General features: G+C 63.5%; 48 protein-coding genes, 1 pseudogene and 2 riboswitches. Of the genes and pseudogenes, 31 read left to right on the top strand and 18 right to left on the bottom strand.

The annotated features are described in order from the left end of the window. A partial coding sequence (locus tag HNQ95_RS28925) for a formate--tetrahydrofolate ligase (RefSeq protein WP_182575809.1) occupies positions 1-648 on the top strand: 648 nt, incomplete at its 5' end. 127 nt (positions 649-775) lie between these two features. Here the strand turns inward: HNQ95_RS28925 and HNQ95_RS28920 are convergent. Together HNQ95_RS28920 and HNQ95_RS28915 are read right to left on the bottom strand one after the other, a co-directional pair. Beyond that, positions 776-1,165: a TipAS antibiotic-recognition domain-containing protein gene (locus tag HNQ95_RS28920; RefSeq protein ID WP_182575810.1), complete on the bottom strand. Its 390-nt coding sequence runs from the start codon at positions 1,163-1,165 to the stop codon at positions 776-778. Next, a complete protein-coding gene (locus tag HNQ95_RS28915) occupies positions 1,113-1,490 on the bottom strand; it encodes a MerR family transcriptional regulator (protein ID WP_182575811.1) in 378 nt (125 codons plus the stop codon). Before HNQ95_RS28915 ends, HNQ95_RS28920 begins: the two co-directional genes overlap by 53 nt. A 254-nt stretch (positions 1,491-1,744) precedes the next feature. Between HNQ95_RS28915 and HNQ95_RS28910 the strand changes: the two genes are divergently transcribed. Then, entirely contained in the window at positions 1,745-3,757 is a 2,013-nt protein-coding gene (locus HNQ95_RS28910; protein WP_182575812.1) for a bifunctional metallophosphatase/5'-nucleotidase, read from the top strand. A gap of 125 nt (positions 3,758-3,882) precedes the next feature. Here HNQ95_RS28910 and HNQ95_RS28905 read toward each other — a convergent pair whose 3' ends face one another. Then, entirely contained in the window at positions 3,883-5,004 is a 1,122-nt protein-coding gene (locus HNQ95_RS28905; protein ID WP_182575831.1) for an acyl-CoA dehydrogenase family protein, read from the bottom strand. 216 nt (positions 5,005-5,220) lie between these two features. On the opposite strand from HNQ95_RS28905, the gene HNQ95_RS28900 reads away from it, so the two are divergent. Continuing rightward, the gene (locus HNQ95_RS28900; RefSeq protein WP_067959258.1) at positions 5,221-5,913 is read left to right on the top strand and encodes a winged helix-turn-helix transcriptional regulator; all 693 of its coding nucleotides are present in this window, start codon (positions 5,221-5,223) and stop codon (positions 5,911-5,913) included. Here HNQ95_RS28900 and HNQ95_RS28895 read toward each other — a convergent pair. From HNQ95_RS28895 to HNQ95_RS28885, 3 genes are all read right to left on the bottom strand, one after another. Next, positions 5,910-6,380 carry a GFA family protein gene (locus tag HNQ95_RS28895; RefSeq protein WP_182575813.1) on the bottom strand — a complete coding sequence of 157 codons (471 nt, stop codon included), beginning with the start codon at positions 6,378-6,380 and terminating at the stop codon, positions 5,910-5,912. The two genes, HNQ95_RS28900 and HNQ95_RS28895, sit on opposite strands and share 4 nt — an antisense overlap. Before the next feature lie 145 nt (positions 6,381-6,525). Next, complete coding sequence (locus tag HNQ95_RS28890) at positions 6,526-6,999, bottom strand: 6,7-dimethyl-8-ribityllumazine synthase (RefSeq protein WP_067959252.1); 474 nt, start codon at positions 6,997-6,999, stop codon at positions 6,526-6,528. A 76-nt stretch (positions 7,000-7,075) separates the two neighbouring features. Then, a riboswitch (FMN riboswitch) is annotated at positions 7,076-7,222 on the bottom strand. Between the two features lie 58 nt (positions 7,223-7,280). Continuing rightward, entirely contained in the window at positions 7,281-7,835 is a 555-nt protein-coding gene (locus HNQ95_RS28885) for a sugar O-acetyltransferase (RefSeq protein WP_182575814.1), read from the bottom strand. 150 nt (positions 7,836-7,985) lie between these two features. Here HNQ95_RS28885 and HNQ95_RS28880 point away from each other — a divergent pair, with 150 nt between their 5' ends. Continuing rightward, complete coding sequence (locus HNQ95_RS28880; protein ID WP_182575815.1) at positions 7,986-8,447, top strand: DUF4126 domain-containing protein; 462 nt, start codon at positions 7,986-7,988, stop codon at positions 8,445-8,447. Further along, complete coding sequence (locus HNQ95_RS28875; RefSeq protein ID WP_182575816.1) at positions 8,444-9,826, top strand: FAD-containing oxidoreductase; 1,383 nt, start codon at positions 8,444-8,446, stop codon at positions 9,824-9,826. Before HNQ95_RS28880 ends, HNQ95_RS28875 begins: the two co-directional genes overlap by 4 nt. 45 nt (positions 9,827-9,871) lie before the next feature. Here HNQ95_RS28875 and HNQ95_RS28870 read toward each other — a convergent pair whose 3' ends face one another. Both HNQ95_RS28870 and HNQ95_RS28865 read right to left on the bottom strand, forming a co-directional pair. After that, positions 9,872-10,639 carry an isocitrate lyase/PEP mutase family protein gene (locus HNQ95_RS28870; RefSeq protein WP_182575817.1) on the bottom strand — a complete coding sequence of 256 codons (768 nt, stop codon included), beginning with the start codon at positions 10,637-10,639 and terminating at the stop codon, positions 9,872-9,874. A 200-nt stretch (positions 10,640-10,839) separates the two neighbouring features. After that, a complete protein-coding gene (locus HNQ95_RS28865; RefSeq protein WP_067959237.1) occupies positions 10,840-11,292 on the bottom strand; it encodes a MarR family winged helix-turn-helix transcriptional regulator in 453 nt (150 codons plus the stop codon). Between the two features lie 179 nt (positions 11,293-11,471). Here HNQ95_RS28865 and HNQ95_RS28860 point away from each other — a divergent pair, with 179 nt between their 5' ends. The 9 genes from HNQ95_RS28860 (at position 11,472) to HNQ95_RS28825 (ending at position 22,558) form a co-directional block, all read left to right on the top strand. Continuing rightward, positions 11,472-13,901 carry a membrane-bound PQQ-dependent dehydrogenase, glucose/quinate/shikimate family gene (locus HNQ95_RS28860; protein WP_182575818.1) on the top strand — a complete coding sequence of 810 codons (2,430 nt, stop codon included), beginning with the start codon at positions 11,472-11,474 and terminating at the stop codon, positions 13,899-13,901. 403 nt (positions 13,902-14,304) lie between these two features. Continuing rightward, positions 14,305-15,471, top strand: coding sequence for an MFS transporter (locus HNQ95_RS28855; RefSeq protein WP_067959230.1), 1,167 nt, complete (start codon positions 14,305-14,307; stop codon positions 15,469-15,471). A gap of 32 nt (positions 15,472-15,503) precedes the next feature. Further along, positions 15,504-15,713: riboswitch (cobalamin riboswitch) on the top strand. Positions 15,714-15,821: 108 nt separating this feature from the next. Continuing rightward, positions 15,822-16,637 (top strand): ABC transporter ATP-binding protein, encoded by an 816-nt coding sequence (locus HNQ95_RS28850; protein WP_182575819.1) that lies wholly within the window; start codon positions 15,822-15,824, stop codon positions 16,635-16,637. Between the two features lie 16 nt (positions 16,638-16,653). Further along, the gene (locus tag HNQ95_RS28845) at positions 16,654-17,598 is read left to right on the top strand and encodes an ABC transporter substrate-binding protein (protein WP_067959223.1); all 945 of its coding nucleotides are present in this window, start codon (positions 16,654-16,656) and stop codon (positions 17,596-17,598) included. Positions 17,599-17,652: 54 nt separating this feature from the next. Next, the gene (locus HNQ95_RS34130; protein ID WP_312871045.1) at positions 17,653-17,913 is read left to right on the top strand and encodes an iron chelate uptake ABC transporter family permease subunit; all 261 of its coding nucleotides are present in this window, start codon (positions 17,653-17,655) and stop codon (positions 17,911-17,913) included. Next, positions 17,910-18,665 (top strand): FecCD family ABC transporter permease, encoded by a 756-nt coding sequence (locus tag HNQ95_RS28840; RefSeq protein ID WP_312871046.1) that lies wholly within the window; start codon positions 17,910-17,912, stop codon positions 18,663-18,665. The genes HNQ95_RS34130 and HNQ95_RS28840 overlap by 4 nt, the downstream gene beginning before the upstream one ends. A 243-nt stretch (positions 18,666-18,908) precedes the next feature. Next, positions 18,909-21,098 carry an anthranilate synthase gene (locus HNQ95_RS28835; RefSeq protein WP_182575820.1) on the top strand — a complete coding sequence of 730 codons (2,190 nt, stop codon included), beginning with the start codon at positions 18,909-18,911 and terminating at the stop codon, positions 21,096-21,098. A 68-nt stretch (positions 21,099-21,166) separates the two neighbouring features. Then, a complete protein-coding gene (locus tag HNQ95_RS28830) occupies positions 21,167-22,123 on the top strand; it encodes a cation diffusion facilitator family transporter (protein ID WP_182575821.1) in 957 nt (318 codons plus the stop codon). Between the two features lie 129 nt (positions 22,124-22,252). Then, positions 22,253-22,558 (top strand): putative quinol monooxygenase, encoded by a 306-nt coding sequence (locus tag HNQ95_RS28825; protein WP_182575822.1) that lies wholly within the window; start codon positions 22,253-22,255, stop codon positions 22,556-22,558. A 5-nt stretch (positions 22,559-22,563) separates the two neighbouring features. Here HNQ95_RS28825 and HNQ95_RS28820 read toward each other — a convergent pair whose 3' ends face one another. The 3 genes and pseudogenes from HNQ95_RS28820 to HNQ95_RS28810 all read right to left on the bottom strand — a co-directional run bounded on the left by HNQ95_RS28820 (position 22,564) and on the right by HNQ95_RS28810 (position 26,211). Then, positions 22,564-23,769, bottom strand: coding sequence for a ZIP family metal transporter (locus HNQ95_RS28820; RefSeq protein ID WP_182575823.1), 1,206 nt, complete (start codon positions 23,767-23,769; stop codon positions 22,564-22,566). Then, positions 23,766-24,908 carry a multicopper oxidase domain-containing protein gene (locus tag HNQ95_RS28815; protein WP_157097042.1) on the bottom strand — a complete coding sequence of 381 codons (1,143 nt, stop codon included), beginning with the start codon at positions 24,906-24,908 and terminating at the stop codon, positions 23,766-23,768. Before HNQ95_RS28815 ends, HNQ95_RS28820 begins: the two co-directional genes overlap by 4 nt. A 272-nt stretch (positions 24,909-25,180) precedes the next feature. Then, positions 25,181-26,211, bottom strand: a pseudogene (locus HNQ95_RS28810) (Bug family tripartite tricarboxylate transporter substrate binding protein). A gap of 185 nt (positions 26,212-26,396) precedes the next feature. Here HNQ95_RS28810 and HNQ95_RS28805 point away from each other — a divergent pair. The 6 genes from HNQ95_RS28805 to HNQ95_RS28780 all read left to right on the top strand — a co-directional run bounded on the left by HNQ95_RS28805 (position 26,397) and on the right by HNQ95_RS28780 (position 33,516). Then, on the top strand, positions 26,397-27,479 hold the full coding sequence (locus HNQ95_RS28805; RefSeq protein WP_067959202.1) for an AbrB family protein: 1,083 nt from the start codon (positions 26,397-26,399) through the stop codon (positions 27,477-27,479). An 83-nt stretch (positions 27,480-27,562) separates the two neighbouring features. Further along, positions 27,563-27,865: a DUF6958 family protein gene (locus HNQ95_RS28800; protein ID WP_067959199.1), complete on the top strand. Its 303-nt coding sequence runs from the start codon at positions 27,563-27,565 to the stop codon at positions 27,863-27,865. A gap of 388 nt (positions 27,866-28,253) precedes the next feature. Next, positions 28,254-29,921 (top strand): 2-isopropylmalate synthase, encoded by a 1,668-nt coding sequence (gene leuA, locus HNQ95_RS28795; RefSeq protein WP_154386864.1) that lies wholly within the window; start codon positions 28,254-28,256, stop codon positions 29,919-29,921. Between the two features lie 166 nt (positions 29,922-30,087). Then, positions 30,088-31,827 (top strand): tetratricopeptide repeat protein, encoded by a 1,740-nt coding sequence (locus HNQ95_RS28790; protein WP_083948514.1) that lies wholly within the window; start codon positions 30,088-30,090, stop codon positions 31,825-31,827. Between the two features lie 131 nt (positions 31,828-31,958). Continuing rightward, entirely contained in the window at positions 31,959-32,759 is an 801-nt protein-coding gene (locus HNQ95_RS28785; protein ID WP_182575824.1) for an alpha/beta fold hydrolase, read from the top strand. Between the two features lie 154 nt (positions 32,760-32,913). After that, the gene (locus HNQ95_RS28780; RefSeq protein WP_182575825.1) at positions 32,914-33,516 is read left to right on the top strand and encodes a hypothetical protein; all 603 of its coding nucleotides are present in this window, start codon (positions 32,914-32,916) and stop codon (positions 33,514-33,516) included. Here HNQ95_RS28780 and HNQ95_RS28775 read toward each other — a convergent pair. Continuing rightward, complete coding sequence (locus tag HNQ95_RS28775) at positions 33,506-34,441, bottom strand: metallophosphoesterase family protein (protein WP_154386837.1); 936 nt, start codon at positions 34,439-34,441, stop codon at positions 33,506-33,508. The two genes, HNQ95_RS28780 and HNQ95_RS28775, sit on opposite strands and share 11 nt — an antisense overlap. Before the next feature lie 53 nt (positions 34,442-34,494). On the opposite strand from HNQ95_RS28775, the gene HNQ95_RS28770 reads away from it, so the two are divergent. Continuing rightward, on the top strand, positions 34,495-34,989 hold the full coding sequence (locus HNQ95_RS28770; RefSeq protein ID WP_067966242.1) for an NUDIX domain-containing protein: 495 nt from the start codon (positions 34,495-34,497) through the stop codon (positions 34,987-34,989). A 285-nt stretch (positions 34,990-35,274) separates the two neighbouring features. Here HNQ95_RS28770 and HNQ95_RS28765 read toward each other — a convergent pair whose 3' ends face one another. Then, complete coding sequence (locus HNQ95_RS28765) at positions 35,275-36,264, bottom strand: glutathione S-transferase family protein (RefSeq protein ID WP_182575826.1); 990 nt, start codon at positions 36,262-36,264, stop codon at positions 35,275-35,277. Positions 36,265-36,537: 273 nt separating this feature from the next. Here HNQ95_RS28765 and HNQ95_RS28760 point away from each other — a divergent pair, with 273 nt between their 5' ends. From HNQ95_RS28760 to HNQ95_RS28740, 5 genes are all read left to right on the top strand, one after another. Next, complete coding sequence (locus tag HNQ95_RS28760) at positions 36,538-37,074, top strand: GNAT family N-acetyltransferase (RefSeq protein ID WP_182575827.1); 537 nt, start codon at positions 36,538-36,540, stop codon at positions 37,072-37,074. Between the two features lie 66 nt (positions 37,075-37,140). After that, positions 37,141-37,902 (top strand): 3-hydroxyacyl-CoA dehydrogenase, encoded by a 762-nt coding sequence (locus tag HNQ95_RS28755; RefSeq protein ID WP_067959179.1) that lies wholly within the window; start codon positions 37,141-37,143, stop codon positions 37,900-37,902. A gap of 146 nt (positions 37,903-38,048) precedes the next feature. Further along, positions 38,049-38,813: a HugZ family pyridoxamine 5'-phosphate oxidase gene (locus HNQ95_RS28750; protein WP_182575828.1), complete on the top strand. Its 765-nt coding sequence runs from the start codon at positions 38,049-38,051 to the stop codon at positions 38,811-38,813. A gap of 130 nt (positions 38,814-38,943) precedes the next feature. After that, positions 38,944-39,240 carry an ArsR/SmtB family transcription factor gene (locus tag HNQ95_RS28745; RefSeq protein WP_109575469.1) on the top strand — a complete coding sequence of 99 codons (297 nt, stop codon included), beginning with the start codon at positions 38,944-38,946 and terminating at the stop codon, positions 39,238-39,240. A 62-nt stretch (positions 39,241-39,302) separates the two neighbouring features. Then, complete coding sequence (locus tag HNQ95_RS28740; protein ID WP_182575829.1) at positions 39,303-40,106, top strand: TrmH family RNA methyltransferase; 804 nt, start codon at positions 39,303-39,305, stop codon at positions 40,104-40,106. A 2-nt stretch (positions 40,107-40,108) separates the two neighbouring features. On the opposite strand, the gene HNQ95_RS28735 is transcribed toward HNQ95_RS28740, so the two are convergent. Together HNQ95_RS28735 and HNQ95_RS28730 are read right to left on the bottom strand one after the other, a co-directional pair. Next, positions 40,109-41,251 carry a coiled-coil domain-containing protein gene (locus tag HNQ95_RS28735; RefSeq protein ID WP_182575830.1) on the bottom strand — a complete coding sequence of 381 codons (1,143 nt, stop codon included), beginning with the start codon at positions 41,249-41,251 and terminating at the stop codon, positions 40,109-40,111. A gap of 105 nt (positions 41,252-41,356) precedes the next feature. Then, the gene (locus HNQ95_RS28730) at positions 41,357-41,938 is read right to left on the bottom strand and encodes a DUF1134 domain-containing protein (RefSeq protein ID WP_067959164.1); all 582 of its coding nucleotides are present in this window, start codon (positions 41,936-41,938) and stop codon (positions 41,357-41,359) included. Between the two features lie 344 nt (positions 41,939-42,282). Here HNQ95_RS28730 and chpT point away from each other — a divergent pair, with 344 nt between their 5' ends. Continuing rightward, positions 42,283-42,912, top strand: coding sequence for a histidine phosphotransferase ChpT (gene chpT, locus HNQ95_RS28725; RefSeq protein ID WP_067966240.1), 630 nt, complete (start codon positions 42,283-42,285; stop codon positions 42,910-42,912). A 213-nt stretch (positions 42,913-43,125) separates the two neighbouring features. Then, on the top strand, positions 43,126-43,494 hold the full coding sequence (locus HNQ95_RS28720; RefSeq protein WP_067959161.1) for a response regulator: 369 nt from the start codon (positions 43,126-43,128) through the stop codon (positions 43,492-43,494). A 99-nt stretch (positions 43,495-43,593) separates the two neighbouring features. Here HNQ95_RS28720 and ctrA read toward each other — a convergent pair whose 3' ends face one another. After that, positions 43,594-44,289, bottom strand: a complete 696-nt coding sequence (gene ctrA, locus HNQ95_RS28715; protein WP_067959158.1) for a response regulator transcription factor CtrA — start codon at positions 44,287-44,289, stop codon at positions 43,594-43,596. Then, positions 44,290-44,454, bottom strand: coding sequence for a hypothetical protein (locus tag HNQ95_RS33465; RefSeq protein WP_210289177.1), 165 nt, complete (start codon positions 44,452-44,454; stop codon positions 44,290-44,292). Positions 44,455-44,740: 286 nt separating this feature from the next. On the opposite strand from HNQ95_RS33465, the gene HNQ95_RS28710 reads away from it, so the two are divergent. Then, the gene (locus tag HNQ95_RS28710; protein WP_154386840.1) at positions 44,741-45,118 is read left to right on the top strand and encodes a flagellar export protein FliJ; all 378 of its coding nucleotides are present in this window, start codon (positions 44,741-44,743) and stop codon (positions 45,116-45,118) included. Between the two features lie 88 nt (positions 45,119-45,206). Here HNQ95_RS28710 and HNQ95_RS28705 read toward each other — a convergent pair whose 3' ends face one another. Beyond that, positions 45,207-45,617 (bottom strand): winged helix-turn-helix transcriptional regulator, encoded by a 411-nt coding sequence (locus HNQ95_RS28705; RefSeq protein WP_067959153.1) that lies wholly within the window; start codon positions 45,615-45,617, stop codon positions 45,207-45,209. 95 nt (positions 45,618-45,712) lie between these two features. On the opposite strand from HNQ95_RS28705, the gene HNQ95_RS28700 reads away from it, so the two are divergent. Together HNQ95_RS28700 and HNQ95_RS28695 are read left to right on the top strand one after the other, a co-directional pair. After that, the gene (locus HNQ95_RS28700) at positions 45,713-46,639 is read left to right on the top strand and encodes an NADP-dependent oxidoreductase (RefSeq protein WP_154386841.1); all 927 of its coding nucleotides are present in this window, start codon (positions 45,713-45,715) and stop codon (positions 46,637-46,639) included. 90 nt (positions 46,640-46,729) lie between these two features. Then, positions 46,730-47,197, top strand: a complete 468-nt coding sequence (locus HNQ95_RS28695) for a paraquat-inducible protein A (protein ID WP_067959150.1) — start codon at positions 46,730-46,732, stop codon at positions 47,195-47,197. Positions 47,198-47,365 lie beyond the last annotated feature (168 nt).

Raw genomic sequence — 47,365 nt, 5'->3', positions numbered from 1 at the left:
AAGGAAGAGCTCGGCAAGGAGAATGTCGAGGCGGTGAAGAAGGGCTGCGCCAACCTTGGCCGCCACATCGAGAACGTCAAGCAGTTCGGCGTGCCTGTGGTGGTGGCGATGAACCACTTCGTCTCCGACACCGACGCCGAAATCGCAGCGATGAAGGAGTATGTCGCCTCGATGGGTGCGGAAGCGATCCTGTGCAAGCACTGGGCCAAGGGGTCGGCCGGCATCGAGGAGCTCGCCCACAAGGTGGTGCAGCTGGCCGAAAGCGGCGCCTCGCAGTTCTCGCCGCTCTATCCCGACGACATGAAGCTGTTCGACAAGATCGACACCATCGTCAAGCGCATCTACCGCGGCTCCGAAGCCATCGCCGACAAGTCGGTGCGCGACCAGCTGCATGCCTGGGAACAGGCCGGCTACGGCCACCTGCCGGTGTGCATGGCCAAGACGCAGTATTCGTTCTCGACCGACCCGAACCTCAGGGGTGCCCCTGTCGACCATGTCGTGCCGGTGCGTGAAGTGCGCCTGGCAGCAGGCGCCGGCTTCATCGTCGCCATCTGCGGTGAGATCATGACCATGCCCGGCCTGCCCAAGGCACCGTCATCCGAGAAGATCTTCCTCAACGAACAGGGCCAGATCGAAGGACTGTTCTGAGTTCGGGGCGTCATACCCAGACGGAGGGGCGAGGCCGCAAGGCCTCGCCCCGTTTCTTTTTCGGGCGCATCGCTTTCCTCGAAACCCCCATCGCCGTCATTGGCGCAAGTCCCAACAGGCGCGTGCTCTACGACTTCAGGCGGCCTTGCGTCGTGCCCAGGCCTTCATCGCCGTGGGCCTCGTAGCGCCGGGCGAAGTCGGGATGGTCGTAGATGTCGGCGAGGCCTGCATAGGCATCCATCGTACAAGGCTGCGGCCACATGCGGCTGACCCAGCGGTGGTGGCGCTCGACCAGCATGTCGAGTTCGCGCGCCTCGGGCACGATGCCCTTTTCCATGGCTGACGCCAGTGACTGTTCGATGTCGCACAGCTCGGCCATCGCGTTGCTCTGCTCATAGCTGAGCTTCGGCGCATGGCTAACTGCCTTGCGCATCGGCCCGCCGTAACGCTCGACCAGCCAGCCCTCATGCTCCGCCTGCTTTTCGGAAAAGCCCTTGTACAGTTCGGCATTCTTCATCGCGCGATCTCCTTCGAGTTTGGCGATCGTGCGGTCGATCGTCCTGACAAGCTGGCGGTAGCGGCTTGCCTCGGCCTCCAGCCGCCGGGCTGCTGCCTGAGCGACGCGAGCCGGTCGAAACCGGGCGCATCGAGGATGGCAGCGATCTCGCCGAGCGGATGCCGAGTTCGCGGTGGATGAGCACCTGCTGCAGCCGCAGCAGTTGTTCTTCGCCATAGCTTCGATAGCCGTTCGCGCCGACAAGAACGGGGGTGAGCAGACCGATGTCGTGATAGTGGTGCAACGTCCGGACCGTCACGCCGGCAAGCCGCGCCAGTTCACTCACAGCATATGCCGTCATCCGACCATGTCTCCGCAGGACCGGATGAGTAGTCCCTCACGTCGCGTGAGGGTCAAGCGAGAGAAAGAAGCAGCCACCGCAGACGGAACCTGGCTGCACCATCCCCGATCTTGTCGTTGCGGCACGCTGTGCAGGAAACTTGTTAGTTCCCAAGAGCTTCATCGCACTGTCATGTGGTCACTCTAGGCCTGCCCGCCATGAGTCCACGCATGTCGCGTGGGACCAGCAAGGAAGACTACATGACTACGCATAAAGGCAGCCTTTCGCGACGTTCGATGCTGAAAGGCGGCGCAGCGCTGGCTGCTACTGCAGCCATATCTCCCTACATCGTTTTCCGCGCGCAAGCAGCGCCTGCGGCTGGTGAACTTGCCATGATCGCCGCGACGCCGAATTCGAACGGCGCCTTTGAAAAGCTCTACCTGCTCAAGGGCGACCCGCTGGCCGGGCCGATCAAGGCGATCGTGACCGAAACGGGCGCGGCCGTCCCCATGTCAGGGCTGGAAATGGGCGAACGCCGCCTGCTGCGGCTGATGCATTTCAACGACTTGCACAACCACATCACCGAAATGCACGCGAAGAAGGGCGACACCCACGTCTTCTCGCAGATGGTCAAGCAGGTGAAGGACGCACGCGCCAACGCCGTCGCCGACGAGGTGGTGCTGTTTGTTTCCGGTGGCGACGATCACACCGGATCGATCTTCGACGAACTGCTTGGATGGTCGCCGGACGAGTTCATCGCCGACGCCGGATACCGCGTCTATTCCGCCGGCGGCGTGGATGTCGCGGTGCTCGGCAATCATGAATTCGACCGTGGCGCTGCCGTGTTGAAGAAGGGTATCGAGACCGATGCCAGCTTCCCGCTGCTGTCGGCAAACGTGCATGGTTCCTCGGACTTGAAGCGTGACGAAGACTACTTCGCCGCCGTGATCGGCGAGGCGAAGGGACTGCGAATCGGTTTCGTCGGCCTGACCACATCCGTCGACACGCGCGTCGGCCAGCCCGCCGACCCGAAGCTTGCGGTCGCCAGCCCCCTCGAAGCTGTGCGCAACGTGCTGCCGGCGGTGGCGTCGGTCGCCGACATCGTGGTTGTGCTGTCGCACTGCGGTTATGGCGGCGACCAGCACAAGAGCGGCAAGGCGGGCACCGCCCGCACCGTCGGCGAAGGCGACTTCGCCATCGCCCAGGCCATCGCCCCTCTGACGGACAAGCCGATCGTCGTTATCGGCGCCCATACCCACACCAAGCTCAACGCCGAGGGTATCGACACCGACAATGTCGTCGAAGGCGTGCTGATCACGCAGGCGCAGGCCCATGGCGCCTATCTCGGCGAGATCGCCATATCGATCCGCAGCGACAGCGGCCGCAAGGGCTGGTTCACTTCGGTCGGCCTGCGTCCCACCAAGGCGCGCGACCAGCGCGTCAAGGCTGGCGAGGCCGGCTACGAGACCTTCGAACAGGAAGCGGACTACGACGTCGATTTCGAACAGACGCATGTGGCACCGCTGATCAAGGCGCTCGACACGAGGCTAAACGAAGTCATCGGCCAGGTTCCGGACGACACGCTCGTTTCGAACGAACGCACCTTCGCTGATCGTTATGTTGGCGAGACCGCGCTTGCCAATTTCATGAACGACGCGCTGGTCAGGCGTTCGGAGGATTTCCCCGGCGGCCGCATCGACGTGGCGTTGTTCAACGCTTCGGGCATCACCTCGGGTCTGCCACAGGGACCGCTCAGCTTCCGCCAGTGGCATGATGTCATGCCTTATGCCGACGGCGTGCACGTGGCCACGATGACCGGCGCCCAGATCCGCGACATGCTCCAGAGCAACGCCAAGCGTGTGCTGCGGCCGGAAGAAGTGAGCAAGGTCGACACTTCAGCCTTCGTTTCGCGCGGCCTCCTGCATTTCTCTTCTGCCCTGCGCTACACGATCAAGCTGAACGCATCTGCCATCGAGGCCACGGCGACGGCCATCACGATCGCGGGCAAGCCGATCGAGGACGTCCTCGATCGGCAGTTCAAGGTTGCGTTCAACACCTACGTCGCGCTGGGCGGTTTTGGCGAAAGCTGGAACGGCAAGCCGATCGGCGGCGAAGTGCCCGGCCAGATCCCAAGCATGGACCTCAGGGGCTTGCCGTTCGATCACACCGGCATGGTCTACCGCAACGAGGTCGTGGCACTCATTCGCGAGGCAAGGACCGTTGGCCCGGACATGGGTCTGACACTGGATCAGCGGGTGCGGATCGAAGCCTAACCATAGCCGGAACCGACTTCGCGGGAACATGCACGTGTGCAGATGTACCGCATTGCGAAAGGTTCGAACACTACATATCAGCCGCCGCGACTGGTCGCGACGGCTGATTGCCTTGGGAGTTATGTTCAGAAGATCGTGTCGACCGGAAGCCCAAGGGCCACAGCCCCGGCATATCGCGCCTGCGGGCCGGATTGAAGCGGGTGGAAGCGCGCGGCCTGCATGTCGCGGAAGCGGCGTTCAAGGCCCTTGTCGCGGTAGAAGGACGAGCCGCCGGCAAGTTCCATTGCCAGTTCAACGACTTCGAGCCCATGGCTGGCGACCAGCGTACGGCCGATCATCACCTCATTGACGCTTTCCGCCGACGGGCGGTTGCGCCCGACCTCCTCGATCATCGAACGATGCGCCATCTGGGCGGCGCGCAGGGCGGTGTCCATGCGGCCGGCAAGGTTGAGTACGGTCTCGCTGGCCGGCTTCTTCCTGGCGATCTCGACAGCAATGTCGCGGGCGCTCTCGGCTATGCCAAGATAGACGGCGTAGATCAGCGGGAAGGCAATTGTGGCGATGATCTGGAACACCGGATGCCAGTGGCCCGCCGCGCGCGAAAAGGCGACCGACGCATCGGGCACGAACAGCCCGTCGATGACGACGTCGTTCGAGCCGGTGCCGCGCATGCCGAGCGTGCGCCAGTTGTCCATCACGCGAACCTCGGGCGCCCGCATCGGCACGCCGAAATGGATAACCTTTTCGCTGCCGTCGTCGGCACAAGTGATCGCCCCGGTCATCAATATGTCGCCGGCGGCAACACCTGAGGTGAAGACCTTGCGCGCCGTGATGCGGTAGCCGCCCTCGACCTTCTCGGCCTTGCCTGAACCACCGATCCAGTCGGACCCGCCTGACGACAGCAGGATCAGGTTTTCGGCAGCGACGCGCTTGAGCAGCGGTTCGACAGCAGCGACCTTCTGGTGGCGCCAGCGCCAGGCGGGGATGGCCACCTGATGCGTGTGCATGGCAAAGGCGAGCGCTGTCGAGCCGCAAGCCCGCGCCATGATACGCAGCATTTCCGCAAGCTCGGCGATGTCGGCACCGCCGCCGCCCAGTTCGAGCGGCACGCCAGCGCTGGTGAGGCCGGCCTTCTTAAAGAGCGCATAATTGTCGGCGACGAAGATGTCGCCTTCGTCAAACTGCCGCGCCCGCTCGGACAGGGCTGGAACCAGGTCGTTAGCCGCAGCGACCACATCGATCGGCATTGCACCAGTCACGCCGGCTCGTGCCAGCGCAGCGTTATCAAGACTTCTCATCAGTCGTCTCCTGTTGACCGGCAGGTCAGAGCCAAGGATCGCGCCAAGGGCCGCCCCGGTCCAGTTCAGGAAGTGAATCGCCAGCCGAGCCGATCGTCCCTATGGGCTAGGTGCGAGCATGCTGCTTTTGCGCTATAAGGCCGGGTCTCCTGCGAATGGTGCGAGATGAGCGATCGCGGCGGTTACGGCCAGTTTTGCCCGGTTTCGATGGCGTCGGAAGTGCTGTGCACCCGCTGGACAACGCTGGTCGTGCGCGAAATGCTGATGGGATCGAGCCGTTTCAACGATCTGCGCCGCGGCGTGCCACGCATGTCACCGGCTCTGCTGTCCAAGCGGCTGAAGGAACTTGAGCGCGCTGGCGTGATCCAGACCGAGCGTGGCGGCGCGGGCAGCGTCGAATACCGGCTGACCGAGGCCGGAGAGGATTTGCGGCCGATCATTCTCGGCCTTGGCGACTGGGGCCATCGCTGGGTGGAATCCCAGCTAACCCTCAGGAATCTCGACCCTTCGCTCCTGATGTGGGACATGCGCCGCAACCTCAACCCGCAGCCCCTGCCGCCAAAACGCTGCACGATTCACTTTCTGTACCCCGAAGTGGCGAAAGCGCAGCAAAATTGGTGGCTGGTGGTCGCCGACGGGACAGTCGACCTTTGCAATTCCGACCCCGGCTTCGACATCGACCTCGAGGTCAGGGGATCCCTGCGCAGCATGACATCGGTTTGGATGGGCCTGTCCAAACTCAACCAGGAACTCGATTCCGGTCGGTTGGAGCTCGATGGCGACGACAAGATCGCCCACGCCATGCAGGCCTGGCTCGGCCTGAGTAGCTTTGCGCCGCTGGCGCGCCGGGCACCTTAGGTCTCGCCCGCTTCCGCCCAGGCGAGATACTCGTGCAACAACGGCTCAAGGTCCTCCATTTCGGGGAATTCGTCGAAGCTCCTGACAGCCCCCGTCGCGGCGAAGGGCATCTTCGTCCTGGTAAAGGTTTCCATGAAGGGCCGGAACCACGTGACATCCTCCAGCATGGTCGGACGCACATTGACGAACCAGTCGACACCGGCGACACGGGTGAACATCCACGTCTTGCAATGGTCGCAGAACTGGTGGTGCAACTGCTCCCCATGCGCTCCCCCGACAACGGTTTCGCCCTGGGTGACGGCAAAGCCGTCTGCCGGCACCATCGCCGTCAGCGAATAGGCCGAGGACGACATCTTCTGGCAGCCGGGACAATGGCAGGCCGCGGTGCAGATCGGCGCTTTTGACACCTCGATCTCGACGCGGCCGCAGCGGCACGCCCCCTTGAGTGGCAGTGGAATGGACGACATGTCAGCCCCCTTGCATGATGCTTTGCGCATCCTGCAACCGCAGCGTTCCGAAGCATAGGGCCAGCTTCTGGCTTCCGGTGTGACGTGCCATCGCAGAGGGTCGTCGGCCCTCCCCTGAGAGGAGGGCCGGGTCGGCGCGATCACTTCAGGCGGCGACCAGGGCGCGTGCCTTGAGCAGTTCGACGCAGGCGTTGGCGGCTTCCTTGCCCTTGACCTTGAAGTGGTCGAAGAAGAAGCGGTGATGCTCGGCGCTGTCGTGGTAATTGTGCGGGGTGAGCACCGCCGACAGCACCGGAACGCCTGTCTGAAGCTGCACATTCATCATGCCGTCGAGCACGGCATGCGCCACGAAGTCGTGGCGGTAGATGCCGCCATTGACGACAAAGGCGGTGCCGAGGATCGCCTGGTAGCGGCCGGTCTCGGCCAACGTCTTGGCAAACAGCGGGATCTCGTAGGCGCCGGGCACGTCATAGACATCGACTGCGAAGCGGCCGTCCGACAGCGTCTCGATCTCGGAGCTGAAGGCTTTCACGCATTCGTCGACGATGTCGGCATGCCAGCGCGCACGGATCACGGCGACGCGGGTTGTATCGAAGTCTTTCGGGGATTGCTGATTCATGGGTCCATCCTTCCGTTTCGAACCAGAATCAGGACGCACGAGACGGAATCCCGGCGGCTTACGCCTCCGCTTTCCCGTTCGTTCTCTTCCATCCGGACTATGACCGTCGGCTCCGGAGTTGCACCGGATCTGCTGACCCTCCCGTTACCGGGAAGCGCTCGCGGGCTTGGGTTCGAAAACCCTTACCGCCGGTGGGGACTTTCACCCCGCCCTGAGAACATTAACGCCTTACGATATGGCGGCGCGCAGGGGCGCTGTCAATGACAGGAATAATAGTTTCTCTATCCAGAAATCAGCCGTGCCGGATTGCCGACGACGGTCGCGCCGGCCGCAACTCTTTTCGTCACCACCGAGCCGGCACCGACGATAGCGTCGTCGCCAATCTCAATGCCGCCCAGCAAGATGGCGCTGCCGCCGATCCAGACATTGCGGCCGATGGTGACCGGCCGGCCAATCTCCAGGCCGGCGCGACGCTGGACCGGGTCCTTGTGGTGCTCGGGGCAATAGATCTGTACGCCGGGGCCGAACATCGTGCCCGCGCCGATGCTGACGGTTGCCGTGTCGAGGATGATGCAGCCGGCATTGAGGAACACGCCCTCGCCCAGATGGATGTTGAAACCGTAGGCGCAGTGGAACGGCGCTTCGATGCGAGCGCCCTCACCCGCCGAGCCGAGCAACGTTCGTAGCCGGGGCGCGATATCGCCGCGCTCCACGGGCGGTAGCGAGCGGTGCTCGAAGACGGCGTCGGCCGCCACTGCGCGGAGTGCGTCGAGTTCGACATCGACGCAGTTGTACCAGGCGCCGGCCGCCATCTTTTCGCGTTCGCTCTGAGCCATTTCAAATGTCCTTCCTGCTTGTCCAGCCAAACCACAGAACCGGCCATGCTGCAAAGGTCGAAGCCTCGCGGCTCTGGCGAAACCAGATGGCTGTGCTAGCCTGCTGACAACGTGCACTTCCGGACCAGACACATCCACGGGGGACGAAGGATGATCTACCTGCTCGCGCTTCTCATCGGCATTGTTGCCGGCCTCAGGGCCATGACCGCGCCGGCGGCAGTTGCCTGGGGCGCCTGGCTCGGCTGGCTGCCGCTGGCGGGCACCTGGGCTGGCTTCATGGGCCACTGGATAGCGGTCGCCATATTCACCGTGCTGGCCATTGTCGAATTGGTCACCGATCAGTTGCCGTCGACACCTAGCCGCAAGGTTCCGGTGCAATTTGGCACCCGCATCGTCATGGGCGCGCTGACCGGCGCCGTCATCGGCACCGCTGGCGGCATCGTTGTTGGCGGGCTGGCTGCCGGCATCATCGGCGCGATCCTCGGCACGCTCGGCGGCGCGGAGATCAGAGGCCGTCTCGCGGCTTCCTTCGGCAACGACTTGCCGGCGGCATTGATCGAGGATGCCGTGGCGATCCTCGGCGCCCTGCTGGTCGTGAGCATGGTCGTATGAGCACAGCGCAAAGATTCGACGCCATCATCATCGGCTGCGGTCAGGCCGGGCCACCGCTGGCAGGGCGGCTGACGGCGGCGGGTCAGACGGTGGCGCTGATCGAGCGCAAGCTGGTCGGCGGCACCTGCGTCAACACCGGCTGCAAGCCGACCAAGACGATGGTGGCGAGCGCCTATGCCGCCCATCTCGCTCGCACCGGCGCCGACTATGGCGTTTCGACAGGCGATGTCTCGGTCGACATGAAGGCAGTCAAGGCACGCAAGGACAAGGTAACGGTCGATTCACGCAGCGGGCTGGAAGACTGGATCGGCGGCATGAAGGGCTGCACGCTCTATCGCGGCCATGCCCGTTTCGAGGGGCCGCACGAGGTGCTTGTCGGCGACGAACTGCTCCACGGCGAGCGCATCTTCATCAATGTCGGCGGCCGCGCCAACATCCCCGACATGCCTGGCATCAACGACATCAGCTATCTCACCAACACCTCGATGATGGAGGTGGATTTCCTGCCCCGCCATCTCGTGGTCGTCGGCGGCAGCTATATCGGGCTGGAATTCGCCCAGATGTTCCGCCGCTTCGGCGCGCAAGTGACCGTGGTGGAAAAGGGCCCGCGGCTGATCTCGCGCGAGGACGAGGATGTCTCGGAGGCAGTGAGGGGCATACTCGAACATGAAGGCATCGCCCTCAGGCTGAACGCCGAATGCATCAGCTTTGCCCGGCATCCCGACGGCGTGACCGTCGGCGTCGACTGCACCTCAGGCGACCGTGCCGTAACGGGCAGCCACGTGCTTCTTGCCATCGGCCGCAAGCCCAACACCGACGATCTCGGCCTCGACAGAGCGGGCGTGGCCACCGACAAGCACGGCTACATCGAGGTCGACGACCAGCTCAGGACCAACGTCCCGCACATCTGGGCGATGGGCGACTGCAACGGCAAGGGCGCCTTCACCCACACCGCCTACAATGATTTCGAGATCGTCGCCGCCAACCTGCTCGACAACGACCCGCGCAAGGTTTCGGACCGCATCGAGGCCTATGCGCTCTATGTCGACCCGCCGCTCGGCCGCGCCGGCATGACGGAGACGGCAGCGCGCAAGAGCGGCCGCAAGGTGCTGGCAGGCCAAAGGCCGATGACGCGCGTCGGCCGCGCCGTCGAAAAAGGCGAGACGCAAGGCTTCATGAAAATCCTTGTCGACGCCGACACCAGGCAGATCCTCGGCGCCTCGGTGCTGGGCATCGGCGGCGACGAGGCCATCCATGCGGTGCTCGACCTGATGTATGCCAGGGCGCCGATCGAGACCTTGCAGCGCGCGGTCCACATCCACCCGACGGTATCGGAGCTTCTGCCGACGATTGCCATCGAGCTGAAGCCGCTGGCATAGGATCGGCCCATCCCGTTGAAGCCGGGACGGGCCTTGGTTGTTCGCCTATTCGAAGGCCGCACGGGCCTTGGCTTCCAGCCATTCGGCCATCTGACGGTAGGGCACCGGACCGTAGCTGATGCGGGCGACGCCGAGCTCGGCCAGCTTCGCCTTTGGCGGAACATGCGCGAGCGCGATGATGTTGACCGGCAGCGAGACCGCCTTGCAGAGCTTGCCGATCAGCGCCTCATTGCCGAGGCCCGGCGCGAAGAAGCCATGCGCGCCCGCCTTGGCGTAGGCTTCTGCGCGTTCGATCGCGGCATCGACAAGCGTGTCGCTGTGTTCGTCAGGCTTGGCTTTCAGGAAGATGTCGGTGCGGGCGTTGATGAAGGCGGGAATGCCTGACGCCTTGACGGCATCGGCCGCCGCGGCGATGCGCTTCACCTGGACAGCGATGTCGTGCAGGCCGCTGCCGCCGACGATCTGGTCCTCGAAGTTGAAGCCGATGACCCCTTCCGCCAGCGCCCGCGTCACTGTCGCTGCGACAGCCTCGGGCTCGACGCCATAGCCGCCCTCGAGGTCCATCGTGACCGGCAGGTCCGTGGCGGCGACGATGCGGCGGATGTTGTAGAGTGCCAGGTCGAGCGGAATCTTTTCGCCATCGGCGAAACCGAAGGCAGCGGCAACCGGCCAGCTGCCCGTCGCGATCGCCTTGGCACCGGCCTTGGCTACGATGGCCGCGCTGCCGGGATCCCAGATGTTATAGAGCACCACCGGGTCGCCCTTCACATGCAGGGCATGGAAGGCCTTGGCCTTGTCGATCTGGCTGGTCATGGAATTCTGCCTCTTGGGGTGACTGAAGGTCTGGAACCTAGCAGCGTGACGCTGCTTGGCCATAGCGCAGAATGCGGTAAGTGAGTTGCCAGCGACAGGGGTAATCACCGTTGCGTGGGTCGGACCGTCGAGGCGATGCCATGCCATGACCGGCGAACAACGGTTGCGGCCCAGATAGATGAACCTTTCCGCCCCTACCCTCAGCTGTCCGGATCCGCTGCCAGCAGCCGCTGTTCAAGACGCACAAGCACACCGAGCGCGACCTTAAGTTCCGCGGCGTCCTCGTCGGCCAGAAGCTCGGTGCGCAGGCGTTCGAGGATCAACTCGATCTCCTCGACGCGGCTGCGGCCGGCATCGGTCAGGGACAGAATCTTGGCACGGCGGTCACCGGGATCGCCACTGCGGGTGATCAGGCCGTCGGCTGCAAGCAGATCAACGATGCGCACCAGAGACGGACCTTCGAAACCGAGATGGTCGGCGATCACGCCCTGGCGGATATTGTCGCCCAGCCGCGACAGCGTCAGCAACGGCATGGCGGTGGCATGCGACAGGCCGCAGTCGTCGAGCGCGCTGTCCGCCGCGTGGCGCCAAAGCCGGGCGACGGAGAGCAGGCTCCTGCCGAAACCGGCGCGGTCGGATGCGTCATTGGACATTCGAGAAAGATAACATATTATCTATTAGGATGCGATGAGATTCTCGGCCGGAACACGGTCGCGACGTCTGTGCGGAGGTAGAGGCGAGGAGTTCTCCGCAGAGCGCCGGCATGACGGTCGCGTCCGAAACCGCCCGCCCGGGCGGCTGATTTTCGGTTCAATCTTCGCGAGACATCGACATGGCAGCACAACAGACACCCAGAGGCAGCGGCGGCTGGCTTCTGGTTCTATTCGGCCTGCTCTTGGTCGTCATCGGGGCACCGCTCGTCTACGGCGGCGTCCAGTTGATCGGCCTGGGCGGATCCTGGTATTACGCGCTTGCCGGTCTCGGCGTCATCGCCTCCGGCATTCTCTACGTCATGCGCCGCAGGGCGGGTCTCTGGCTCTACGGCCTGGTGTTTTTGGCAACGATTGCCTGGGCGCTCTGGGAATCCGGCCTCGAATTCTGGCCTTTGATTCCGCGCCTCGTAGCACCTGCCGTCATCGCCATCCCGGCGCTGTTGCTCGCCCCGCTCTTCCCGACGCGCACCGGCAAACGGGCTCCGTTCGCGCTTGCCGGCCTGCTGGTCGCGGCACTTGTCGCTACCGCCTTCTACGGCTTCACCCCACATGGCATCATCAGCAATACGCTCGCCTCTGCCGAGCCCAAGCCGAGCGTTCCTCCGGCAGCCGCCAGCGCCACCGACTGGCGCCATTATGGCCGAACCCCGGCAGGTACACGCTATGCCCCGATCGACCAGATCAACCGCGACAATGTCGACAAGCTCGAGGTTGCCTGGACGTTCCAATCGGGCGATATCCCCTCAGGGACCGCGCAGGACCAGAACACGCCGCTCTTCGTCAACGACACGCTCTACACCTGCTCGCCCAACAACATCGTCCATGCGCTGAACCCGGATACGGGCGAAGTGAAGTGGAAATTCGACCCGAAAGCCAAGTCGCCGCTGTGGCAGCGTTGCCGTGGCGTCAGCTATTACGAGCCGGCTTCGGCACCGAGCGAGGCCAATGCAGCCTCCGCCGACCCGCTGGCACCCGCAAGCGTCGTAGCGTCGACGCCCGACATGCCCGCTGCGGCGGCATCCTGCGCCGCCCGCATCGTCATGACCACCATCGACGCCCGCCTGATCCAGCTCGATGCCAAGACCGGCGAGCTGTGCCAGGATTTCGGCAATGGCGGCATCGTCGACCTCAAAAGCGGCATGGGCGAGATCAAGGACGGTTTCTACTTCCAGACCTCCGCCCCCACCGTGGCGCGTGACCTGATCATGGTCGGCGGCTGGGTGTGGGACAATGTCGAGACAGGTGAACCCTCCGGCGCCGTACGCGCCTTCAACGCCCTCACCGGCGAACTGGTCTGGGCCTGGGATCTCGGCAACCCCGCCATCACCAAGCTGCCGCCGGAAGGCGAAAGCTACACCCGCGGCACGCCCAATGTCTGGTCGACACCGGCCTATGACGAGGCCCTTGGCCTTGTCTACCTGCCGACCGGCAACGCCACGCCCGACTTCTTTGGCGCACATCGCTCGAAGGCCGCCGAGGACTATACCGCCTCGGTCGTCGCCCTCGACATTGCAACCGGCCGCGAACGCTGGAAGTTCCAGACCGTGCATCACGACATCTGGGACTACGACGTTCCCGCCCAGCCGGCGCTCTACGACGTGCCGGATGGCAAGGGCGGCACGGTTCCGGCGCTGATCCAGATCACCAAGCGCGGGCAGATCTTCATGCTCGACCGCCGCGACGGCAAGCCGATCGCCGAGGTCGAGGAGCGCGCCGTTCCGCAGACCGGCGGCGTGCCGGAGGACTTCCTGTCGCCGACTCAGCCCTATTCGGTCGGCATGCCGGCGATCGGTGCGGAGCCGTTCGCCGAGGCCAACATGTGGGGTGCGACGCCTTACGACCAGCTCTACTGCCGCATCGAGTTCAAGAAGATGCGCTACGAGGGCGAATTCACGCCTCCCGGCCTGACGCGTTCGATCATCTTTCCAGGCTACTATGGCGGCATGAACTGGGGCAGTGCGGCGATCGACGTGGCCCGGGGGGTGCTGATCGTCAACGACATCCGCATGCCGCAGTTCGCCCAGCTGATGCCGCGCGAGGAGACCGACAATTATGGCGGCTCGGCAGCCCATGACGGCCTGTCGCAGCAGAAGGGCACGCCCTATGGCGCGCTGAAGAACGGCTTCATGTCGCCGCTCGGCGTTCCCTGTCACCAGCCGCCTTATGGCACCTTCACCGGCATCGACCTCAAGACCCGCCAGATCGCCTGGCAGGTTCCGGCGGGCACGCTGCAGGATACCGGTCCGCTTGGCATGAAAACCGGCCTGCAGATCCCGATCGGCATGCCGACGCTGGGCGGTCCGATCGCGACGTCAGGCGGCCTCGTCTTCTACGCCGGCACACAGGACTATTATCTGCGTGCACTCGACGTGGAGACGGGCAATGAGTTGTGGAAGGGCCGGCTGCCTGTCGGCGCCCAGTCTACGCCAATGACCTTCGTCTCGCATGAGAGCGGAACGCAATATGTGGTCATCTCGGCCGGCGGGGCGCGCCAGTCGCCTGACCGCGGCGACTACATCGTCGCCTACAGGCTGCCCAGGCAGAACTGAGTCTGGGCGCATCGACATCGGAAGGGGCGCCTCGGGCGCCCTTTTCATTTCTGGCCGGCAAGGGCGGTACCCGTGCGACGAACGGGTACCCGCCAGTAGCCGTGCTCGCCCAGCGCAGCGTGCCCCCGGCCTGCGCGTCATCGGCGAAGCCGAGGGCCTGCCGCCGCTGCCCGAGATGGAAATCGGCATATTGCGCAACCCGCAGGCCGCCAATTGGCAGTCGACCGGCTCTACGAATTTCTCCGACGCGACCTCACCCAGCAATCCTGATCGTCTCAGCTAGCGCCTTGCGCACTTCTCCTATGCGCCAGGTGCATTGCTGCAATGCGGCAACGTCGCTTGTGCCGCGCCGGACATGAGGAAATTGTGCGTCTAAATCGTTTCAACTCCCCTGAGTCCGCCCATGCCCTTGCCGATCCTCGCTCTGGCCGTTGCATCCTTTTGCATCGGCACCACCGAATTCGTGATCATGGGCCTGTTGCCGGAGGTCGCCGCCGACCTCGGCGTGTCGATCCCGGCCGCCGGTCTTCTGGTCACCGGCTACGCGCTCGGCGTCGTCGTCGGCGCCCCGATCATCGCGGTGGGCACAGCGAAACTGCCGCGCAAACCGGTGCTGATCGGGCTCGCCATGATGTTCGTCTTCGGCAACCTGCTCTGCGCCATCGCCCCCACTTACTGGACGCTGATGATCGCCCGCGTCATCACCGCCTTTGGTCACGGCGCCTTCTTCGGCATCGGCTCGGTGGTGGCGGCAAGCCTGGTCCCAACCAACAAGCGCGCCAGTGCCATCGCCCTGATGTTTGCCGGCCTGACATTGGCGAACATCCTCGGCGTTCCCGGCGGCACGGCACTCGGCGAAGCCTATGGCTGGCGCGCCACCTTCTTTGCCGTCGTGGTCATCGGCCTGCTCTCGGTGGCGGCCATAGCCTGGCTGGTCCCTGCGGGCGTCGCCCCTCCCGGCAAGGGCGGGGTATCAGGCGAGGTCAAGGTGCTGGGCAAGCTCCAGGTCTGGCTCGCCATGATCATCTCGGCGCTCGCCTCGGGCAGCCTGTTTGCCGTCTTCACCTACATCAAGCCGATCCTGACCGACGTCAGCGGCCTCTCGGTTGAATCGGTCACTTGGGTGCTTTTGCTGTTCGGCGGCGGCATGACCATCGGCAACATCATCGGCGGCAAGCTGGCCGACTGGAAGCTGATGCCCACAGCCATCGGCGCGCTGGTGGTGATGGCGGCGATTCACGTCGCCTTCGCCGAACTCAGCTCTTCGGCGCCAGCGGCGATCCTGCTCGTCTTCATGTGGGGCGTCATCACCTTCGTCATCGTGCCACCGATGCAGATGCGCGTCGTCGAAACCGCTTCGGAGGCACCGAACCTCGCGGCCACCCTCAACCAGGGCGCCTTCAACGCCGGCAACGCCGCCGGCGCCTGGGCCGGTGGTGCTGCGATTTCGATGGGCGTGAGCTATGCCGACCTGCCCTTCGTCGGCGCGGCCATCGCACTGTCTGCCTTCGGCGTGGCGCTCATTTCCTTCGCGCTCGACCGCCGTGACGCAATTCAGCAGGCGGCATGACGCTTTAGCGATTGTCAGCAACCCGTCGCTGCTGTAGCCACGACAGCGATGGTTCCTGCTATCCGGTTCGGGCAGCAGGTTAAATGGGAACACGGTGAGACGTCCCCGACGCGAAACCGTGGCTGCCCCCGCAACTGTGAGCGGATAGCAATTCGGAAACATGCCACTGGCCGAAAGGCCGGGAAGGCTCCGAGGAGCGATCACCCGCAAGCCAGGAGACCTGCCATCATCCGATTAACTCAACCGGCCGGGGTGTGCCGCGGAGATGATGATGGTTGCGACTGCCTTCTTCGGTACCGGCGCGCTTTCCGGATCGTTCTGCTGCCTCCGCCCGACCGCGGAGACAGGGCATGCTCGATCGCGTCCACGCCGCTAGCCGCCTTGTAGGCACCACCCCGGCACTGCTCGAACTCGATGGCGTCAGCTGGGGCCCTCGTGCTTCGCAGCCGATCCTCGAGCCGATCAGCCTTGCGGTTGCGCCGGGCGAGTTGCTCGCCATCGTCGGCCCCAACGGCGCCGGCAAGTCGAGCCTGCTGCGCTGCCTCTACCGCTACCACAAGCCGACTTCGGGCACTGTCCGCCTCGACGGCACCGACATCTGGAAGATGAAGCCGCGCGACTGCGCCCGCCGTATCGCGACCGTGCTTCAGGAAAGCGCCTCGGACTTCGGCCTGACCGTCGCAGAAATCATCGAGTTGGGCCTGACCCCGCATGTTACGAGTTTCGGCACCAGCGACCGCGACTACGACCAAGTCGAGGCAGCCCTTGCCCTGCTCGGCCTGACCGCACTCGCTGCGCGCGACCTCTGCTCGCTGTCGGGCGGCGAAAAGCAGCGCGTGATGATCGCCCGGGCATTGGTGCAGCGACCCGACCTTCTGATCCTCGACGAACCGACCAACCACCTCGACATCCGCCACCAGCTCGAAGTGCTGGAACTGCTCGGCAATCTCGGCTGCACCGTCATCGTTTCCCTGCACGATTTGGCGCTCGCCTCGGCCCATGCCGACCGCGCGCTTGTCATGGACGGCGGCCGCGCCATTGCCTGCGGCGCGCCCGCCGACATCCTGACGCCCGATCGCATACGTGACAGCTTTTCCGTCGGAGCGACCCTCGACGACCATCCCGTCACCGGTCGTCCACGCTTTTCCTTCCACCTCGAACGCTGAACATCAAGGAGCCTCCATGCGCCTGCCCATCATCGCCGCCGCCCTGCTCGCCACCTGCGCAACAGCTATGGCCAGCGGCTTCCCCGTCACCGTCAAGAGCTGCAACCGCGACGTCACCTTCGAGACCGCGCCCAAGCGCGCCGTCTCGCACGACGTCAACCTGACCGAGATGATGCTGGCGCTCGGCCTCGCCGACCACATGGCCGGCTATTCCGGCATCTCCGGCTGGAAGACGCTGAGCGAGGATTTGCGCAAGGGCGTCGGCGAACTGCCCGAACTCGCCCCACAATACGTCAGCAAGGAAGTGCTGCTCGGCGCCGACACCGACCTGTTCTTCGCCGGCTGGAATTACGGCATGAAGGTCGGCGGCGACGTCACCCCGGATACGCTCGCGCCCTTCAAGATCGCTGTCTACGAGCTGACCGAAAGCTGCATCCACATCATGAAGAAGGACAAGTCGTCGCTTCAGGACATGTATGCCGACCTGCTCAATCTCGGCGCCATTTTTGGTGTGCGCGAGAAGGCGGAGGTCCTGGTGGCAGGCTATGAGAAGGAACTCGCCGACTTCCAGGCCGAGCTGCCCAAGCTCGACAAGCCGGTCAACGTGTTCATCTACGATTCCGGCGAGCAGAAGCCGTTTACCGCCGGACGCTACGCCATGCCGACCGCCATTATCGAGGCAGCCGGCGGCAAGAACATCGTCGACGACGTCGAGTCGAGCTGGGTCGAGATCGGCTGGGAGCCGGTCATCGAGCGCAATCCCGACATGGTGGTGATCGTCAATTACGGTGAGGTAACTGCCGAGCAGAAGATCGACTACATGCGCACCAACCCGGCCTTCAAGGACATCGAGGCAGTGAAGAACAACCGCTTCTTCGTGCTCGAATACAACGAGGCGACGCCGGGACCGCGCAACATTGCGGCGATCAAGCGGCTGGCCGCCGCGATGCGGGCCGACTGAGCCGTGTCGCATCGCCACCTCGTCACAGGGCCAAGACACGTCCTGATCCACGCCATGCCGGCCCTGATACCGGGGCTGGCCGTGGTGCTTGTGATAGGCATGATCATTGCCGTCGGCGTCGGCCCGGTGGCGATCCCACTGGAAACGGTGTGGGGCGTCATTGCCAACAAGCTGATACCGGGAAGCGTCGAGGCGGTCTGGTCGAGCGGACGCGAGAATATCGTCTGGGACGTGCGCGCGCCGCGCGTCATCCTGGGCGCCATCGTCGGCGCCTCGCTGGCGCTGGTGGGGGGGGGGGAGCCCTGCAGTCGGTGACACGCAATCCGCTCGCCGATCCGCATCTGCTCGGCATTTCGTCGGGCGCGGCCTTCGGCGCGATCATGGCGCTGATCCATGCCGGCATGGTGCTCGGCACCGTCACCGTACCGGTCTTCGCCTTTGCCGGCGCGCTGGCGGCAACCGCACTGGTGCTTGCCATCGCCAACCTGGCGCGGGCGCAGTCGGCCGGCCAGCTGATCCTTGCCGGCGTGGCGGTGAGCTTCATCATCTCGGCCGCAGGCAACCTCTTGATCTTCATCGGCGACCCCAAGGCTGCCCATGTCGCGATCTTCTGGATGCTTGGCGGGCTCGGGCTGGCGCAATGGAGCCATCTGCCCTATCCGCTGGCAGCCCTTGTCCTGTGCGGCGTCTGGCTGATGACGCAGACCCGCAACCTCAACGCCATGACGTTGGGCGACGAAAGCGCAACCGCACTCGGCATCCCGGCGCAGCGCTTCCGGCTCAAGGCCTTCGTCGCCTGCGCGCTGCTGACCGGCTGTGCGGTTGCCTACTCCGGCGTCATCGCCTTTGTCGGCCTGATGATCCCGCACATCGTGCGCTTCTTCGTCGGTGGCGACTATCGCCGCGTGCTGCCGCTGTCGGCGCTGGTCGGCGCCATCTTCCTGATCGCTGCTGACATGGCCGCACGCACGGTCGTGCCGCCGCAGGACATGCCGCTCGGCATCGTCACCGGGCTGATCGGCGGCATTGCTTTCGTCATCCTGATGCGGCGACGGACAACAAAGTGAGGGTCAGTTGGTAATGCAATGCAAGACGACGCAAATCCGGTTGCGTGGCCCCGAATTCGCCGCTATGCATTCCGCCATGAACACGACTTCGCTCCAGAACATTTGGTGGCGGGCCAGCTGACAGCGGCCTCTTGAAGCGCGTGCGCGTGAAGATTGTGATGGCCGCAACGGGATTTCCGGGCGGCCATTTGCTTTTTTCGAACCAGGCTCCGGACGCTCCCACTGCAAGAGATGGAGACGGGAATGACGTTGGAATTGCTTGAAAACGGCGCCGAGCGCTACGTGACGTCAGGCGGGGTGTCGATCACCCGGCAGCGCCACGAAACCGCCTATCACGGCGCGATCGAGACCTATCTCGACGGGCTCAACAGCCGGCGCGGCGCGGTGTTCTCCTCCAACTACGAATATCCCGGCCGTTACACCCGCTGGGACACCGCCATCATCGACCCGCCGGTGGTAATCTCGGCACGCGGACGCGCAATGAAGATCGAGGCGCTGAACGGCCGCGGCGAGGTGCTGCTGCCGGTGATCCGCGCCGTGCTCGCGCCGCTCAATGAGCTGACGATCACCGAGACCTCCAAGCGCCTGATCGCGCTCGAGGTGGCGACGCCCGGCCGCGTCTTTACCGAGGAAGAACGGTCGCGCGTGCCTTCGGTGTTCACCGTGCTGCGCGCCATCACTGCCTTGTTCAAGTCGGAGGAGGACAGCAATCTTGGCCTCTACGGTGCCTTCGGCTACGACCTCGCCTTCCAGTTCGACCCGGTCGAGCACACACTGGTGCGCAAGGACAGCCAGCGCGACCTGGTGCTGTTTTTGCCCGACGAGATCCTTGTCGTCGACCATTATTCAGCCAAAGCCTGGCATGATCGTTACGACTATGCCGGCGCGGGTTTCTCGACCGAGGGCCTCGCGCGGGACAGCGTCGTCGAGCCGTTCAAGGCGTCCGACCGCATTCCGCCACGCGCCGACCATGAGCCGGGCGAATATGCCCAACTGGTGCGCCGGGCGATGGACAGTTTCAAGCGCGGCGACCTGTTCGAGGTCGTGCCCGGCCAGATGTTCTACGAGCGCTGCGAGACGGTGCCGTCGGAGATTTCGCGCCGGCTGAAGGCGATCAACCCTTCACCCTATTCGTTCTTCATCAATCTCGGCGAAGGCGAGTATCTGATCGGCGCCTCGCCGGAGATGTTCGTCCGCGTCAACGGCCGCCGCGTCGAGACCTGCCCGATCTCGGGCACCATCAAGCGTGGCGACGACGCCATCTCCGACTCTGAGCAGATCCTGAAGCTGCTCAATTCGAAGAAGGACGAATCCGAGCTTACCATGTGCTCTGATGTCGACCGCAACGACAAGTCCAGGGTTTGCGAGCCAGGCACGGTACGCGTCATCGGCCGCCGCCAGATCGAGATGTATTCGCGGCTGATCCACACTGTCGACCACATCGAGGGCCGCCTGCGCGAGGGCATGGATGCCTTCGACGCCTTCCTCAGCCACGCCTGGGCGGTGACGGTCACCGGCGCGCCCAAGCTGTGGGCCATGCGTTTCATCGAGCAGAACGAGAAGAGCCCCCGCGCCTGGTATGGCGGGGCGATCGGCATGGTGCATTTCAACGGTGACCTGAACACCGGCATGACGCTGCGCACCATCCGCATCCAGGACGGCATCGGCGAGGTGCGCGCGGGCGCCACATTGCTCTACGATTCCGTTCCCGAGGAAGAAGAAGCCGAAACCGAACTGAAGGCCTCAGCCATGCTCTCCGCCATCCGCGACGCCAAGACCGGCAACGCTCCCGGCACCGAGCGCGCCACCGCGCGCGTCGGTGAAGGGGTCAAGATCCTGCTCGTCGACCACGAGGATTCCTTCGTCCACACGCTGGCCAACTACTTCCGCCAGACCGGCGCCGACGTCTCGACCGTACGCTCGCCTGTGCCGGATGAAGTCTTCGACCGGATCAAGCCCGACCTGGTCGTGCTCTCCCCCGGCCCCGGCACGCCGAAGGACTTCGACACGGCGGCAACGATCAAGAAATCCAGGGACCGCGACCTGCCGATCTTCGGCGTCTGCCTCGGCCTGCAGGCACTGGCCGAAGCCTATGGCGGCGAGTTGCGCCAGCTGGCGGTGCCAATGCATGGCAAGCCATCGCGCATCCGCATCTCCAAGCCGGGCATCGTCTTCTCCGGCCTGCCCAAGGAAGTGACCGTCGGCCGCTACCACTCGATCTTTGCCGATCCGGTGCGGCTGCCCTCCGACTTTGTCGTCACGGCGGAGACTGAGGACGGCGTCATCATGGCGTTCGAGCACAAGAAAGAACCGATCGCCGCGGTGCAGTTCCACCCCGAATCGATCATGACGCTCGGCCATGACGCCGGCATGCGCATGATCGAGAACGTGGTAGCCCACATGCCGCGCAAGGCCAAGGACAAGGCGGCCTAGCCAACATCGACAACCTCCCCTCTCGCGGCCGCTTGGCCGCGGGCGGGTAGCAGCCATCAAGCGAGATCATGGTCCAGACCGAAACGAAGGGATTTTCAGCCAGCGGCAGCCAGCCGACATCGGCCAAGAAGCGCGTCGCAAGACTGGCTTTCTGGTCGATCATCATCGGCGGCGCCGTGATGGGGCTGAAATTCGTCGCCTGGTGGCTGACGGGTTCGGTGGCGCTCTATTCGGACGCGCTGGAATCGATCGTCAACGTGGTTGCTGCGATGGCCGCCTTCTGGGCAATCAAGGTCAGCCACAAGCCCGCCGATCTCGACCACCAGCACGGCCACCACAAGGCCGAGTACTTCTCGGCCGTGCTCGAAGGCGTGCTGATCATCGTCGCGGCCTTGCTGATCCTGTTCGAGGTATGGCGCAGCTGGGGCACGCCGATGGACCCCGAGCAGCCCTGGCTCGGCCTCGGCATCAACGGTATTGCCGCCGTGGTGAATGCGATCTGGGCCACCATGCTGATCCGCGTCGGCCGCGCAGAGCGCTCGCCGGCGATGGTCGCAGACGGCCATCACATCATGACCGACGTGGTGACGTCGGCCGGCGTGCTTGTCGGCCTGGTCGGCGCAATTACCACCGGCTGGACGATCCTCGACCCGGTGCTGGCGGTCATCGTGGCGCTCAACATCCTGTGGCAGGGCTGGCACGTCATGAGTTCGTCGATGAACGGGCTGATGGACCGCGCCGTCGAGCTGGAAGACCACATGCGCATCCGCGACATCATCTCGGCCAACTCCAAGGGCGCGATCGAGGTTCACGACCTCAAGACCCGCATTGCCGGCCGCGCCACCTTCATCGAGTTCCATCTCGTCGTCGACGCCGATATGAGCGTCGGCGAAAGCCATGTCATCTGCGACCGCATCGAGGATGCGCTGAAGGAGGAAATTCCCTCCGTGCGCATCATCATCCATGTCGAGCCGGATGACGAAGCCAAGCTGCCCAAGGGCACGGTGGCGGTTCCCTTCGCCTGAGCTACCTTTGCTGAACTCTGGCCCGTTTGTCAGGATGATGTCGGCTTGAACCGCGGACCTCGGCCGTCAGGCTGGACAAGTGCTGCCTCGCAAGCACAATCCGGGCAACGAAGCGATGCGAGTCCTGAGATGTACGGATTGATAGGGAAGATGCGGGCCCAGGCCGGCAAGCGCGACGAACTGCTCGGCATCCTGCTTGGAAGCACCAGTGCCATGCCGGGATGCCTGAGCTATGTCATCGCCAGGGATCCAGCCGACGCCGACGCGATCTGGATATCCGAGGTCTGGGACAGCAGCGCAAGCCACAAGGCCTCGTTGCAACTGCCCGAGGTCAAGGCGGCGATTAGCCGGGCAATGCCGATCATCGCCGGCTTCGACACCAGCATCGAGACCGAGCCGGTTGGCGGCTTCGGGCTGGACTCCTCCGGAGGCTAGCCCCTCTAGATCTTCACCAGCATCGCGGTGAGGTACATGAAGCCGGCGCCGGCAGCGAGGCCCGACATGACTGCCGGGCTGAACAGGCCATCGCCCTCAGGCCCTTCGCGGCGGCGCATCATGGCTGTCACCTCGACGATGACCTGAAGTATCGCGCCGGCGCCGATGGCAAGCGCCAGTGCCGACCATTGCGGCGCAAACGCCAGGCTGCCGATCCACAGGCCCAGCACCGCCGGCCCGCCGGCCAGCAGCGTCAACCAGGCGAAGGTCCAGAGCGCGATGCGCTCGCGCAGGATGGGTGCGGCGATGCCGATGCCTTCGGTTACGTTGTGCAAGGTGAAGCCGATCACCAGGAAGGTGCCAAGCCCGGCCGCACCTGCCGCGAACGCAGCGCCGATCGCCAAGCCCTCGCCGAAATTGTGCAGGCCGATGCCGATGGCGATGTAGGTGGCGAGCACCAAACCCTTTGGCGCGCCGTTGCGCCGACCGATGCCCATCAGGATCAGGAAGCTCGCCGCAGCGGCCAGAACCACCATCGCGTTGCCCTGGAAGACTGCAGCCGATTCGGCCGCAAGCTCGAAGGCGTCGCCAATGGCATCGACCATCAGGAAAGCGAGCAGGCCGACAGTCACGGCAAGGAGGAAGTTCATGCCGTTGCGTCCGACGCCGCGCAAGGCGGGATAGAACATCAGGCCGATCGTCACCGGCACGACGCCGACGAAGATGCCGAGGATCGCCTGCGACAGCAGGCTGGAGTTGGTGGCAATGGGTGTTGCCACCGCAACCGGAATGTCATGGGCGAAGGTGGCACCGGTATTGGTCACCAGGTTGATCGCATGCGCCTCGCCAAGCACCCAGGGGAACGGCACCTGGATCCAGGCGGAAGAACCTCGCGCCAACGGTCCTGGTGGATCCAGGGTGAATTGCCAATAGGCATCGTCGACCTGGACCTGGGCGATCGTCATCGGTTCCGAGCCGCCGGCGCGGACCAGGACGCGAATGCCGTCGCTGCCGAGGATGACGCGCTCGAAGGCAATGTCCTCGACCGGTGGCGTGCCGTTGTTGAAGCGCGCCAGCGGATTGATTGAAACCAGAACCGCAATGGCCGCGGCAAAGGCGAGCAGCGGCAGGATGATCCACCACAGCGCACGGCGTGGCGATGCAGAACCCGGCAGTTCGGCTTCGGTCTCGGAAAAGGGCGCGTCCCTCATGCCACGTCCTCCACGACGTCGAACATGCCGACCCAGCCCAGCTCGGTAAACTCCGACTGGTGCGGATGGAACATGTAGAGACCGGTCTCATGCTCGGCGAAGGTGAACTCGATGATGCCGCGCTGGGCCTGGCACTGGGTGATCAGGTCGACGGTCCTCAGCGTTGGCGTCAACGTCGTGCCCTGGTCGAAATAATCGAAGAAATTGGCATGCAGGTGAAACGAATTGATCGGGTCGAACTCGACGACATTGATCAGGTAGATCCGCACCGGCTTGTTCCTGGCGATGCGGATCGGCGTGTTCATGTAGGTGTGCGCCACCGTGTTGACGGCATAAAACTCGTTCTCGCCGTCAAAGTTGGTGTCGAAGGCATTCATCACCATGACGAATTCCTGCCAGCCGGCATTCTCCGGCGAGCCGTAGAGCCGCGAACGGGCGACATCGGCCTGCTCAGGGTGGCGCGTCGGATCGGGATCGATGACGAAGGCGCCGTACATGCCCTTGTGGATGTGCCGCTTCAGCGGCAGCGCGTGACAATGATAGAGATGGCAGCCGAACGGCTTGGCGTCGAACTCGTAGATGAACTCATCGCCGGGATTGATCAGGCCGGCACCCGGCACGCCGTCCATGCGCGCGGCGTGGATGCCGTGGAAGTGCATCGAATGCGGATGCGAGCCGTAGTTCTTGAACACGATGCGCAGGCGCTCGCCTTCGGTGGCGCGCAGGGCCGGGCCGGGAACGCGGCCATTGTAGGTCCAGGCCGGGAACATCACGCCTGGCGCGATCTCGATTTCCTTGTCTTCGGCAACGATCTCGAAGGTCCTGAGCGTGCGCCCGTCAGGTAAGGTTGATGTCGTGCCGACATCCCAATCGGTCAGCATCTTGGCCGGATCGAAGCCGTTGCGGGCACTGTCGACCTCGCCGACGGTGACCATCGCGCCATGGGCGCCGCTATGGTCACCTGCCGGAGCCGGATAGGCGTCAGTGCTCGAAGGCGGCCGAGCGGCACCGGCCGCATGGCCATCATGGGACGCCTGCCCCACCGCTGCTGTGACGCCTGCAGCCGTTGCCCCCGCAGTGCAGATGCCGCCTGCCAGCACCAGCCTGCGGCTGAGCCGCTCCCCAAACCATGTCGGCATTTCAACCATCCCAAGCCATTTGCAAATGCGAATGATTTGCATCATGCTCTTGCAAATGGCCGCGTACAAGCTGAATCTGATCGATAGCCGATGGACCTAAACTGACGCGATGACTCAATAATCCTGTGGCGAGGCGAGTTGCGGGCGATGATCATGCGAGAGAGAAATGCCCGAGCCTTGCGGCGCAACCGGTTGAGAAGCACAGCTGTACAGAGGGGCGATGTGTGCGATACGTCCGCGACATGCGCCGTCATATGAAGAGTGGCAGTGAATCAGGATCGTAGAAATTCCGGGCAAGCCGCTGAACGGATTATCTGTTCTGAGCGCCGGCATCCGCTTCGGAGTGCTCGCGGACGACAGCGCTGTGCCTCGATGCCGATGACGTCGATACCCGACTGAAGCACTTCGGTTGTCACAACTGCACGGCGGCCAGCTCCGTCTACGATGACGGCCGGGTCGGTCATCGCCTCGTTGGCCGAGGCATTCAGGCGATCGACAACCTCCTTCGGCGTGCCGGCGGGCGCAAACAGCGCGTTCCAGGTATAGGTCTCATAGCCCGGCACGCCGGCTTCGGCGATGGTCGGTACGTCGGGGAAGGACGGCGCCCGCTCGGCCGTGGTGACGCCCAGGCCTTCAGCGTGCCGCCCTTGATGTGCGAGGACGAGGACGGCAGATTGTCGAACATGATCGGCACTTGGTTGCCGACGACGTCGTTCAGCGCCGGACCAGCACCCTTGTCGGGAATGTGCTGGATGCCGACGCCGGCCATTGCCTTGAACAGTTCGCCTGACAGATGCAGCGGCGTGCCGTTGCCTGACGAGGCATAGGCATATTTGTCGGGCTCGGCCTTCAACAGCGCGATCAGCTCCTGCACGTTGTTGACCGACAGCTGCGGGTTGACGACGAGCACATTGGGCACGACGACAAGCAGCGAGACAGGGGTAAAATCCTTTTCCGGATCGTAGGGCTTGGTCTTGAGGATGAGCGGGGTTGAGCGCGTGCGTGGCAACCGTGCCCATCAGGATGGTGTAGCCATCCGGTTCGGCGCGGGCGACACGGTCGGCGCCGATGTTGCCGCCGGCACCCTCGACATTCTCGACGATGACCTGCTGGCCGAGATCATCGGACATCTTCTGCTCGATGATGCGGGCGACGACATCGGTCGAGCCGCCGGCGGCAAGGGCACCACCAGGGTCACCGTCCGGTCCGGGAATTTCTGGGCTATGGCCTGCGGCGCCAAGGCCAGCAGCGAAGCGGCGGAAAGCCCGAGGGCCAATGTCATGCGGCGGGTGAATTTCGTCATCGGTACGCACCTCCCTTTTGGCGGTGGCACCTCGTTGCCGACTGTGTGGAGCGGCGAGCGTATGAACTTTGCCTACGCTGTCAATGCGACGTTGGACGTTCGGCAGAGGAACGAGGGTTGCCTGGCGCTGCATCTGCGGACAACACGGGCTGACACATCATCCCGAATAGGTCTAAGACGACGGCATGAAGCCTGACCCGCAGCCTGCCGCTCCGCTCACCGATACGAAGCCTTTGGTGCAATGGGCCCTGCTGCTCATCTGTTCGGTTCTGCTTGCCGGACTGTTCGAGCTCGTGCACCTGCCGGCCGCCCTGCTTGTCGGGCCGATGCTGGTCGCCATCGTACTCGGCAGCAGCGGCGCCACGGTGCGGGTGCCGCGGCCGCTTTTCGTTTCGGCGCAGGCACTCATCGGCTGCCTCGTCGCCAGTTCGATTTCTGCAGACATCTTCGTCACCTTCGCCGCCGAATGGCCGCTGTTCCTGAGTGCGGCCATCGCCACCGTCGCCGCGAGCAGCTTCCTCGGCTGGTTCATCTCGCGGCTGAAGGTGCTGCCCGGCACGACGGCCGTTTGGGGGTCGGCGCCGGGCGCCGCGACCGCCATGGTGCTGATGGCCGACGCCTTCGGCGCCGACGCGCGGCTCGTCGCCTTCATGCAGTATCTGCGCGTCATCATGGTTTCGATCGCCGCCGCGGTCATCGCACGGCTCTGGGTCGACACGTCAGGCGTCGAAGCGCCAGGCATCGAGTGGTTCCCGGCCATCGCCTGGCCGGCATTCGGCGCGATGATCGGCGTCGCCATTGTCGGCGGCACGCTTGGCCATCTTCTGCGCATCCCCTCGCCCTACTTCGTCGGCGCGATGCTGGTTGGTGCGGTCGTCCATCTCGGCTTCGGCGTCGAGCTGCAACTGCCGGAATGGCTGCTGGCCATCGGCTACACGCTGATCGGCTGGTCGATCGGGCTCAACTTCACCCGGCCTATCCTGCGCCACGCCGCACGCGCCCTGCCTCAGGTGGTCGGCTCCATCGCCGCCCTGATGGCCTTTTGCGGCGCGCTGGCCCTTGGCCTGCACCTCATCCTCGGTGTCGACCCGCTGACCGCCTACCTCGCGACCAGCCCCGGCGGCATGGATTCCATCGCCATCATCGCCGCCGCCTCTAAGGACGTCGACCTGTCCTTCGTCTTGACGCTGCAGATGCTGCGCTTTCTGATCGTGCTGGTGTTTGGCCCGGCGCTGGCGCGGCTGGTGGCTCGCGCGATCAAGGACTGAGCGGCCGAAAAAAGGCCTCGCCCCTGTAGGATCGGGCCGTCTGCTTGCGTCCTTTGATCGTCAGACGAGGAAGGAGAGCAGACATGGAATCTCATACCCCAGCGAAAATCATCATCGAGAACGTCAACCATCCCGGACAGGCCAAGCCGGCAGATGCTGCCATGTACCAGGCGATGAAGCAGGCGATCCTTGAGGTACTGCCGGCGAAATCACCTGGAATGACCGTCGCCGAAATGCAGGAATGCGTGCGCGGCCGCCTGCCCGAGCAGCTCTATCCCGACGGCGCCAAGTCGGGCTGGTGGACCAAGGCGGTGCAGCTCGATCTCGAGGCGAAGGGCATCATCACGCGCGAGAAGGTCAGCCCGCTGCGCCTGCACAAGGCCTGATCCGGAAGCTGCTGCGTCAGAAAGGCCGGATACAGCACCGCGCATCGTGCCGGGCGGGCTTGCGCGGTCCATGCGCCTCCTGTAAGAGAGCGCCATGTCGTCGCGCAAGATCAACGAAATCTCCCGTCCGGCCGCTTTTGCGGGCGAGACACTGCGCGCCCTTTCCTCGGCTCTTCTTCTTCTCGGCCTTATCGGCGATCGCCGGGCTCGTTAAGGGAGCGTCCGGCGGTCGAATTGCCGCCGAGGCATATGCTCCTTTGCTCTTCACAACAGAACCGAATTTCTGATTTAAGACCGCTGAAGCATGCGCGCGTTGTCGTGCATGGCGGCCAAGAGAACGAGACCGACAATGAGCAAGACCACTCCCGCTTCCGGCCGAAGTGCTGGCATGCCGTCCGCCGCCATTAAGTACCAGCCCTACCACAAGATCGACCTGCCCGACCGGACCTGGCCGTCCAGAACCATCGACAAGGCGCCGATCTGGTGCTCGGTCGACCTGCGCGACGGCAACCAGTCGCTCGTCGATCCGATGGGCCACGACCGCAAGGCGCGCATGTTCCAGCTGCTGCTCGACATGGGTTTCAAGGAAATCGAGATCGGCTTCCCCTCGGCGTCGCAGACCGACTTCGATTTTGCCCGCTGGTGCATCGAGGAAGGCAATGTCGCCGACGACGTGTCGCTGCAGGTTCTCGTCCAATGCCGCCCGGAACTGATCACCCGCACTTTCGAGGCGCTCGAAGGTGCACACAAGCCGATTGTGCATTTCTACAACTCGACCAGTGAGTTGCAGCGCCGCGTGGTGTTCGCCAAGGATGTCCAGGGCATCAAGCAGATCGCCACCGACGCTGCCAAGATGATCACCGACATGGCCGCCAAGGCCGGCGGCGGCTATCGCTTCCAGTACTCGCCGGAAAGCTTCACCGGCACCGAGCTCGAAGTCGCACTGGAGATCTGCAATGCAGTCGCCGAGATCGTCAAGCCGACGCCCGACAACAAGCTGATCATCAACCTGCCCTCGACCGTCGAGATGGCGACACCCAACATCTATGCCGACCAGATCGAATGGATGTGCCGCAACCTCGACAATCGCGAAAACCTGATCATCTCGCTGCACCCGCACAACGACCGTGGCACCGGCATCGCCGCCACCGAACTCGGCCTGATGGCTGGCGCCGACCGTGTCGAAGGCACGCTGTTCGGCAATGGTGAGCGCACCGGCAACGTCGACGTCGTGACACTGGCGCTCAACATGTTCACGCAAGGCGTCGACCCGATGCTCGACTGCTCGGATATCGAGCGGATCAAGCAGGTCTACGAATATTCGAACCAGATGGTCATTCCGGAGCGCCACCCTTATGTCGGCGAACTTGTCTACACCGCCTTTTCCGGCTCGCACCAGGACGCCATCAACAAGGGCATGAAGGCGATCAAGGTCGCCAACAAGCCACTGTGGGAAGTGCCCTACCTGCCGATCGACCCTCAGGACGTCGGCCGCAGCTACGAGGCGATCATTCGCATCAACTCGCAGTCCGGCAAGGGCGGCATAGCCTATGTGCTGCAGGCCGACTACGGCCTCAACCTGCCGCGCTCGCTGCAGGTCGAATTCAGCCAGGACATCCAGCAGATCACTGACAGCGAAGGCAAGGAAGTGTCGCCGAAGCGCATCCACGAGCGGTTCCTCGAGCGCTATGTCGACCAGCCGGGCGCCCGGATAAAGTTCGTCGATCACCAGACCTTCCCCGACACCGAGGTGAAAGGCCGCCGGGTCGTCGAGGCGACCATCCTCGACAATGGCAAGGAAATCGTCATCAAGGGCACCGGCAACGGCCCGATCGACGGCTTCGTCGACGCGCTTTCCCGCCACATCGGCATAGATCTGTCGGTGCTCGACTATTCCGAGCACTCGATCCAGCGCGGATCGAACGCCTCCGCCATTTGCTACATGGAAGTCGAACATCCGGCCGGACGCCTCTTCGGCGCCGGCATCAACACGAATATCGTCGCCGCTTCACTTGAGGCTGTGGTTTCCGCAGCCAACCGGATCGTGTCGAGATAAGTCTAACTGCAGTCCGCAGAAGCCTCGCCCGTGGATAACGGGCGGGGCATTTGTGCATCGTTGCTGAGCGCGCTTGTACACTGACGCCAGCCGACTATGATCAGGCCGTTCGTACCGGTTGGAAAAGGGTCGACACTTGGTTGCCTCCACGCCTGCTGCCCCCGCAGTGCGCGAAGCGCTTGAGCGGCTTGTTGCCAGCGAGACCTTTGGCCGGTCCGACCGGGCACGCAAGCTGCTGCGCTATATTGTCGAACGTGAGCTCGCCGGCGAAGCCGAGCGATTGAAGGGATTTGCCATCGCGGTCGACGTCTTCGGCAAGGACGCCGAGTTCGATTCGGCGACCGATGCCGTCGTCCGTGTTCAGGCAGGACGCCTGCGCGAGCTTCTGGCACATTATTATGCCGCTGAGGGCAGCAACGATCCGATCCGCATCGGCATACCGCGCGGCAGCTATGTCCCGACCTATGAGGCGCTCGCCGAGTTTCCTCCAGCGTCCCCTCGCCCCGCCGAAGCACAGCACAACGGTTCGACTGCGGTGCTGGCCCGGGTCGAATCAGGCCTTGCCGAGAACGAGCCGCATCATGCCGAGGAGGCTCAGGCCGGCCCGGCCTACTCCGGCACCAGCGTCAAGCGGCAGTTGCGCTACTTCTGGGCGGCTATGGCGCTGGTCATCGTCATGCTCGGCATCCTTGTCTTCCGCAACATCGGCGGCCCGATCGGCTTCGAGGTTGCCGGGCTGAACAACTTCCGCGGTGCCACTTCGAGCATCAACGACACTGTCGACCAGCTGCCGGCCGTGCACATCCATTCGAGCTCCGAGGGCGGACAGACGGCGCGCGTGGCAACGGTGCTGCGCACGGCACTGTCCGGCTTCGACACCATCGACCTGATAGCCCGCGAACGGTCCGATACGGTCAGGCGCGCCGACGCCACCGATTTCGACTTCACCGTCGATACCGGCCCAAGCGCCGGATCGGTGCTGGTCGAGCTGCAGCACATGGCCAGCGGCCGCATCCTCTTGTCGCGCGTGCTCTCGCCGCAGGAGATCAGCCCTGATGTCATCGACGATCGCATCGCCGACATCGTCTCTTCGGCCATCCCGGCTTCCGGCATGATCTACAGTTTCATCGAGCAGAACGGACTGCAGCGCGGACTGACGTCCTGCCTGCTGCTTAGCGGTGCCTATTACATGGACCAGAACGCCACCAAGCACCGCGCCGCCTATCAGTGCATGGACGACCTCTCCAAGCGCAGCGCCAAGTCGCCTGTCGTCTACGCCGAGTTGGCCTCGCTGCAGTTGGAAGCGGTCACCGACAATTATCCCTACCCGCCCAATGCAACGACCGAGGGCGCCTACGCGCTGGCCCACAGCGCCGTTCAGATGGGCTCGACCAGCCCCTACGCCCATCGCGCCTATGGCTATCTGCAGACGCGGACCGGCGATCGCACCGAGTCCATCAGGTGGATGCGCAAGGCCTATGAGCTCAACACTTACGACCTGACCATGGCGGCATCCTATGGCTATGCGCTCATTCTCGGCGGCAGCTACAGCGACGGCGTGCCGATCATGAAGCGCGCCGTCGAAAGCGCCAGCGCGCATCCGGGCTGGTGGGACTACGGCCTGTTTCTGGGCGAATTCATGCTCGGCAACCGCTACGCCGCGGCCCGCGCGGCAAGCGCGCTGGCGACGAACAAGAAACCGCATTACGTGGCAGCGCGCCTGATCGCCGCCAACTTCGTCGGCGACACCAAGCAGGCGTCCGAACTGTCAAAGGAGATTGCGACGCGCTACCCGGTTTTCGCGAACGACCCGGCAGCCACCTTCACCAAGGGCAAATACCCGGCGGAATTGACAAAGGCATTGACCAAGGCGCTACGCGCCGCCGGGCTCGGCCACCAGACCTGAGCCTCACTGGCGTTTTCTGCTCATTTCTTGCATAACTAAATTTGCGCGTTCGGCGCTCATACGTTGTTTTACAACCTGCTACTTTCAGTCTACAACTTTTCGTGAATTTCTATCCGACCTTTTGAGCAAAAATGAATTACCCCATCCATGCCGCCGTTCGGGGAAGCGGCAAGAATGTAGTCGTCCTGCTGCACGGTTTCGGCGGAATTGGCGGTGTCTGGGACGACGTCGTTGCCCACCTAGATGGCGCATGCATCACAATCGCCTATGACCTGCCGGGACACGGGCTGTCGCTCGACTATCCCAAGGCCGGCTCGGCCAAGGTGGCGGCAACTGCCGTTCTGGCCGATCTGGCGGCGCGTGGCATAGACCGCGCCCATTTCGTCGGCCATTCGATGGGCGGTGCAGTGGCGACGCTGGCAGCACTGTTCGATCCCGAACGGGTCGCCTCGCTGACATTGCTTGCACCGGGCGGCTACGGCCCTGAGATCAACGGCCCGCTGCTTAGGCGCTATGCGGCTGCCGCCTGCGCCGAAGAAATCCGCGCCTGCCTCGCCGAAATGTCGAGCCCCGACAGCACCGTTCCGGAAACTACGGTCCGCGATCTTGCCGAGATGCGCAACCGACCCGGCCAGACGGAAAAGCTCATCGCCTTTGCCGCGGCGATGACCGCCGAAGACAAACAAGGCGTGATCCCACGCGAAAACCTGGCAACGTTGGCGATGCCGGTGATGGTGGTATGGGGCACGGACGATGCCGTGCTGCCCTACAGCCATGCCGACGCGCTGCCTTCGGGCTTCCTCATCCACCATGTGCTGGAAATTGGTCACATGCTGCCGGAGGAGACGCCGGCGCTCGTAGCCGACATCGTCAGCCGCATGGTCCGCCGACGCCAGCGTCGTCGGCCAGACGTTCCCGCCTGCGACAGCTGATCTGCCAGGTGATGCGTTGCCGCTTCTAAGCACCTGCAGGGCAACCGTTTTCAGCTCCTCGGCGGCCAGCGAAAATGAGTTCACGCAAGTTACAATTCCGCCGCGATCGTAGCTATGTTAACGGTTGCTTAAACATGATCCGGGGCAACAGGCGATGAGCGACGACAGGGCGACCGCACTGAAGCAGGCGCACCCGCTGGCGGACGCCATCCGCGACGTCAAGAACGCCAATGCCGACCGCAGCGACGTGGTCGTCGACCTGCGCGATGCCCACCGCATGCGGCTTGAGCTGCTTGCCGCCGAGCTTGAGCCGGTTTTCGCCGACGTGCCCAAAGACATCGACAACTTCGATTTCGTTATCTCTTCGGGGCTGCAGCCCAGGCTGTGGATCGACGCAGTGAGCCATGTCGGCCTCGGCCGCGACCGCCGCACCTTCCGCTTCGTCCGCGACACCCGTGTCGGCCGTGTCGTATTGGCCGAATCCACCGACGCCAAGCGCATCGCCGACCAGGTGACGCGCTATATCGCCGAACGAATCGTCGAGCGCCAGCAGATGATGGAGGGTGGTGCGGAACCGGCGCTTGCAGGCTTCGCCAGGGGGCCAGTGGCTGATGCCGAGCCACCGCTGCGGCAGAGGCCAGCCCTGCCGGGCATCATGGCGGGTTTTGGCCTGCTTGTTGCCGGTGCTGCCATCGGCATCGCCGTCATGGCGGTGCTTTACTGGCTGCGCCTCGCTGCCACCGGCATCATTCCCTGACCAATGCAGCCGAGCGCGGAACCGCTGCGCTCAGATCAAAGGTTCCGATCTCGGCCGATGGCATAGCCGGTCCGGACAGACCACGACGGGTAAGCCTGACATTCCAGTCCCCGGACTGGCCGGAGATGTCGAGCAGGTTGAACTGCGCCGCCGGCTTGTGTCCTCCCGGCGCTTGGCCTGCCGCGGCAACGCCGACAACAGGCACGGCCCCGTCGCGCCCGTCGATCCAGTGCAGCGTCGGCAGATGCGAATGGCCATGAAGCACCAGCTCGGCGCCATGTCGTCTGACCAGCTTTTGGAACTTGCCGATGCCGAACAGGCGCTTGTGCTGGCCCACAGCGCCGCGAACGGGCGGATGGTGGATCATGATCGCCCGGAAAAGGCCGCGCCTGCCTGTTTCGTCGAGGACCCTGCCCAGCCGCTCTGCCTGCCCTTCGCGAAAGAAGCCGCTGGCCATGAAGGGAGCCGTCGCGCGCGCCGTCGACACGCCAATCAGCGCAACACCCTGCCGCACGCGCAGATAAGGAAAGCTCGTCGAACTGATCGCGCCATGCACGCCGTCGCCATGCATCCACGGCGCCCAGGCATGGCAGGCCTTGTCGAAGGCCCCGGGCACATAGGCATCATGATTGCCCGGCACGACCGAGACATCGGCTGGTTCGCCCAGCGTTTCGAGCCACAGCCGCGCCAGCGCGATTTCGCCATCGAGCGCCAGATTGACCAGATCGCCTGTCACCGCGAGGTGGTTGGGCGCCTGCACCTTGAGGTCGGCGACGATGGCATCGACAATGCCGTCATGGTGATGCCGGCGGCGGTTCCGCTGCCAATTGACGTAGCCGACCATGCGCTTGGAGGCGAGGTCGCGATAGGTTACATCCGGAAGCGGACCAAGATGGACGTCGGAAATATGCGCAAGCCTGAACATCGTTTCCTTTTAGGTCACGCGTTCCAAGCTTTCCACCCATGGCGGCATGCCTGATGAGCAATGTCGCCACTTCCCCTCGCCAGGGTTCATGGACGCGGCTGCGCGGAAGGCTGTTCCACTTCTATTTCCTGCTGCGGCGGCCGATGACGCTCGGCGTGCGCGGCCTCGTCCACGACACCGCCACCAACTCGGTCTTCCTGATCCGCCATACCTACGTGCCCGGCTGGCAGCTGCCGGGTGGCGGCATCGAGATCGGCGAGACCTTTGTCGAGTCGCTGGCGCGTGAACTGGAGGAGGAAGGCAACATCGTCCTCACCGCGCCGCCCATCCTCCGGTCGATCCACCTCAACAAGCAGGCGACAAAGCGGGATCATGTCGGTTTCTACCTGATCGAGGCCTTCCGGCAGGACAGGCCGAAGCAACCCGACCACGAGATCGCCGAGGCAGGATTTTTCCCGCTCGACGCGTTGCCGGAGGGCACGACGCCGGCGACGCGGCGGCGGATTGCCGAGGTGTTCGAGGGCAAGGAAGCATCGCCCTATTGGTGAGAGAGGGATGCTGTTCTTCGCGCAAGCACTGGGTGGAGAGACGGCAATGCGAATTCTGGTCGTTGCCAACCATGAAACCTCCACCCGATTGGTCGCCTTCCCGGCAGTTGCGTCGAGTTCCGGCCAACTTCCGCTCTCCAGACGACAAGCGGCCGATGGTGTTGGCATCCGAGCATGAATCGAAAGGTCTGCACCTGAGCATTCGACCCCGACTACCCTGACGCGCTCCACGCCCTCATGGTTCGACAGGCGCACCATGAGGGCTTGGCACTCGGCGCAGGCAGCTCAAGCCGCCTTCAGCAACTTCCCCCGGTTGTGCGGCGCGTCGAGGTCGATCTCCGGCCCAAGCGGGATGATACCGGTCGGGTTGATGCCGGTGTGGCTGCCGTAATAATGCGCCTTGATGTGCAGCATGTTCACCGTCTCGGCGACGCCTTGCACCTGGTAGAGGTCGCGCAGGTAGTTCGACAGGTTCGGGTAGTCGGCGATCCGGCGCAGATTGGTCTTGAAGTGTCCGACATAGACCGGGTCGAAGCGCACCAGCGTCGTGAACAGCCGCCAGTCGGCCTCGGTCAGGGTGTTGCCGACGAGATAGCGCTGGCGTGAGAGGCGGTCTTCCAGCGTGTCGAGCGCGGCGAACAGTTCGTTGAATGCCTCCTCATAGGCGGTCTGGCTGGTGGCGAAACCGGCGCGGTAGACGCCGTTGTTGATCGAGGGATAGACAAGCTCGTTGACCGCATCGATCTCGCCGCGCAGCGGCTCGGGGTAAAAGTTAACCGCGGCGTCGCCCCATGCGTCGAAAGCCTGGTTCAGCATCCGGATGATCTCGGACGACTCGTTGGAAACGATCGTCTTTTCCTTCTTATCCCACAGCACCGGCACTGTGACGCGGCCCGAATAGGTCGGATCGGCCATGGTGTAGATCTGGTGCAGGTAGTCGAGGCCGTAGAGGGTGTCGCCAGTGGCACCGTCATCACTGCGGAACGTCCAGCCATTCTCGCCCATGTAGTGATGGACGACCGACACCGAGATGATGTCTTCTAGCTTCTTCAGCGCGCGGAAAATCAGCGTCCGGTGCGCCCAGGGACAGGCGAGCGAAACATAGAGGTGGTAGCGCCCCGGTTCGGCCTTGAAGCCACGTGTCCGGCCTGCCGCCGGCATGCCGTCGACGGTGACGAAATCGCGCCATTGCGAATGCGAGCGAACGAATTTGCCGCCTGTCGACTTGGTGTCGTACCAGCGATCCTGCCATTTGCCTTCAACCAGCAATCCCATCGTGAAATCCTTTCGTTTGCCACGATGTAGGTGCCCGGCGACCGAAGCCGAAGCGCAACTCGCTGAACGGATTGTCAACGCAGGACGCACATCGGCCAAATGCACGATGGACGGGCGCCGAAAATGATGGTAGCGGGCATTTCGATGTCACATTGCTTTGCAAATATCCGGGTCGACCGACGACGAATGAGCGCACGCGCTTGAAGCGCTGACTTGCGACTGCTGCGGCATGCCCCGCGGCACCTCATCCCACGGTACCGGATTGCAAAAAACATGACCCTCGCCGACGTCACCTACATGCCGGAAGCTCCGGCGCACGATCTCGAAATCGATGAAATCAACGCCGAGGCCTTTGGCCCGGGTCGGTTCACACGCGCGGCCTACAAGATCCGCGAAGGCGGTCCGCACGACCGCTCGCTGTCCTTCGTCGCCATGCATGGTGGCCAGGTCATCGCCTCGGTCAGGATGACGCCAATCGCCGCCGGCGCCGGCCGGGCACAGATGTTGGGCCCGCTTGCCGTGCGCCCCGACTTCAAGAACATGGGCATCGGCCGCAAGCTGGTCGCCATGGCGCTCGCAGCAGCGGAAAAATCCAACGAACCCGCCGTCATACTCGTAGGCGACGAGCCTTATTACGGCCCGCTCGGTTTCGTGCGCATTCCGCGCGGTCAGATCGAGATGCCGCGGCCGGTCGACCTTAACCGCCTCTTGGCGCATGAGATCGTGCCGGGCGCGGTTGCCGAATTGACGGGCGAGGTCTGCCACGCCAACCTGGCCAAGACACCGCAACGCACGACCGAGCCGGCCTAGCCGCCGATGACTTGCCCGTGCCGCCCAACTTGCTAATTCAGTAACAGCAGAAGAGGACAGGCTGACATGAATCCAAACGGGCAGATTGCAGTGGTCACCGGCGCCGGCTCCGGCCTTGGCGAAGCCACCGCGCGCGCACTCGCTGCCAAGGGCGCCAAGGTCGCGATCTTCGATCTCAGCCTCGAACGCGCCGAGAAGGTCGCCGCCGACATCGGCGGTGTCGCCGTGCGCTGCGATGTCAGCAATGAAGAAAGCGCTGTCACGGCATTTGCCGAAGTGGAAGCCAAGCTCGGCACGGCCCGTATCCTGGTCAACTGCGCCGGCATCGCCGTCGGCGTGAAGACTGTCGGCAAGGACGGTCCGCATCCGCTCAGCGTCTTCCGCCAGGTGATCGAGGTCAACCTGATCGGTTCCTTCAACATGATCCGGCTGTTTGCCGACGCAGCCTCCAAGCTCGAACCGCTGGCCGGCGGCGAGCGCGGCGTCATCATCAACACCGCCTCGGTCGCCGCCTATGACGGCCAGATCGGCCAGGCCGCCTACTCCGCCTCCAAGGGCGGCGTCGTCGGCATGACGCTGCCGATCGCCCGCGATCTCTCGCGTTCGGGCATCCGTGTCGCCACCATCGCGCCCGGCATCTTCAAGACGCCGATGATGGCGGCGATGCCGCAGGAGGTGCAAGACTCGTTGGGTGCCGCCGTTCCGTTCCCGCCACGTCTGGGCGAACCGTCGGAATATGGTGCGCTGGCATTGCACATCGTCGAGAACCAAATGATCAATGGCGAGACCATTCGCCTCGACGGTGCCATTCGCATGGCGCCGAAATAGGCGCCAGCCGTCCCAGGATCGGCTATCCTGCAGCCCCGGCAGCGCAAGCTTCCGGGGCTGTTTTGCTTGTGGCGAAACGACCCCCTTGCCAAAGCCTGCCCACCTTGGATAAGTAGATTAAATTAGTCATATTTTATGGTGAAGCAGTGGAAGAGCGCAAGAAGGACGTGTTTCTGGAGACCACCGCGGAAGCGACAGCGCTCGCGCGTTCGCTGATGCGCAAGGCCCGCCATGGTGCGCTTGCCGTCATCGAGCCGGAAACCGGCTCGCCACTCGCCAGCCGGGTCGGCACCGCAACCGACGTCGACGGCACGCCGCTGATCCTGATATCAGGCTTATCCGCTCACACCAAGGGCATCGTCGCCAATCCCGTCTGTTCGCTTTTGCTCGGAGAGGTCGGCAAGGGTGATCCCCTCGCCCATCCGCGCATCACGCTGTTCTGCCGGGCGCGCAAGCTGGAACGCGGCACGCCGGAGTACGCCCGCGCCGAACGTCGCTACGTCAACCGCAATCCCAAGGCCAAGCTCTACATAGGCCTCACCGACTTTACCGTCTTTCGGCTGGAACTCGAGCGCGCCAACCTCAATGGCGGGTTCGGCAAGGCCTATCTGTTGAGCCGCGACGACCTGCTGCTCGCCGGCCCCGCGGTGGACGCGATCGCGGCAGCCGAACAGTCGGCTCTCGACCACATGAATTCGGATCACACCGAAGCGACCACGATCTATGCCACCCATTATGGCCGGCTCGACGACAAGGGCTGGGTGCTCAGCGGCTTCGATCCTGAAGGCATGGATCTGGCCGCCGGCGACGAGACCGCACGCGTGCTTTTCCCTGCGTTACTTGCCGAGGCCGCCGATCTCAGGCGAAGCCTTGTGGAAATGGCAAAAGAAGGTCGCGCAGCGAAGTCTTGATTTTTTCAGCGAAAGCTGATTTGTCCTATTTTAGCCAGATTGATCGCTGATTCCATTGATCATCTGGTTTGGTAATCCGTCGTTGTTGCCCCCATGACGCCGGAAAGCATGACTGATACACGGGGTACCCATGAAACCGAAAAAACTGACGGCCAATGCGGAAGCTGCTGCTTCCTTGCTCACACTTATGGGCAATGAAAAGCGGCTGATGATCATGAGCCATCTGCTCGACACGGAAATGTCGGTCGGCGCGATTGCCGAAAAGGTGTCATTGAGCCAATCGGCGCTGTCGCAGCACCTGGCCCGCTTGCGCAACGAGGAACTGGTCGAGACACGTCGCGACCGGCAGATGATCTACTACACCTGCAAGTCCGAAGCCGTGCGCAAGCTGCTCGGCACGCTGGAAGGCATCTTCGAGGACGCCTGATCTTCAGCTGACAAAGCCTTTCCAGGCTCCCATAGCGGACTGCCCTCCGCTATGAAGCTACCATGAACATCATCCGCATCGACGACCCGGCCGACCCGCGCGTGGCCCCCTATCTCGACATCCGCGAGCGCGATCTGGTCGGTCGCGAAGGGCGCTTCATCGCCGAGGGCAAGGTCGTTCTCAACGTGCTGTTTGCAGCGCGGCGCTTCGACGCGGATTCGGTGCTGGTGCTCGAAAACCGCCTTGCCGGTATGAGCCAGACCCTCGCCCTTGCTCCCGAAGCCATGCCGGTCTACGTCGCCTCGGGCGCCGTCATGGACGCCATTGCAGGCTTCCACATGCATCGCGGCATCCTGGCCATCGGCCGCAAGGGAGCGACGGCTTCAGTCGACGACGTGCTTGCCGCCCTGCCCGAACGCGCGCTGGTGGCGGTGCCGGTGGGGATCTCCAACCACGACAATATCGGCTCGATCTTCCGCAACGCGGCAGCCTTTGGTGCCGACGCGGTGCTGCTCGACCAGACCTGCTGCGACCCGCTCTACCGCAAGGCAATCAGGGTCTCAGTCGGTGCAGCGCTCAAGGTGCCGTTCGCCATAGGCGGCACGGCCGGCGAGCTTGCCGACGCACTTACCCGCCACAGCTTCGAACAGCTGGCGCTGTCGCCCGCGGGCGAGGCCGACATCAGGGACATCAGGCGCCCCGCCCGGCTGGCGCTGTACCTCGGCACCGAAGGCGAAGGTTTGCCCGAGCCGCTGCTGAGAAGACTGACGACGGCAAAGATCCGGATGGCGCCTGGTTTCGACAGCCTGAATGTCGCGGCCGCATCGGCGATCGCGCTGCATCACTTCACCGAAGCATCAGAATAGGCCTATTCGGCGGGGACAGGTTTCTGCAGCGCCCGGACGCGATCGGCAAGGCTGATCACGGCTGGCGCATCGACGGGCGTACGGGCCTCACCGGATTCGGCAAGCGCCTTGGCAATCGGCGAGTCAGCGCCCTCAAGCCGAGCGGTAAGCGCCACGACTTCGGCGGCCAGTTCGTGCATCTGCTCGCGCAGCTGCGAATCCTCGCTTGGCGACGACTTGGTGCGTCCGGCTTTCGACAACTCACCCTTCAGTCGCTTGTTCTCGCGCGTCAGCGTGGTCAGCCGCCCTTCCAGACGCTCCCGCTCCATCGCCTGCGCCGTGCCATTGACCGCTGCCGTTTCCGGCGCGGTCTGCGGGCCCTTCAGCTGCTCGCGCACGCGGGCGAGTTCAGTTTCGCGCAACCGGCCGAGCTCCGCCTCGCGCCGCTCCAGCTTGTCGTCGCGGTCACTGAGTGAAGACACCATCTGCTGCAACCTCTTGTCCAGTTCGACAGCGCGCTTGGTTTCCGCCAGGAGCGCCTCGCGCACGGCCTTGTTGTCGGCTTCGAGTTCGACGACACGCTTGTCGGCGTCCTTGCGCTGGCTGCGCAGCGCCGACATGTCGTCGGAGAGCTTGCCAATCTCGCTTTCGCGGCTGACCAGCTCGATCTGGCGGTTGCTCGAGGACAGGCTGGCCTCGTCATACAGCCTGCCAATCTCCTCGATCTCCTGTGCCCGCTTCTCCAGCATGCTTTCGGCTTCGACGAGCTGGGCGGCAAGAGCCTTGATCTGTTCGTCGCGCTTGGCGATGTCCTCTCTCAGGCTGCCGCGCGCGGCTTCCAGTTCGCCGACGGTGCGATCCTTGTCGGCATGGTCGGTGACGTGGGCCTTTTGCGCCTCACGGCTCCGGCTAAGCTCGACGGCCTGCGTCAGGAGCTTTTCCTGCGACGATTTGAGCTGAACCTCGACTTTGCGCAGCGCCATGGCGTGCTCGGCGCGCAGACTGTCCTTGTCGGCGCGGATTTCATCGAGGGTCATCGGAAGCTTGGCTTCGACCCGCTGGCGGGTGACCGAAACGGCACGCCGCCAGACCGACGGCGCAATCAGCAGCACCACAAAGCCGGCGGTCAGGAAGCCAAGAACGAAAAAGAGGATCGACTGGACCAAGGCACTTTACCCGTTACGGATACGCGCGAGTTTGCCATGTTCCCATGGCAGGAATCCAGCACCGCCGCAACAAAATGGCGCCCAATCGACCCGTTCTTCACACAATCAGAACGGATTCCAGGTCGGCTGCTGGGTCAACTTCAGGTAGCCAAGATTGACGCCCAGTCGCGCGCCGACACCGGTACGCACGGGCACGAGCAAAATGTTGCCGCGCTTGAGGACGTTGAAGCCAACGCCGGCAACGACATAGGCCGAACCCGCGACGCCGCCATAACGGTCATAGAGGTTGTTCACGTCGTCCAGGTTGTAGACCAGGATCATCGTGCGCGAGCCCTGCCCGCCGAAATCCCAGCCCAGCGACGGCCCCTGCCAGAACACCTTATGGTCGCCGGCATTCTTGGTGTAGAGCGTGCCCTCGCCATAGGTCAGGCCGCCGACAAAGGCACCCGATCCCTCTTCGCCAAGCACGTAGCCGTTCGGCAGGCCATAGGACGCGAAAACCTTCTCGACCACGCTGGCGAGACCGCCAGACGTCGAGCCAAAGAAGCGATGGCCGGAATCAAGGATCTCCTGCGAGGTATATTGCTGCGCGCGAGACGCAGATGTCGAAAATGCCAGAACGCCGACAAGGACGAACATCGCGGCAACAAGCCGGGCAAAAGTCCGGCCATAGAATCGGGAAATCATGCTTCCAAATCTCCGTCAGGGAGCACACTTTCTCGACGCCCCGGACCCGCTGCTACTCTTGATGGCGGCTGGCTGGTCCAACTTCGGCAAACTATGCCGTAATCCTTTTTCAACCATTAAACTGACCTACGAAGATGGCGGATCGAAGGCACGACCGGGCGTTAAAAAGCCCGGAGTTGCGCAGAAAAGCCACCATTTCGCGCAAGCGTTATCGGCTGTTTCTTGCCGCATGAGGCGGCGCTGTGTAACCAAGAGTACTGTAAGGCCAGCCCTGATTCGTACTGTCGGGCTTCGTGGCCGCCAGATCGTGGTTCAAGTCATTTTTTGCCCGAGGGATGCCGTTCATGGCCGAGTTGTTGACGCTTTCCGCCCCTGACCTCGCAGCGCTGCTGTGCAGCCGCGTCTGCCACGACATCATCTCGCCGGTCGGCGCCATCAACAATGGCCTCGAACTGCTCGACGAGGGCGGCGCCGACGAGGACGCGATGCGCCTCATCCGTACCAGCGCCCGCAACGCCTCGGCGCGGCTGCAGTTCGCCCGCATCGCCTTTGGTGCTGCTGGCTCGGCCGGCATGCTGATCGACACCGGCGACGCGGAATCGGTTGCGACCGCCTTCCTCAAGAACGAGAAGCCGGAACTGACCTGGAGTGGCGGGCGCGCACTGCTGCCCAAGAACAAGGTCAAGCTGCTGCTCAACCTTTTGCTCGTCGCCCATGCGGCGATACCGCGCGGCGGCAAGCTCAGCGTGACGCTGGAAGCCGTCGAGACGGCGCCGAAATTCATCCTGTCGGCCAGCGGCCCGATGTTGCGTGTGCCGCCAAAATTCCTCGAGCTGCACTCCGGCCACAAGCCTGACGAGCCGATCGACGCCCATTCGGTGCAGCCCTACTACACGCTGCTGCTGGCGCGCGAAGCCGGCATGACGATCTCGATCCACGCCACGCCGGAAGAGATCCTGCTCACTGCCGAGTAATCGGCACGACGTTTCAGTATTGTCGAAGCATTGTCGTCATCGCCTGGTGGCAACGGTCTCGTGACAGCGTGCGCGCGCTTGGGCGCGACCGCACGCGCCGAAGTTTCCAAGAATTTTACCATTCGGGTTTTCGGCTTCTTTACGCCGCCCAGCTAAGGTCACGTTGCATCCGGCGCGACTGACGCGTCCGGCTCCCGCAAAAAGGACCGGGATATGAAGCGTTGCCTGTTCGTCGATGATTCGAGCGTCATCCGCAAAGTCGCCAAACGCATCCTCAACAGCTCCGAGATGGTCGTCGTCGAGGCGGCATCCGGCGCCGAGGGGCTGGATATGTGCGCCTACGACATGCCCGACATCATCGTCGTCGACGGCGGGCTCGAGGACATGAGCACCACAGACTTCATCCGCCGTGTCCGCGCCATCGAAGGCCGTGTCAAGCCGCAGATCGCCATCTGCCTGACTGAGGTCGACATCGGCGCCATCATGCGCGCCAAGCGTGCCGGCGCGCAGGGCTATCTTCTGAAGCCGTTCACCAGGCCGCAACTGCTCGATCGCTTTCGCGCCTTCGACGTCGCAGCCTGATTTCGCTCCTGGCACGACAGACACCTAGCGAGAAACTGTGCCCAGAAAAAAGAAAACCCGGCACGAAGGCCGGGTTTTGACTGAAGTATCCAGAATAAATCAGGCAATTTCGCGAAGTTCTTCCGGCTCACGCAGCACATAGCCGCGGCCCCAGACAGTTTCGATGAAGTTCTGGCCACCGGATGCAGCGTCGAGCTTCTTGCGTAGCTTGCAAATGAAGACGTCGATGATCTTCAGTTCGGGCTCGTCCATGCCACCATAAAGGTGATTGAGGAACATTTCCTTGGTCAGCGTGGTGCCCTTGCGCAGCGAGAGCAGCTCCAGCATCTGGTATTCCTTGCCGGTCAAGTGCACGCGCTGGCCACCGACTTCGACCGTCTTGGCGTCGAGATTGACGATCAGGTCGCCGGTGATGATGACCGACTGGGCGTGACCCTTCGAACGGCGGACGATGGCGTGAATGCGTGCCACCAGCTCGTCCTTGTGGAACGGCTTGGTCATGTAGTCATCGGCGCCGAAGCCCAGGCCGCGCACCTTGTCCTCGATACCGGCCATGCCGGAGAGGATCAGGATCGGCGTCTTGACCTTGGACAGGCGCAAAGTACGCAGAACCTCGTAACCCGACATGTCGGGCAGGTTCAGGTCGAGAAGGATGATGTCGTAGTCATAAAGCTTGCCGAGATCGACGCCTTCTTCGCCGAGATCGGTCGTGTAGACGTTGAAGCTTTCCGATTTGAGCATCAGTTCGATGCTCTGTGCGGTTGCACTGTCGTCTTCTATCAGCAGAACGCGCATTCAAATCCCCTTTTCTGCTGCCGGAACGTCTTCTCGGTCTAATCCATACCGGCCCAGTGCTACTGAATCGGAGGCTGCCATCGAATGGTTAACAAAACCTAATTTCGTATGGAAGACCATATCAGAAATTTTAACCGGCGCATACACCCTCTTGAATCCAATCATGAATCACACGGTCAACATCTTAACGCGCTGCATTAACAAGGTTGCCTAAGCGACTCCGGACACGACCCGATCACATTCACGGCGAAAACCAGAATCTTTACCGGGCTTTAAGTCTCGATGGGTATGATTAACGATGCCCGTAAACGAATGGTTACCGACGGACAAAAACTTTAAAAGTTTGTTTTCCATAGTCGGGAGTTCAGAACCGGTTCCGGCGCGGCACGGTCCATTTGGGCCGAAGTAGGCGAGTAGAAGTGCGTTTTTCGGTGTTCGGGAGTATCGGGTCATGAAGTCACGTGAGAACCTGGTCAGGCTCAAGCAGTTTCAGGTGAACGAAAAGCGCCGCCAGCTGATGCAGCTTGATTCGATGATCGCCGAGTTCGACCGCATGGCCAGCGAGCTCGAACTGCAGATCGTCGCCGAGGAAAAGAAGGCGGGGATCACCGATCTCAATCATTTCGCCTATCCGACCTTCGCCAAGGCCGCGCGGCAACGACGTGACAACCTGAAAAACTCCCAGCATGACCTGGCGCAACAGCGCGCCGCTGCCGAATCCTTACTCGCCGAAGCTGAAGCGGAGCTGTCCAAGGCGGAGGCTCTGGAGTCGCGCGATCGCAACACCCGCGACGTCGACGGCACCGGTCGCAGCGCGATGATCGGCTAAAAAGTCAATTTCTCCCGCACTTTGCCGCTGCTCGCGCGGCAGCGAGCCGTTTGGCGCCTCGAGCCATCCGCTCGGCCCAAGGCCCCCGCTAGGTCCTGAGTTCGGCCGGCTCTCCTTCGGCAGCCAATGATTGGGCACGCGAATCACGAATTTCGGGCGCATGGCGCTCCGCCCAGACACGGATCTGGTTGAGCAGATCGGCGAGGTTACGGCCGAGATCGGTCAGCTCGTACTCGACGCGCGGCGGTATGACCGGGAAGATCTCGCGCCGCACCAGCCCGTCGCGCTCCAGAATACGCAGTGTCTGCGTCAGCATCTTGGGCGTGATGCCCTCTACCTTGCGCTGCAGCTCGCCATAGCGCCGCCGGCCCGGCTTCAAGGCACCGACGACCAGATAGACCCATTTACTCGCCAGCATCTCGAGCACGGTGTGCGACATGCATTCGCGTCGGAAGGCGTCATAGCCGAACGGCGTGTCGGGGGCGCAATCACTATCCATGGGGTACCTATGTATCATTGAGGTACATTCTAGACAAGCGAGTGATACTATCCAAATGATAGTGGCACATGCATCCACCCAAGGAGGACATTCTCATGCGTGCCATTACCCAGAACACTGTCGGCGGACCTGAAGTGCTCGAACTCGCCGAACAGCCGACACCACAGCCCAGGCCCGGCGAAGTGCTGATCCGCATCAAGGCTGCCGGCGTCAATCCGGTCGATGCCGCCGTGCGCGGCGGGTTCTACCCCCTTCTTGGCGAGCCGCCCTTCGTGCTCGGCTGGGACCTGTCAGGCACTGTCGAAGCCGTTGGCGCCGGCGCCAACGGCTTTGCAGCAGGCGACGAGGTCTTCGGCATGCCGCGCTTCCCGGCACAGGCCGGCACCTATGCCGAACTGGCGGCAGCACCGGCAAGCGAGATCGTGCACAAGCCCGAGGCGCTCGACCATGTCACGGCAGCCGCCCTCCCCCTCGCCGGCCTGACGGCCTGGCAAGGCCTGGTGACAGCAGGCAAGCTCAAGACCAACGACCGTGTCCTGATCCAGGCGGCCGCCGGCGGCGTCGGCCACCTGGCCGTACAGATCGCCAAGGCGCGGGGCGCTTATGTCATTGCCACCGCGAGCCCCGGCAAGGTCGATTTCGTCCGCTCCCTCGGTGCCGACGAGGTGATCGACTACACCTCGGACGATTTCGTCGCCAAAGCCGGCCCGGTCGATCTCGTCTTTGAGGCGCTCGGCGGCGATCATCCTGAGAAGTCGCTGAAAGCGCTGAAGGACGGCGGCACGCTCGTCGTGCTGCTCGGCCTCAGCGACAAGGCCGCAGCAGAGGCTGCATCACGTGGCATCAGGGTCGAACGCATCTCGGTCCGGCCGGATGGCGATGGCCTGAAGGAACTGGCGAAACTGACGGAAACCGGCAAACTCAAGGTCCATGTCGCCAGGAGCTTCCCGCTCGACCAGGCCGGTGCCGCGCATGCCTTCCTGGCGACCAGACCCAAGGGCAAAGTCGTGCTGGCGCTCTGAGAGCCACGCTCGAAATTCTGCAGCAACGGGCCGGGCGGCGCACATGCTGCCCGGCTTCTCCATCATCCGGACTTTCGCTATAGCTTGCCGATGCGCACGCTTTTGCCATTGATCCTGTTTGCAGCTTCGATCTGCTTCGCGCTCGGCATCGTGTTGCCGCTGATTCATGTCGATCGACTGTATTTCTTCGCCGATGAACCTTCGTTGATCGGCATGATCGCAGCATTGTGGCGTGGTGGCGATTGGCTGCTGGCGATTGTCGTCGCCATGTTTTCGGTGGTCTTTCCCGCGATGAAGCTCGGCCTGCTGCACAATGCGGCCTATGGCCAGGCAGCCGGCGCCGTCAGCATTCCCGGCTGGTTTCGGGCCCTGTCCAACTGGTCGATGCTCGACGTCATCCTCGTCGCGCTGGTGGTCTTCGCCGCCAAGACATCAGGCCTCGCCACGGCCTTCACCAAACCTGGTCTGTGGTTCTTCGCGGCATCGGTGATGCTGACTGCAACCGCTTCAGCCGTCATAAAGAGGAAGCCACGGGACAGCGCACAGGCAGCTCATTGAGGCAATGCGTTTCAGGTAGCAATTCGGGGAAAGCTCAGCCCGAAAGCAAAAAGGGTGCGGCAAGCCGCACCCTTCAGACTGCTGACAAACCCCGTCGAATTTCGGCGGGGTTTTGTTTTGTGGGTTGATTGAGCTTTTTTGGATTGATGTCGGGGGGCAGATGCCAAG

This window comes from Aminobacter ciceronei (assembly GCF_014138625.1).
GTDB lineage: Bacteria > Pseudomonadota > Alphaproteobacteria > Rhizobiales > Rhizobiaceae > Aminobacter > Aminobacter ciceronei.
This window is presented reverse-complemented; position numbering and strand designations above follow the sequence as displayed.

Bases quoted from the DNA above. Each gene is read 5' to 3' on its own strand.
- HNQ95_RS28730 (WP_067959164.1), bottom strand. From the start codon at position 41,938: ATGATTTCCCGATTCTATGGCCGGACTTTTGCCCGGCTTGTTGCCGCG.
- HNQ95_RS28780 (WP_182575825.1), top strand. From the start codon at position 32,914: ATGAGCGACGACAGGGCGACCGCACTGAAGCAGGCGCACCCGCTGGCG.
- HNQ95_RS28920 (WP_182575810.1), bottom strand. From the start codon at position 1,165: ATGAAGAATGCCGAACTGTACAAGGGCTTTTCCGAAAAGCAGGCGGAG.
- HNQ95_RS28710 (WP_154386840.1), top strand. From the start codon at position 44,741: ATGAAGTCACGTGAGAACCTGGTCAGGCTCAAGCAGTTTCAGGTGAAC.
- HNQ95_RS28775 (WP_154386837.1), bottom strand. From the start codon at position 34,441: ATGTTCAGGCTTGCGCATATTTCCGACGTCCATCTTGGTCCGCTTCCG.
- HNQ95_RS28850 (WP_182575819.1), top strand. From the start codon at position 15,822: ATGCTCGATCGCGTCCACGCCGCTAGCCGCCTTGTAGGCACCACCCCG.
- HNQ95_RS28770 (WP_067966242.1), top strand. From the start codon at position 34,495: ATGAGCAATGTCGCCACTTCCCCTCGCCAGGGTTCATGGACGCGGCTG.
- chpT (WP_067966240.1), top strand. From the start codon at position 42,283: ATGGCCGAGTTGTTGACGCTTTCCGCCCCTGACCTCGCAGCGCTGCTG.
- HNQ95_RS28800 (WP_067959199.1), top strand. From the start codon at position 27,563: ATGGAATCTCATACCCCAGCGAAAATCATCATCGAGAACGTCAACCAT.
- ctrA (WP_067959158.1), bottom strand. From the start codon at position 44,289: ATGCGCGTTCTGCTGATAGAAGACGACAGTGCAACCGCACAGAGCATC.
- HNQ95_RS28745 (WP_109575469.1), top strand. From the start codon at position 38,944: ATGAAACCGAAAAAACTGACGGCCAATGCGGAAGCTGCTGCTTCCTTG.
- HNQ95_RS28805 (WP_067959202.1), top strand. From the start codon at position 26,397: ATGAAGCCTGACCCGCAGCCTGCCGCTCCGCTCACCGATACGAAGCCT.
- HNQ95_RS28830 (WP_182575821.1), top strand. From the start codon at position 21,167: ATGGTCCAGACCGAAACGAAGGGATTTTCAGCCAGCGGCAGCCAGCCG.
- HNQ95_RS28700 (WP_154386841.1), top strand. From the start codon at position 45,713: ATGCGTGCCATTACCCAGAACACTGTCGGCGGACCTGAAGTGCTCGAA.
- HNQ95_RS28880 (WP_182575815.1), top strand. From the start codon at position 7,986: ATGATCTACCTGCTCGCGCTTCTCATCGGCATTGTTGCCGGCCTCAGG.
- HNQ95_RS28865 (WP_067959237.1), bottom strand. From the start codon at position 11,292: ATGTCCAATGACGCATCCGACCGCGCCGGTTTCGGCAGGAGCCTGCTC.
- HNQ95_RS28815 (WP_157097042.1), bottom strand. From the start codon at position 24,908: ATGCCGACATGGTTTGGGGAGCGGCTCAGCCGCAGGCTGGTGCTGGCA.
- HNQ95_RS28875 (WP_182575816.1), top strand. From the start codon at position 8,444: ATGAGCACAGCGCAAAGATTCGACGCCATCATCATCGGCTGCGGTCAG.
- HNQ95_RS28845 (WP_067959223.1), top strand. From the start codon at position 16,654: ATGCGCCTGCCCATCATCGCCGCCGCCCTGCTCGCCACCTGCGCAACA.
- HNQ95_RS28705 (WP_067959153.1), bottom strand. From the start codon at position 45,617: ATGGATAGTGATTGCGCCCCCGACACGCCGTTCGGCTATGACGCCTTC.
- leuA (WP_154386864.1), top strand. From the start codon at position 28,254: ATGCCGTCCGCCGCCATTAAGTACCAGCCCTACCACAAGATCGACCTG.
- HNQ95_RS28740 (WP_182575829.1), top strand. From the start codon at position 39,303: ATGAACATCATCCGCATCGACGACCCGGCCGACCCGCGCGTGGCCCCC.
- HNQ95_RS28910 (WP_182575812.1), top strand. From the start codon at position 1,745: ATGACTACGCATAAAGGCAGCCTTTCGCGACGTTCGATGCTGAAAGGC.
- HNQ95_RS28695 (WP_067959150.1), top strand. From the start codon at position 46,730: ATGCGCACGCTTTTGCCATTGATCCTGTTTGCAGCTTCGATCTGCTTC.
- HNQ95_RS28760 (WP_182575827.1), top strand. From the start codon at position 36,538: ATGACCCTCGCCGACGTCACCTACATGCCGGAAGCTCCGGCGCACGAT.
- HNQ95_RS28900 (WP_067959258.1), top strand. From the start codon at position 5,221: ATGAGCGATCGCGGCGGTTACGGCCAGTTTTGCCCGGTTTCGATGGCG.
- HNQ95_RS28860 (WP_182575818.1), top strand. From the start codon at position 11,472: ATGGCAGCACAACAGACACCCAGAGGCAGCGGCGGCTGGCTTCTGGTT.
- HNQ95_RS28765 (WP_182575826.1), bottom strand. From the start codon at position 36,264: ATGGGATTGCTGGTTGAAGGCAAATGGCAGGATCGCTGGTACGACACC.
- HNQ95_RS28755 (WP_067959179.1), top strand. From the start codon at position 37,141: ATGAATCCAAACGGGCAGATTGCAGTGGTCACCGGCGCCGGCTCCGGC.
- HNQ95_RS28835 (WP_182575820.1), top strand. From the start codon at position 18,909: ATGACGTTGGAATTGCTTGAAAACGGCGCCGAGCGCTACGTGACGTCA.
- HNQ95_RS28885 (WP_182575814.1), bottom strand. From the start codon at position 7,835: ATGGCTCAGAGCGAACGCGAAAAGATGGCGGCCGGCGCCTGGTACAAC.
- HNQ95_RS28890 (WP_067959252.1), bottom strand. From the start codon at position 6,999: ATGAATCAGCAATCCCCGAAAGACTTCGATACAACCCGCGTCGCCGTG.
- HNQ95_RS34130 (WP_312871045.1), top strand. From the start codon at position 17,653: ATGCCGGCCCTGATACCGGGGCTGGCCGTGGTGCTTGTGATAGGCATG.
- HNQ95_RS28895 (WP_182575813.1), bottom strand. From the start codon at position 6,380: ATGTCGTCCATTCCACTGCCACTCAAGGGGGCGTGCCGCTGCGGCCGC.
- HNQ95_RS28785 (WP_182575824.1), top strand. From the start codon at position 31,959: ATGAATTACCCCATCCATGCCGCCGTTCGGGGAAGCGGCAAGAATGTA.
- HNQ95_RS28825 (WP_182575822.1), top strand. From the start codon at position 22,253: ATGTACGGATTGATAGGGAAGATGCGGGCCCAGGCCGGCAAGCGCGAC.
- HNQ95_RS28905 (WP_182575831.1), bottom strand. From the start codon at position 5,004: ATGCCGATCGATGTGGTCGCTGCGGCTAACGACCTGGTTCCAGCCCTG.
- HNQ95_RS28870 (WP_182575817.1), bottom strand. From the start codon at position 10,639: ATGACCAGCCAGATCGACAAGGCCAAGGCCTTCCATGCCCTGCATGTG.
- HNQ95_RS28820 (WP_182575823.1), bottom strand. From the start codon at position 23,769: ATGAGGGACGCGCCCTTTTCCGAGACCGAAGCCGAACTGCCGGGTTCT.
- HNQ95_RS28720 (WP_067959161.1), top strand. From the start codon at position 43,126: ATGAAGCGTTGCCTGTTCGTCGATGATTCGAGCGTCATCCGCAAAGTC.
- HNQ95_RS33465 (WP_210289177.1), bottom strand. From the start codon at position 44,454: ATGATTGGATTCAAGAGGGTGTATGCGCCGGTTAAAATTTCTGATATG.
- HNQ95_RS28855 (WP_067959230.1), top strand. From the start codon at position 14,305: ATGCCCTTGCCGATCCTCGCTCTGGCCGTTGCATCCTTTTGCATCGGC.